A 57,493-nucleotide genomic window follows, 5' to 3' on the forward strand; every position below is an offset into this window, starting at 1 on the left:
GCCCGCTCCCAGATGACCCACCAGACATGGGAAATCGCGTTGCCCATGGCGCCATAAATGACGAAGAAAAGAACCGGTATCAGCAGGAATTTCCTGTTTCCGGCAAAGGCGCCGATAAACGCGAGGGCAAAGACGAAATAGGAAAACATGTTGATCCCGACAAACAGCATGGTGCTGTATGGGCTTGCGCCGTAGAGCGTGGGAAATTGCTGGTAGAAACCGGTCGAGAATTCCTCAAAGAAATGGACGAATTGCCAGGCAAAAACGCCGAAATAGATTGGGTAGAGCGTTCGCCCATCCGGGATCGGGCTCTGTTTCATGAATAGTATTGCAAAGACCGACCACGTGATGATGAGGCCGGGTACAAAGGTGGCGAGCAGCGGCCTGCCGCCGATCGCCACAAAGACAATGGCCATGACAATCGCGATCAGCGACCCGATGGCGAAATCCTTTTTTGCAAGTGTTTCAGACGTGCGCATCGTTATACTCCAAAAAAGTCAACAGATGTTGATATAATCTCCTGACGGTTGAAAAAGTCAACATGTGTTGGCATAATTGCAAAAAAAGGGAGAAGAACAGGTGAAGAAATCGGACAGGACGCGGGCGGCCATTCTGGCGGCTGCGCGGCTGGTTTTCGCTGAGAATGGCTATGAAGGCACAACGGTTCGCGCCGTTGCCGCGCAGGCGGACATCGATCCGGCGATGATCATTCGCTATTTCGGCAATAAGGAAAATCTCTTTGCCATGGCATCGACTGTTAACCTGTCTTTGCCGGATATCGGTACAGCGTCAGAGGCGGAGATAGCGGTTGTTCTGGTGGGGCGCTTTCTTCAGCTTTGGGAAGGCGAGGGGGCCGGGATGGGGCTGCCAATTCTGCTTCGTTCAGCCATGACTCATGCCGCCGCGCAGGCGAAGGTCCGCGATGTTTTCAAGACGCAGGTTGTGCGGATGTTTGAAACGCGGTTTCCAGCCGCACTGGCTGAAGAGCGGGCAGGCCTGGTCCTGTCGCAGCTCTTCGGCATGGCACTGTGCCGTTATGTTCTCGACATTCCACCGCTTAATACGATGACGGGCGAGAAGGTTATTGCCGCGATCGCACCTGTCATCGCCATACATCTTTCGCAGAAGTAGCAGGCTTTGGAAAGGGCGGGGAGCCGGTTACGGACATGCCGCGCCAAGGGTGGCGGCCGCGTTGCCGGAACACGCTGCTTCTGGGATCATGATGAAAATTCGGATGACTATCCGACGATCAGCTGCTGGCCTGTTCCCGCAGTGCTGTCGCCGCTAAACACCGCTTTGTCATCCTCCATCCACACCTTGCCTTCGGCAAAGCATTTGAGCACTGCCGGATAGAGCTGGTGCTCGACGGTGAGGATACGGGCGGCGAGCGTATCGGCGTCGTCGCCGGGGATGATCGGCACGGCGGCCTGGCCGATGACCGGGCCTTCATCCATGCCTTCGGTGACGAAATGCACGCTGCAGCCCGCAATCCGCATGCCGGAATCGATCGCACGCTGATGTGTGTGCAGGCCCGGGAAGAGCGGCAGCAGCGAGGGATGGATATTGATGATCCGTCCTTCATGGGCGCGGATGAAATCGCCGGACAGAATCCGCATGAAGCCGGCAAGGCAGATGATGTCTGGATTGAGTGCGGCAAGCGCCGTCAGCATGGCGGCTTCATGCGCTGCCTTGCTGTCAAACTGCTTGCGTGGGAAGACGAATGTCTCAAGGCCAAGCGCTGCAGCTTTCTGAAGGCCGCCCGCATCAGGCTTGTCGGCAATGACGGCGACGATTTCGGCCGGAAAATCCGGCGCCTGGCAGGCTTCGGCAAGCTTGACCATATTGGAGCCGCTTCCCGAGATGAAGACAACGACCCGTTTTTTCGACCCGCTCATAGATTGATCATGCCCTTGTAGACGGTCCCTGCCATATCGTCCGTGCGCGGCACGATCTGGCCAAGCCTGAAGGCGGTTTCACCGCTTCCGGCCAGAACCTCGAGCACAGAATCAAGCTTGTCTGCCGGGCAGACACCGATCATGCCGACGCCGCAGTTGAAGGTGCGCAGCATTTCCGCCGGTGCAACACCGCCGGTGCGCGCCAGCCACGAGAAGACGGCCGGAACCGGAATGGCCGCAAGGTCAATCTCGGCGGAAAGGTGGGCCGGCAGGACGCGCGGGATATTTTCCGGGAAACCGCCGCCGGTGATATGGGCAAGTGCCTTGATGCCGCCGGTCTGGCGGATGGCCGCCAGCAGCGGCTTCACATAGATCTTTGTCGGTTCCAGCAGCGCTTCACCAAAGGTCTTGCCCGGTGCAAAGGGGGCGGGCGCGAGCCAGCCGATATTGGCCAGTTCGGCAATGCGGCGCACCAGCGAGAAGCCGTTGGAATGGACCCCGGAAGAGGCAAGGCCAAAGATCACATCGCCGACGGCGAGGTCTTCTGACGGCAGCAGGGTACCGCGTTCGGCGGCGCCCACGGCAAAGCCGGCAAGGTCATAGTCGCCCTTGGAATACATGCCTGGCATTTCGGCCGTTTCACCACCAATGAGCGCGCAGCCGGCCTGACGGCAGCCCTCGGCAATGCCTTCGACAATGGCCGCGCCCTGATCGGGATCAAGAGCACCGGTGGCGAAATAATCGAGGAAGAACAGTGGTTCGGCACCCTGTACCACCAGATCGTTGACGCACATGGCGACGAGATCTATGCCGACGGTATCATGCTTGCCGGCTTCGATCGCGATCTTGAGCTTGGTGCCGACGCCGTCATTGGCGGCAACGAGAACCGGATCGGAAAAGCCGGCGGCCTTGAGGTCGAACAGGCCGCCGAAGCCGCCGATCTCACTGTCTGATCCGGGGCGGCGGGTCGATTTCACGGCTGGCTTGATCTTTTCGACCATCAGGCTTCCGGCATCGATATCGACACCGGCGTCGCGATAGGTCAGTCCGTTCTGTCTCGTCTCGGTCATGGGCGTATCCCTCATGAAAATATCAGAAGTGGGCATTGCATGGCGCGCAAGGTGTTGCAAGAGTGCGACCGCCTTCGCAGGGCGATATTGACAGTTTGAACGGCGCTTTTGCGGCCCCGGCAGCCAAAGTCGGCGGATTTTTCGCAAAATCGCTGCTCTATCGTCCCGGCAGCAGCGTCGTCTGAAGTTTCTGGTCCGGCCTTTTCAACGTTGTCAGCGTGAGGTGAAGCCCGTCTTCGGCAATCGTTTCAGCGCCGGCTGGTCGGGCCAGGCGGCGGGCAAAGGCTGATGCCCTTCTCCGTCAGTGCCCCGCTGAGGTGAAAAACGGCCAGCAGGATTGCTGTTGCCGTGTCTGCTTTTTCGACCACTATGCCTGCTCCGGATCTGCTGACATGCCGTCGTGATGGGAACGTGTTATCGCCGTCCCGTCTTTGTCAACAGCTGCGCTGCGAGGTCACCGATGCGCAGGGCCCTAGGCCGCAGGGCGATGCGCGGGTTTGTGCACACTGTCCACAGCCTCGCCTTTCTCTTACCTTATTCCTTTGCCCGGCGCTGATAAGGACTGTTGGAAGGTGGCGGGTTTGCCGGTATAAGCCAGAAAGGTTGATCGGGGAGTTATCCATGTCGGAACGCATGACAGGCGCAGGCCTGAAAAGACAGCTTTATTTCTGGCTGCTATTTGTCGTCGGTGTGGCAATTTTCCTGTTCGTGTTTCGCAGCATCTTGCTGCCTTTCGTTGCTGGCATGGCGCTGGCCTATTTCCTGGATCCGCTGGCCGACCGGCTGGAGCGGCTGGGACTTGGCAGGGCGACGGCAACCAGCCTGATCATGCTGCTGTTCATCGTGCTGTTCATCGCAGTCCTGCTGGTGGTCATTCCACTGCTTGTCAGCCAGGCGGCGGAGGTCGCACAGAAGCTGCCGCAATATCTCGCCCAGATCGAGCATTTCGTGCAGACATCGCGGCTTCACAACCTCGTTGACTGGGGCAACAGCCAGCTCTCGGAACTGAGCCAGAATATCGGCAAGGTGCTGTCGAGCGGCGTTTCCTTCGCGGGTACGCTTTTCGGCGGTATCTGGAGTTCGTCGATGGCGGTGATCAACGTGGTTTCCTTCGTCGTGCTGACGCCGGTTATCGCCTTTTACCTCTTGCTGGACTGGGACCGGATGATCGCCAAGCTCGACCGCTGGACCCCGCGCGCCTATGTCAAGGATGTTCGTTACCTGACAACCGAGATCAACAAGGTCATATCCGGCTTTGTCCGCGGGCAGGGTTCGCTCTGCATCATTCTCGGTGTCTATTATGCCGGAGCGCTGTCGCTTGCCGGGCTTAATTTCGGTGCTCTGATCGGTCTTTTCGCCGGCTTTGTCAGCTTCATTCCCTATCTCGGCTCGTCCTCGGGCTTTGTCCTGTCGATGGGGGTGGCGCTGGTGCAGTTCTGGCCGGATTATGGCCGGGTCGCCATCGTGCTCGGCATCTATCTGTTCGGCCAGTTTCTGGAAGGCAATGTCCTGCAGCCGAAGCTGGTCGGATCAAGCGTACGCCTGCATCCGGTCTGGCTGATGTTCGCTCTGTTCGCCTTTGGCGTCTTGTTTGGCTTTGTCGGACTTCTCGTTGCCGTTCCTGTTTCGGCGGCTGTCGGTGTTCTGGTGCGCTTTGCCATTGACCGTTATCTGGAAAGCGATCTTTACTGGGGCGATAACGAACAGAGATCTGCCGCGACGCAACTGGCCGATGGCCAGGAGGGAAAGGCAGAGGGCAAACCCTGAAATGGAAAAGCGCAGTCAGCAATTGCCGCTTGATCTTGGCGCGCACGAAATGTCGGGCCGCGATGATCTGCTGGTCTCGCCGTCGCTGGCACCGGCGGTTGAGATCATCGATCACTGGCCGGACTGGCCGGGACCGGTTGTCGTGCTTGTCGGCCCGCCGGGCTCCGGAAAGTCGCATATCGCGAATATCTGGCGTCTTTTGAGCGGGGCGACCGATGCCGGTGCTGCTGTTGTCTCCGGTCGGGTGCTGACCCCGGCAAAGGCCTTTCTGGTTGAGGATGCAGATCGGATCGGCATTGATGAAACAGCGCTTTTCCATCTCATCAACACGGTTCGCCAGCATCAGAGCCATCTGCTTTTGACGGCGCGCGGCATGCCGTCATCCTGGAAGGTGAAACTGCCGGATCTCCGCTCCCGTCTCGCCGGCGCCACGATCGTGGAGATCGGCGCGCCGGATGATGTGCTGCTGTGGCAGGTTGTCTTCAAGCTGTTTGCCGATCGCCAGATCGAGGTCGATGACCGGGTCGTTGCCTATATTATCGCCCGTATGGAGCGCTCGCTGGAGGCGGCGCGGCTGATCGTCGAGGCGATCGATCGCTATGCTCTGGCCAAGGGCAGACGGATCACGCGATCTCTGGTGGCGGAGGTGATGGAGACGCTTGCGCTTGATGGTGACCGCAGGCAGGGCTGAGCGCCGTGCCCGCCATCGGTGTTCAGGCGCTGCTTCTTACGCGGACATGGCGGTCTGTCATCGTTCCGTCGCCAAGTTCGGATAGTCGGTTGCAAAAGTTGAATATTTGGAGAGGTTGACTTTAGCTTATGGAAAACACGGCTTCGATGATGTCCGGCGATGGTTTCACAGCTGGTGGTGAGGATCTGCGCACAAGCCCGCAGCGCTTCGTCAATCGCGAATTTTCCTGGCTGCAGTTCAATCGCCGTGTGCTTGAGGAAACCCTCAATCCGGCCCATCCGCTTCTGGAGCGGGTGCGCTTCCTGTCCATCTCAGCCGCCAATCTCGATGAATTCTTCATGGTCCGTGTGGCGGGGCTGGAAGGCCAGGTGCGCCAGGGCGTGACGATGATTTCCGCCGATGGCAAGACGCCGGCCGAACAGCTTTCCGATATTCTGAGCGAGGTCGACAATCTGCAGATGGAGCAGCAGGCCGCCCTTGCTGTGCTGCAGCAATATCTGACCAATGAAGGCATCCAGATCGTCCGGCCCGGCGCGCTTTCCGAAGAGGACCGGATCTCGCTGACGAGCGAATTCGAACAGGGGATCTTTCCAGTTCTGACGCCCCTGTCGATCGATCCGGCGCATCCCTTTCCCTTTATTCCCAATCTCGGCTTTTCCATGGGCCTGCAACTGGTCAGCCGGGTTGGCCGCAATCCGATGAATGCGCTGTTGCGCATGCCGCCGGCACTGAACCGCTTCGTGCGCCTGCCGGATATTGATGGCGTCATCCGTTTCATCACCATGGAAGATCTGATCGGCATGTTCATTCACCGGCTCTATCCGGGCTATGAGGTGCAGGGCTATGGCACGTTCCGCATCATCCGCGACAGTGATATCGAAATCGAGGAAGAAGCCGAAGATCTGGTGCGCTATTTCGAGACGGCGCTGAAGCAGCGCCGTCGCGGCTCGGTGATCCGGGTCGAGACGGATTCGGAGATGCCGGCTTCGCTGCGCCGTTTCGTGGTGGAGGAACTTGGCGTCGGCGAAGACCGCGTTGCCGTTCTGCCCGGGCTTCTGGCGCTCAACACCTTGTCGGAAATCACCAAGGTTCCGCGGCTGGATCTTCTGTTCAAGCCGTTCAACCCGCGCTTTCCAGAGCGGGTGCGCGAGCATGTCGGCGACAGTTTCGCCGCCATCCGCGAGAAGGACTTTGTCGTCCATCACCCTTATGAATCCTTCGACGTCGTGGTGCAGTTCCTGATCCAGGCCGCGCGCGACCCGAATGTTCTGGCGATCAAGCAGACGCTTTACCGCACCTCCAATGACAGCCCGATCGTGCGTGCGCTGATCGACGCGGCAGAGGCCGGCAAATCGGTGACGGCGCTGGTGGAGCTGAAGGCGCGCTTCGATGAGGAGGCCAATATCCGCTGGGCGCGCGATCTGGAACGCGCCGGCGTGCAGGTGGTTTTTGGCTTCGTTGAACTGAAAACCCATGCCAAGCTGTCCATGGTGGTCCGGCGCGAAGACGGCAATCTGAGGACCTATTGCCATCTGGGCACCGGCAATTACCACCCGATCACGGCGAAGATCTATACGGACCTGTCCTATTTCACCTGCAATCCGAAGATTGCCCATGACGTCGCAGAAGTGTTCAACTTCATCACCGGCTATGGCGAGCTGGAAGAGAATATGAACCTCGCCGTCTCGCCCTATACGCTGCGCCCGCGCATCCTCCAGCATATCGAGGAGGAGATCGAGCATGTGAAGAACGGTCTGCCCGGCGCGATCTGGATGAAGATGAATTCGCTGGTTGATCCGAAGATTATCGATGCGCTTTATCGGGCCAGCGGCGAAGGCGTCGAGATCGACCTGGTGGTGCGCGGCATCTGCTGCCTCAGGCCGCAAGTTCCGGGGCTGTCGGAGAATATCCGGGTGAAATCGATTGTCGGCCGGTTCCTGGAGCACAGCCGTATCTACTGTTTCGGCAATGGTCACGGCCTGCCGTCAGAAAATGCGCGGGTCTATCTCGGCTCGGCAGATCTGATGCCGCGCAACCTTGACCGGCGTGTCGAAGTGATCGTCCCTTTGACAAATCCGACTGTGCATGAACAGGTGCTCTCGCAGATCATGCTGGGCAATGTGATTGACAACCAACAGAGCTACGAGATACTCCCGGATGGTACTTCCCGCCGGATCGAACCGCGTGAGGGCGAGGAGCCGTTCAACGCGCAGGAGTATTTCATGACCAATCCCAGCCTTTCTGGCCGTGGTGAGGCGCTGAAATCAAGTGCGCCAAAGCTGATCGCCGGACGTATGTCTGGCCCACAATAATAGCCGGGTCTCAATGGTGGAATCTGAAGCACAGGGACGGCTTGCGGGCATTTCCCCTGTCTCCGTGGTCGATATCGGATCAAACTCTGTTCGTATCGTCATTTATGAAGGACTGTCGCGTGCACCGACAATCCTGTTCAATGAAAAGGTGTTGTGCGGGCTGGGCCGCGGCATTGCCGTCACTGGCAAGATGGATGAGGACGGCGTGGAGCGGGCGCTCAAGGCGCTGAAACGCTTCGTCGCGCTTTCCCGTCAGGCCGGCGCCGTAAAGATGTATGTGCTGGCCACGGCTGCTGCCCGTGAGGCTTCGAACGGGCCCGGCTTCATCTCGGCTGCAGAAACGATCCTGGGCGAGGAAATTCGTGTCCTCACAGGCCGGGAGGAAGCACTTTATTCCGCCTATGGCATTATCTCCGGTTTTTTCGAGCCGGACGGGATTGCCGGCGATCTTGGCGGCGGCTCGCTGGAACTTATCGATATTTCCGGAAACGCATCGGGGCAGGGGATCACGCTGCCACTCGGCGGCATCAGGCTTTCGGAGCTTTCGGAAGGGTCGCTGGTCAAGGCGCGCGCTTTTGCGCGTAAACAGGTCAAGAAGGTCGAATTTCTGGAAACCGGCAAGGACCGCATCTTTTACGCCGTTGGCGGGACCTGGCGTAATATTGCCCGCCTGCATATGGAGATGACCGGTTATCCGCTGACCATGATGCAGGGCTACGAGCTGTCGACGGAAACGGTTCTCGCTTTTCTCGACCGGATTGGCGAAGACGAGGACCAGAAGGATCCGGCCTGGTCGGTGATCTCCAAGAACCGCCGTCAGCTGTTGCCCTTCGGCGCGATTGCCATGCGCGAAGTGCTGAATATCATGCAGCCGAAAAGCGTCTGTTTCTCCTCGCAGGGCGTGCGCGAGGGCTGGCTCTATTCGCTTCTGAATGTCGAGGAAAAGCGGCAGGACCCGCTGATCGTCGCGGCGCAGCAACTGGCGATCCTCAGGGCGCGTTCGCCGCGTCATGCCAGTGAAATTGCCGAATGGACTGGCCGCATGGTGCGCCGTTTCGGCATTGAGGAGACCACGGAGGAGACGCGTTACCGTGAGGCAGCCTGTCTGCTCGCCGATATCAGCTGGCGCGCGCATCCCGATTTTCGCGGATCTCAGTCGCTGAACGTGATCGCGCATTCATCGCTCGTCGGCATCACCCATCCCGGTCGCGTCTTCATCGCGCTGGCCAATTACTACCGCTTCGAAGGGTTGCGCGACGATCACATGACCGATGGTCTCGCTGCGATCACCACCCCGATCTTCCTGGAGCGGGCGAAGCTTCTGGGCGGGCTCCTGCGGGTCGCCTATCTCTTCTCGGCGTCCATGCCCGGTATCGTCGGCGATCTGGATTTCGTCCCGAGCCAGAATCCGGATCTCGATCTGGAGCTGGTCGTGCCGGAACGTTACGCCGATTTTATCGGTGAGCGTGTCGAGGGCCGGCTGCAGCAGCTGGCCAAGCTGACCAACAAGCGCCTGGCCTTTGCCAGCGCCTGAGGGTTGTTTTCGGACCTGAAGAGCGCCCGGGTGTCGCACCCGGGCTGAGCTTGCTGACAAAGTCTAAGCCCCTCTCTAACGTCATGCCTGTGCTTGTCACAGGCATCCAGCCGACGCGCGTCCGCGCGGCGAAAGACTCCGCTTATTCAAATCCTTAAGAGTATGGATCCCCGTGACAAGCACGGGGATGACGACGGAGGCAATGGCTATTCTACCCCAAACAGACAAGCTGAATGACTTTGTAAGCAGTCTGAAGCCCGGGTGTCGCATCCGGGCTCTTCGCGTTTCAGCGGCGCTTGTGCGGCCCGGTATCGGCATCGCCCATGGCGGACTGGATGAAGGCGATGGATGCGTGGAGCTTCTCGGTTTCCCAGGCATTCAGCGTGACGGGCAACTGTTTCAGAATGCCTTCACGCCCGATCATGCAGGGCATGCTCAACGCGACATCGCCATCATGGCCGTACTGGCCGGCAAGTGTTGTTGACGCCGGATAGATGCTGCGCTCATCCAGAAGCACGGCCCGCGCCATGGTGATCGCGGATTGTGCCACGCCCGCATTGGTCCAGCCCTTGCCGTTCAGGACGTCATAGGCGGCCGAGACGATTTTGGCCTTGACCACGTCTGGGTTGGAAATATCTGCATGCGGTTCGAGATAATCGTTCAGCCTGTCAAAGGGGATGCCGGCGACATTCACATGGCTCAGCACCGGGAAGGCCGTGCTGCCATGCTCGCCCATCATGAAACCGGTGACCGATTTCGGGTCGATCTGGTAGGTCTCGGCAATGAGTTTGCGCAGACGTGCCGAATCCAGCATTGTGCCGGTGCCGAAGACCCGGCCTTTCGGATAGCCGAATTCGTTCTCGGCGATATAGACCATGGTGTCGAGCGGGTTGGTGATCAGAATGACGATGGCATCGCGGGTATATTGGGTGATGCCGGTCATGACCTCGCGGATGACGGCGCAATTGGTTCTGGTCAGGGTGGAGCGGTCCGGTTCGCCCTTGGGATCGTTCGGATCCGGAAACACGCTCGGGCCCGCCGCAACGATGATCACGTCGGCGTCGGCGCATTGCTCATAGCCGCCGGATGTGACAGTGACATTGGTCATATAGGTCAGCGCGGTGGCCTGAGCCTGATCGAGCGCTTCGCCAAAGGCGACATCCTTCAAGATGTCGATCACGCCGATCTCGGCAAACAGACCAATTTTCATGGCATCGGCGAGGACATAGGAACCGACATGTCCAACACCGACGACGACGAGCTTGTTCTTGTGCATCATTTTCTCTTCATGTTCTTGTCTGGCGCAGCCCGGCGGCACACGCTCCACCGCGCGACGGGCTTACAGCCATTGCTGCCTTGAGGCAGGCTGATTGTTCTTCAGGAACTGACGGGTGGGCGAATGCCATCCGGGCCTGATGATCAGGTCGGGGAGACGCTAGCACGAAGCGTTCCTGACAACATTGATTTTCAGGAAGTTATCGGCGTCATTGCGCATTCACATCGGAGAATTGGCGTCGACGCCAACGGGCAATCTTGTCTGGATGCAATCCTTGCGCGATAATCGGTTACCGACGGACGGGGAGGCGCTGTTCATGTCTGACACGAATGCCAGAATCGAGGCCTTTTATGCAGAGCCCGGACACTGGATGCAGGAAGCTCTGGCGCTCCGCGCCATTCTGCGCGAAACGCCGCTGGCTGAAGATTTCAAGTGGTCCAAGCCCTGCTACACGCTGGAGGGGGCCAATATCGCCGCCGTCTGGCGCATGAAGGAGGCCTGCACCCTGTCCTTTTTCAATGGTGTTCTGCTCGATGATGAGGCCGGACTTCTGGTGGCCGCCGGTGAAAATTCGCGCTTCATGCGCATGATCCGCTTCGTCTCGGTCGGCGAAATCGAAAGGCGCAGGAATGTGCTGCTGGCCTATATCGCCGCGGCCATTGACAACGAGAAATCCGGACGAAAGGCGGATATCCCGAAAGCCGAAATCCATAGACCCGCGGAACTTCTGGCGGTACTGGCCAGCGATCCGGCGCTGGAACAGGCTTTCGAGGCGCTGACGCCGGGCCGGCAGCGCGGGTATTGCCTGCATTTTGCACAAGCCAAAAACGCCGCTACCCGGCTTTCGCGCATTGAGCGGAGCCGCTCCGCCATTCTGGCGGGCAAGGGGATGCATGACCGGTGATGGCCGCCGATGCGTAGATTCAATAAGATAGAGCACTGTGTGTCCAAAAGGACGCACGGTGCTTTAGGCTGCAGTTCGCGAAACCAGCTTTGCAAGCGTCTCGTAAAACAGGCCGTAGCCCCCCGTTCGCCAGCCGAGCGCATTGAGCCGGGTCGTTGTCATCAGGCTTACAGTGTCATGGGCGGCGCGTGCGGGCAGGGGATGCGGGCAGGCGGTGGCCGCCTTCAGCGGCGCCAGAATGGCATGGGTGTCGGTGACGATATCCGTGGCGTTGAAGGAGAGGCCTGAGACCTTGTGCTGCGGCGCGGACGCCAGAAGCAGGGCCGCCTTTGCCAGATCCTGGCCATGCACTTCGCTCGCGGCCCGTGAAGCGATCATTTCACCGGCAAGGTAACTGGCGAAGAGTCCGTCCCATTTGTTCGGGCTGAGCTGACCATAGACCCCGGTTGCCCGGAGGCTTGCGGTGACGAATTGTGGTGTTGCGAGAGCGGAAAGCGCCTGCTCTGCCTGATATTTGACCTGACCGTAAAGGCTGGTCGGCGCCGGAACGAGCATGTCATCAAGTTCTGTGCCGGGGGCAAAACCGTCATAGACGGCGCGGCTTGACAAAAACAGGCAGCGCTGAACACCCGCGGCGCGGGCAGCTTCGAACAGGGCGATGCTGCCATCGAGATTGGCGCGGATGAAACCCGCCGGGTCATCGCCTTCGCCGCCGCGATAACGGCCCGGCTGGTGCAGAAAGGCGGCATGAACGAAGATATCCACGCCATCGAAGAGGCCATCTGGATCGCGGTCGGGATCCAGAATGAGCGGGCGGTAGGCGAGCGGGGCTGCGAACATCTCCGGCGGCGGCGGCGTTCGGCCGGCCACGCTCACGCCGTGACCGCTGGCGCGAAAACCGTCCACCAGATAGCGGCCGACAAGGCCGGTGCCGCCGGAAATGAGAACATGCGTCATGGCGTTTCAGGGTTTTTGAGGCTGGCAATCTCCGGAATGTCCTCACCGTCGAAATAGGCCCACCACAGATCAATCAGCGGCTTGAGCTGTTCGGCACGGGGATGGTCGTCTTCCCAGGGCTTCTCATACTGATAATGCAGCACGCCGATTTCGTCCCAGCGCCACAGCGCCGGCAGGTTGAACCAGACATATTGCAGCATGTTCATGAACACAGGCAGGCCGTGCCAGTCGGGAAAGAATTCCTGCAGGAAGGTCTGATCGGTGCGCCGCCAGAAGGCATCCGGCGCATCAAGGACCTCCAGCATGAGGTTGAAGGTCTCAAGATCCGGCCGGGCGACGAAGACACCGGAATTCAGCCGGTGGAAATCGGCGACCGTTTCATAGACATTCGGTGCGGCCGAGAATTCCGGGTAGAAGAACAGCTTGTCGATATTCTTCAGCACCAGCGCATCGGCATCAATGAAGACGCAGGCGTGATATTCGGTGAGCTGCCAGAGCCGCAGCTTGCAGAAATTGTCGAGCGGCGTGTGGAAGTCCGGTTTGCGCCCCTTGGTGAAGGGGGCGTTGTCATGGACCTTCTTGCGCGCGTGGCGCTCGTTGAAACCATCGGAAAGCGGCAGGTGATCGACGGCGATCATCCGGCAACCGATGATTTCCAGCTGCTCCAGTGCCGCGTCCGGCGTGCCGCCGGTATAGAGCACCACGATATCAGCAGGCGTTCCCGAGAGCTGCAGCGAGCGGGCAAGCGCCAGTGCGCCCATGGCATAATCGCTGTTGGTGACCAGCGTGACATAGGCAAAGGCATATCCGGCATCCGCGCTGCGGCGGATGCCATTTTCACTATCGGCTTTGATCATGGTGTCAGGAAACGGATTTCAGCGACTTGCCTTCGGGATCGCGATTGATCGTCTTGGCAATGTCCTTGGTCCATGCCGAGACGGCCGGAACACGCTTGCGATCAACGCGGTAGGCGAATTTCTTGGCGATATCAACGATCTCACCCAGAAGCCCTTCCTTCAGTGTGATCGGGTTGAGGCCAAGGCCGATGAACTTGTCATTCTTGACGATCAGATCGTTTTCAGCCGCTTCCTTGCGCGGATTGGGCAGCCAGGCGATTTCGACACCGGTCATCTCCGAGATCATCTTGGCCAGATCGCGCACGCGGTGGGTTTCGGTCATCTGGTTGAAGATCTCGACGCGGGAATTGCGGGCCGGCGGGTTCTTGAGCGCCAGCTCGATGCAGCGGACCGAATCCTGAATATGGATGAAGGCGCGCGTCTGGCCGCCCACGCCATGCACTGTCAGCGGATAGCCGATCGCGGCCTGGATCAGGAAGCGGTTCAGAACCGTGCCATAATCGCCGTCATAGTCGAAGCGGTTGATCAGCTGCGGATGGCGCTTGGTCTGTTCCGTATGCGTGCCCCAGACGATGCCCTGATGCAGATCGGTGATCCGCATGCCATCATTCTTGGCGTAGAAGGCAAACAGCAGCTGATCGAGGCACTTGGTCATGTGGTAGATCGAGCCGGGATTGGAAGGGTAGAGGATTTCCTGGCCAACGGTGTCGCCGTTGACGGCCTCGAACTGCACCGGCAGATAACCCTCCGGGATCGCCGCACCGACGGTCGAATAGCCGTAGACGCCCATCGTGCCGAGATGGATGAGGTGGGCATCAAGCCCGATTTCGACCAGTGCATTGAGCAGATTGTGGGTGGCGTTGACGTTGTTGTTGACCGTGTAATTCTTGTGGCGGTCGGTCTTCATCGAATAGGGCGCGGCGCGCTGCTCGGCGAAATGAATGATCGCGTCGGGACGTTCGTCTGCAAGCCACTGCTTCAGGATCTCATAGTCTTCGGCAAGGTCGATCAGATGGAAGTGAATGCGCCGTCCGGTCTCGGCATGCCAGATGCGGGTGCGCTCCTGGATCGAATCCATCGGCGTCAGCGACTGCACGCCGAGCTCGGTATCGATCCAGCGCCGCGACAGATTGTCGATGATGTGGATTTCGTGGCCGGCATCCGACAGATGAAGCGATGTCGGCCAGCCGATGAAGCCGTCGCCGCCCATAACCGCAATTTTCATGGATTAACTCCCGTCCGATTCAAATACAGATGTGCCTAAGGTCTGCATTAGTATGACACGAATGCAATGATTTTGTTACGGGCTATCGCAAGAGGAGACAATGCGCGGCCTGTGCCGTGCGTCGCGAGGATGGTGCCTAAGGCGGATCCGTCAATGTCGGTTCCGTTGATGTCATCATCGTCGATAGGAACCCTAGACACCTTTGGCGCCGTCGAAAGAGGCACCTGCCTTGCCCGCATGGGACGCTGCCGCAGATTGCGTCGATGGGGGAGAGGTTTCGACATGGTCTGAAAGCCGGATGTGGTTCATTGCCTTGCAATTGCCTATGCTGTCTGGCATCGCCGGTTTCGAGCCGGCGGCGATGAAGACAGGATGAGAATGAGCATGACCGAAGACATCACAGATAATGAACTTTCCGCAGCGTTCGGCGGACGTCTCGAGAACGGACTTCATCGCCTCATGCAACGGGTTTACTATGAGGATACCGATTTTTCCGGTGTGGTTTACCACGCGCGTTACCTGCAATTTCTGGAGCGCGGACGGACGGAGTTTCTGCGTTGCCTCGGCGTTGGCCAGGCAAAGCTCAGGGAGATCGATGAAGAGGGGCTGGCCTTTGCCGTGCACCACATGGACATCACCTTCAAATGGCCCGCACGGATGGACGACATTCTCGAGATCCGCACGACCACAAGAAGGACCACTGGCGCGCGCATGGTGCTCGATCAGGAGATCCGGGCCAATGGTGTGACCCTCATTCTGGCGATCGTCACCGTTGTGGCTGTCAACGCGAAGGGCAGGGCGCGCCGGCTGCCGGATGACCTTGCCGCGACCATGGCGCGGGGTGCAGGCCTTGATTAAACATGAGTATTATGTGAAGGATTTTTTGCCTTGAGTCTCGGGCATGAAATGCCAGAATCACGGAATGCCGTGGACGGATTCACGTCGCGGCGGTGCAACAAAGTAATGATCCCTTAACCATAATGTAGTTTTATGGTGAATACGGGATTTGCCGGCCTTGTGCCTCCCTTTCACCACGATTCCGGTGAAAGAAGGTCTGAGAAACTGGGCAATCCGGTACATGCCGGGTTTCCGGCCCGGACTTGCAGGCGACCTTAAACTGTACCCACGCCCGGGTGAACGGGCTTCATATCAAGGACTTGGATTTAAATGGAACAGCTTGGGTTGGACGCGACGACGGCGAATATCGGCCTTTTGGCGCTCTTCTGGCAGGCGGGGCTGATCGTCAAGATCGTGATGCTGGGACTGATCGCAGCGTCGATCTGGACATGGGCGATCGTGATCGAGAAATTCATCGCCTATAACAAGGAAAAACGCGCCTATAACCAGTTTGAAGATGCATTCTGGTCAGGAAATTCGCTGGAAAAGCTCTACGGCAGCCTGGCCGAACGCAAGACCAGCGGCATGGCTGCTATCTTTGTTTCGGCCATGCGCGAATGGAAGAAATCCTTTGAGCGCGGCGCACGGGCGCCGGTCGGTCTTCAGATGCGTGTCGAAAAGGCGATGGACGTGTCCATTCAGCGCGAAAGCGAAACGCTTGAAGCGCGGCTTGGCTTTCTCGCCAGTGTCGGATCGGCGGCGCCATTCATCGGCCTGTTCGGCACGGTTGTCGGCATCATGACGTCGTTTCAGGCGATCGCCGGGTCGAAGTCGACCAATCTCGCCGTTGTCGCACCGGGTATCGCCGAGGCATTGCTGGCCACCGCGATCGGCCTTGTCGCCGCTATTCCGGCGGTCATTGCCTATAACAAATTCTCAAGTGATGCCGGCAAGCTGACGGCGCGGATGGAAGGTTTCGCTGATGAGTTTGCCGCGATCCTCTCCCGCCAGATCGACGAAAAGCTGCAGCCGCGCCAGGCCGCTGAGTGACGACCAAGCGATAGAAAGGCTTTAACTATGGCAATGTCCGTAGGAGCAGGTGGGGCAGGCGGCGGTCGCCGCGGCCGCCGTCGCGGTCGCAAGCGGCCGATGAGCGAGATCAATGTGACGCCGCTCGTCGACGTCATGCTCGTTTTGCTGATCATTTTCATGGTCGCTGCACCGATGATGACGGTCGGTGTGCCGATCGACCTGCCGGAAACCCAGGCTCAGGCGATGAATTCGGATACGCAGCCGATCACCGTATCGGTCAATTCCGATGGCAAGGTCTATCTTCAGGAAACCGAAATCCCGATTGATGAAGTGGTGGCCAAGCTCGAGGCCATCTCCAAGACGGGTTACAATGAGCGTATCTATGTGCGCGGCGACGCCAATGCCGATTATGGTACCGTCATGAAGGTGATGGCGCGGATCTCGGCTGCCGGTTTCAAGAATATCGGCCTCGTCACGCTGCAGGAAAAGGACAGCTGAGCGTCGCCATGAAGCGCAGTGTCGCCATTTCGTTTGTATTGCACTGTCTTGTGATCGGGATGGCCGTGCTCGCGCTCGGCTCTCCCGACGCATTCGAAGTGGCAGACGTCAATGCCCTGCCGGTGGAGCTTATCCCCGTTCAGGAGATTACCCAGATCCAGCAGGGTGACGACAAGGCTGATCTCGCCGATATTGCCGCACCCGTGCCGACCAAACGGCCGGATCCTGTCCAGGATGCGCAGAATGTCGGTGATAACACGGTCGATCTGAACACCCAGAAAAACGCCAAGGCCGCAACGCATGAACAGAAGGCTGCGGCGCCACCAAAGCCTTCCGAAGCACCGGCACCCGAGCCGCAGCCGACGCCTAAGCCTGAGCCTGAGCCCGCACCGGCGCCAGCCCCGACACCGGAGCCGGAACCTGCGCCAAAGCCCGAGCCAGCACCGGCGCCGAAGCCTGCCCCTGAACCTCAGCCCCAGCCCAAGCCGGAGCCGACGCCCCAGGCGGTCGAGACACCGGAACCGGCGCCCGCGCCAGCCGAGCAGACGCCAGACGATCTGGCCTTCCCGGATCAGGCGCCGCTGCCGCAGAAGCGGCCGGAGACAAAGGCTGCAGAGGCCAAGCCGAAGACCGAGCCGCCGAAAACCGAGCCCGTGAAAACCCCGGATCAGGCTGAAAAGCCAACACCGAAGCCGACGGAAAAGCCGAAGACCGACAAGACAGAAACGGCGACGGACAATACCGAGAATTTCGATGTCGATCAGATCGCGGCGCTGCTTAACCGTGATGCCGCCCAAGGCGGCGGCGCGAAGCGGTCCGAGACCCCGGCCGCGCTTGGCGGCCAGAAGACAACGACAGGGACTGAGCTGTCGCAGAGCGAACTCGACGCGCTGCGCGGCCAGATCCAGCGGAACTGGTCAATTCTCGCCGGTCTTGATGGCGCGGATGGCGTGCGGATTCGGATCCAGATGAGCCTGGACCAGAATGGCGCGATCATCGGCGAGCCGCAGGTCACTGCGACGGGCGGTTCGGATACCGCCCGGCAGATCCTTGCCAGCGGCGCCCGGCGCGCAGTGATGAAGGCTTCACCCTTCACCCAACTTCCGCCTGAAAAATATGAAGCTTGGAAAGAAGTCGTCGTCAATTTCGACCCAAGCCAGATGTTATGATTTTCACCGCCGGTGTCAGCGGGGGAGGGACCCGCTGCCCCTGAATGTGATCACCGGTCAAAAGCTGAAAGGCCCGTCCGATTATGCTAAAACGCTGCTTACTTCTCATCTCGCTTGCCTATGCCGGGCTGAGCATGATGTTTGTCGCACCCGCCAATGCTTTGGTTGAGATCGATATTTCTCAAGGCAATGTCGCACCGCTTCCGATCGCGATCACCGATTTTGCCTCCGATGACGGTATCGGCGCGCAGATCTCCGATGTGGTGAGCGCGGATCTGAAGCGGTCGGGACTCTTTGCCCCGGTCGACAAGGCTGCCTTTATTCAGAACATGACAGATCCCGATGAGACGCCCCGTTTCCAGGACTGGCAGCTGATCAATGCCTCGGCGCTCGTCGTCGGCAGGATTTCTAAGGAGCCGGATGGCCGGCTGCGCGCCGAGTTCCGCCTGTGGGATACCTATGCCGGTCAGCAGATCGTCGGCCAGCAGTTCTTCACCAAGCCCGACAACTGGCGCCGCGTGGCCCATATCATCGCGGACCAGATCTACAAGGCGCTGACCGGTGAAGACGGCTATTTCGACAGCCGCATCGTCTTCGTCTCCGAAAGCGGTCCGAAGAATGACCGCAAGCGTCAGCTGGCGATCATGGATCAGGACGGCGCCAATGTGGAGATGCTGACCAGCGGCGACTACATGGTCCTGACGCCGCGTTTCTCGCCGAACCGGCAGGAACTTACCTACATGTCCTATGAAAATGATCAGCCGCGTGTCTATCTTCTGCAGCTGGATTCGGGGCAGCGTGAGGTTGTCGGCAATTTTCCGGGCATGACCTTTGCACCGCGCTTCTCGCCGGATGGTCAGCGGATCATCATGAGCCTGCAGCAGGATGGCAATGCCAATATCTACACGATGGATCTCAGAACGCGGGCGACGACGCGGCTTACCAGCACGGCGGCCATCGATACATCGCCATCCTATGCGCCTGATGGTCAGCAGATCGTGTTTGAAAGCGACCGCGGCGGTCGTCAGCAGCTCTATGTCATGAATGCCGATGGCTCGAACCAGCACCGTATCTCTTTCGGTGACGGCTCCTATTCGACGCCGGTCTGGTCGCCGCGCGGTGATCTGATTGCCTTTACCAAGCAGTCGGGCAATACTTTCTCGATTGGTGTCATGAAGCCGGATGGCAGCGGCGAGCGCATCCTGACCTCGGGCTTCCACAATGAAGGCCCGACCTGGTCGCCGAATGGCCGCGTGCTGATGTTCTTCCGTCAGAATGCCGGCGAGGGTGGTCCGCATCTCTACACGATCGACCTCAGCGGCTATAATGAACAGGAAGTGCCGACCCCGCAATTCGCATCGGATCCAGCCTGGTCGCCGGTGCTGGACTGATGCAGGAAATGGCGCGTGCGGGCGGGTCTTTTCAAGGCCGTCGGCACGCCGCTGACGTTGATCTGGAGGCGGTTGCTACTTGAGAGATGCAAGGTGTTAACCATCTTTCTTGAGCAGGCGTTAACGCCAGAATGCGATAAAGGGAACGGAAAATTTACTGTCTTTCTTTCGCAGAAACGGACTATGCGTTAACCCCGGGCCATAGCGGTTCCGACAGGTTGACGCGGAATGAAACGGTTTTGGAAGGCATGCGGAACTTTGCCTTCTGTTACCGGAGATGGTGAAGATACGTTCCTGCCTTTCCGGCCGGTGGCGGTGTCGATCTGAATTTGGAACGAGGATCCTATTCGTTAAGGAGTGCGGCAATATGAGCCGAGCAATCATCGGGGCTTCCAGCCCGCATATGAAATTCTTCAAGCCGACGGTCATGGCTATCTGCGCTGTCGTCGCACTGGGTCTTGCCGGCTGCGCCTCCAAGGACCAGAACCTGCCGGGCAACGGCGCAAACGGTGCCTATGGTTCGGCTGCTGGCGCGGCGACGCCCGGTTCGTCGCAGGACTTCGATCTGAATGTCGGTGACACGATCTATTTCGAGACCGACTCGACCTCGATCACGCCCGTTGCCGCAGAAACGCTGAACAAGCAGGCCCAGTGGCTGCAGCGCTATTCGCAATACGGTATCCGTGTCGAAGGCCATGCCGACGAACGCGGCACGCGCGAATACAACCTTGCGCTCGGTGCGCGCCGTGCAACCGCGACCAAGAATTATCTGATTTCGCGCGGCATTCCTGCCAACCGCATCAGCACGATCTCCTACGGCAAGGAACGTCCGGTCGCCACTTGCGACAATATCAGCTGCTGGTCGCAGAACCGCCGTACCGTCACGGATCTTCTTGGCGGCAACTGATTGCTGTCTTGCTCAAAAAAAGCGCTGGCTGTCATGGCTGGCGCTTTTTTGCCATCTGGCGGGCCTAAAAAGCACGCAAAGGTTAAAAATAATTCGAATCGTTCCTATAAAGGCCAGAATGTCTTCCTAGCTATAGGCTAAGGATATTCGGAAATATGTTTTATTGATTGGGACGAAGGACGACATGAGAAAGACACTTCTCGGCCTGCTTGCCTGTTCGGTTCTGGCGATTTCGCAGCAACAGGTGATGGCGCAGGGCTTTTCACTGTTTCCGAACCGGCATGCAAGCGAAACGACCGCGACACAGCCGGTGACCAAGGTGCAGGCAACCGATCCGAGCATGCAGATCGACGAGTTGCAGCAGCAGGTGCGCGATCTCACCGGGCAGGTGGAAGATCTGAGTTACCAGATGCTGCAGATGGAAGAAAAGATCCGCAAGATGCAGGAGGATATCGAGTTCCGTCTGCAGGATCTCGAAAATGGCGGCGGTGGTTCGTCAGCGCCTGCAAGCAACAAGGCCGGTGCCGCCGAGCCTTCTACGCCGCCGAGCACGCAGAGTGCCGCGGCCACGCCTGAGCTCAATCTTCCCGATCCCGCCAAGGTTCCGGATGCAGCCAAGGTTCCGGATGCAGCCCAGGCGAAACTGCCAGCCGCTGCCGAAGGTGATTCCAGCGACGCGCAGTTCTACAAGGTCGCCTATGACCTGATCCTGTCGGGAGACTATCCCCAGGCTGAGCAGGCCTTTGGCGAGTTTGTGCTCAGCTACCCAAACAGTGCGCTTCTGCCCGATGCCAGCTTCTGGCTTGGAGAAGCGATGCTGGCGCAGCAGAAATATAATGATGCGGCCAAGACCTTCCTGAATGCCTACAAGGCCTATGGCTCCTCCGACAAGGCGCCGGAAATGCTGCTGAAGCTCGGTGAATCGCTTGCCGGCCTCGACAACAAGGAAACCGCCTGCGCCACCTTCAAGCAGGTTCCCTCCCGCTATCCCGATGCCGCGCCTGCCGTCCTGAGCAAGGCGTCTGCCGATATGAAAAAACTCGGCTGCTGATTGCCATGCATCCCTGTGAAGACATTGGCCCCTGCGATCCTGATGTCGCGGCCGATGCTTTTTTGGCGCGCATCATGCCCGCCGCCGGACTGCCGGTCACAACATTGCTCGTTGGCGTATCGGGCGGCAGTGATTCACTTGGCCTGCTGATGGCGCTGAGGGCGGCAAAGACGCGGCTGCGGCGGGATGATCTCCGGCTGGTGGCGGCAACGGTTGACCACCGGCTGCGTCCCGGCTCTGCCGATGAGGCCGGAAGAGTTGGCGCGATCTGCGCCAGCCTCGCGATCGATCATGAAACGCTTGTCTGGCATGATGCAGCTTCGGGGCCAGCTGTCTCGGAGCGCGCCCGCAATGCACGCTATCTGCTGCTGCAGGATCTCGCAGCGCGGATAGAGGCGCAGGCGATTGTCGTCGCCCACACATTCAATGATCAGGCTGAAACCGTTGCGATGCGCCTGAAGCGCGCGCCTGATGGCGAGGGGCTCGCCGGCATGGCGCCTGCCGTGCTGATCGGCGGGCGGCACTGGCTGCTGCGTCCCTTCCTGTCTGTTACGCGTCAATCCATTCGCGACGGGCTCACGGCGCAGGCGCAGGGTTGGATCGATGATCCGACCAACGAGGACCGTCACTATGAGCGCGTGCGCATGCGTCAGAGCCTGGATGATGATGCGCGCGAAGCGCTTGTCTCGCTGGGGCGAGAGCAGGCGGGCCTGCGGCAGGCGCTTGGCGAAAAGGCTGCGGTGCTGGCCGGAGAGGCGGTTACGGTCCATGGTCGAGGACTGGCTGAAATCGCGGTTCCTGTCCTTCGTGCGGCGGATGCGGATGTCGCCGGCCTGGTGGTGAGAAGTCTGGTGGCGGTCTGCGGCGGGCGCGTCTTTGCAGCGGGACGCGATGTCCGTGAGCGTCTCGTCGGTCTGGCCCTGTCTGCCGGTGACGGCCGGATGACGGCCGGGCGCTGTGTCATTGCAAAAAAAAGTGATCGCCTGTTCATCGTCCGGGAAACCCGTGACTTGCCCGTTCTGGACCTCGCACCCGGCGAAAGCGCATGCTGGGATGCACGGTTTGTCATCACGAATCACACAGCAGGGCCGGTCTGCGTCAGGCCTTGGGCTGAAAGCGATGCTCCGCAGGCGATGCCGGCCGTGCCGGCTTTCGTTGCGACGCTGCTTCAGCGGTCGCTGCCCGTCCTCAGCGCAGGCGATGGCGGGGGCGAAGCGCTGCAGGCCGGAAATATCCGGGTTGAGCCCTATCTTGCACCCTATGAAAATTTCCTGCCGCTCTTTGATCTTGCGCTCGCCAATGCTATCGCGGCGTTGTTTCGTCGCACGTCATTTGCGGGGGCCGCAATGGTCAAACATGCCGTGGAAATTGCCTCATGAAACAATGGTTGTCTTGGCAATAGCTGATGGCGACCCTATGTTAGGCCTAATTCTACGGCGGATCTGACGCCGAACCTATGATTTCGGGGATTTTGATGAACCCAAACTTACGTAACATCGCGCTCTGGGCGATTATCGCACTGCTGCTTATCGCGCTGTTCAGCATGTTTCAGTCGACGCCGTCACATAATGCGTCGAGCCAGGTCGCCTATTCCAAATTCGTCAGCGATGTCGATTCGGGCCAGGTTCACGATGTGACGATCACGGGCAACACGATCACGGGTACGTATTCGCAAAAGACGGGTCAGACCTTCCAGACCTATGCGCCGGTGATCGACGATACGCTTCTGAACAAGCTGGAAGCCAATAACGTCATCGTGGTGGCGCGTCCTGTCAGCGACGGATCGGGCGGGTTCCTGAGCTATGTCGGAACACTTCTGCCCATGCTGCTGATCCTCGGTGTCTGGCTTTTCTTCATGCGCCAGATGCAGGGCGGCTCGCGCGGGGCGATGGGCTTCGGCAAATCGAAGGCCAAGCTTCTGACCGAGGCACACGGCCGTGTCACCTTCGATGATGTTGCCGGTGTCGATGAGGCCAAGCAGGATCTTGAGGAAATCGTTGAATTCCTGCGCGATCCGCAGAAATTCCAGCGTCTGGGCGGTCGTATCCCGCGCGGCGTTCTGCTGGTTGGTCCGCCCGGTACGGGTAAGACGCTTCTGGCCCGTTCGGTGGCGGGTGAAGCCAATGTGCCCTTCTTCACCATTTCCGGTTCGGATTTTGTCGAAATGTTTGTCGGTGTCGGCGCATCGCGTGTGCGTGACATGTTCGAGCAGGCGAAGAAGAATGCGCCCTGCATCATTTTCATCGATGAAATCGATGCGGTTGGCCGTCATCGCGGCGCCGGTCTTGGCGGCGGCAATGACGAGCGCGAGCAGACGCTGAACCAGCTTCTGGTCGAGATGGACGGCTTCGAGGCCAATGAGGGCGTGATCCTGATTGCTGCGACCAACCGTCCCGACGTTCTCGATCCCGCGCTGCTGCGTCCGGGCCGTTTCGACCGTCAGGTTGTTGTGCCGAACCCGGATATTGTCGGCCGTGAGCGCATCCTCAAGGTTCATGCACGCAACGTGCCGCTGGCACCGAATGTCGATCTCAAGGTGCTGGCCCGCGGTACGCCCGGTTTTTCCGGCGCCGATCTGATGAACCTCGTCAATGAAGCAGCCCTGATGGCCGCCCGGCGCAACAAGCGTCTGGTGACGATGCAGGAATTCGAGGACGCCAAGGACAAGATCATGATGGGCGCAGAGCGCCGCTCCTCGGCGATGACCGAAGCGGAAAAGAAGCTCACCGCCTATCACGAAGCCGGCCACGCCATTGTGGCGATGAAGGTGCCGGTCGCCGATCCCGTCCACAAGGCGACGATCATTCCGCGCGGCCGTGCGCTCGGCATGGTGATGCAGCTGCCGGAAGGCGACCGCTACTCGATGAGCTTCAAGTGGATGGTCTCGCGCCTTGCCATCATGATGGGCGGCCGCGTTGCCGAGGAAATCACCTTCGGCAAGGAAAACATCACCTCCGGCGCGTCGTCAGATATCGAGCAGGCCACCAAGCTTGCCCGCGCCATGGTGACGCAGTGGGGCTTTTCCGATGAGCTCGGTCACGTCGCCTATGGCGAAAACCAGCAGGAACTGTTCCTCGGCCATTCCGTATCCCAGTCGAAGAATGTTTCGGAAGCCACGGCCCAGAAGATCGACAGCGAAGTGCGCCGTCTGATCGACACGGCCTATCGTGAGGCGACCGAGATTCTGAAGGACAATCACGAGGGTTTTGTCCAGCTGGCGGAAGGTCTGCTGGAATATGAGACGCTTTCCGGCGACGAGATCAAGGCACTGCTGCAGGGCCAGAAGCCGTCCCGTGATATGGGCGACGACACGCCGCCGTCGCGCGGTTCTGCCGTGCCGACCATGGGCGGTCAGAAGAAGGAAAACGACAAGCCGGCCGGTGATGGCGATGCTGACAGCAAGGGCGGTTTCGAGCCCCAGCCACACTGACACGCCTGCCTGTTTCGGCAAGATTTTGGAAAACGCCGGCCTTGCGCCGGCGTTTTTCTTCTGTCGGCTCAGGGTCCCGCTTCCGCCACAATCGGCAGGTCAAAGCACGATGGGCGAGGGCAGTCCTTGGGAGTGCCCATGGCGCGTCCGGATGGGAGCACGGGCGTTCATGGTAACGTGATGTTAGCGACGTTGACGTTAATTTAAGTGTCGCTGGGCGATAAATCTGTCAGAGAATGACGACTTGCGAGGTAAAGGCGCGTCGCGCCTCCTGCCAACATCACAGATATTGGATGGTGGAACCTTTGGTTCCCCGCAGTGAAACGGAACAACAATGGCACGCAAATATTTCGGAACGGACGGTATTCGCGGACAGTCCAACAGCTTCCCGATGACCCCTGACATTGCCATGCGGGTCGGGATTGCGGTCGGTACGGTTCTACGACGTGGCGATCACACCCATCGGGTTGTCATCGGCAAGGATACGCGCCTTTCGGGCTATATGCTGGAAAATGCCCTGGTGGCGGGCTTCACCGCAGCCGGGCTCAACGTCTATCTGCTTGGCCCGATCCCGACTCCGGCCGTTGCCATGCTGACGCGCTCCCTGCGCGCCGATGTCGGCGTGATGATTTCGGCATCGCATAATCCTTTTGCCGACAACGGCATCAAGCTCTTCGGCCCCGACGGCTACAAGATGTCGGATGAGCTGGAAGCGCGGATCGAAGCGCTGCTTGATCGCGATGATTTCTATCCGCAGCTGGCCAGCGCCAACAAGATCGGTCGTGCCCAGCGTGTTGACGGCGATATCTATCGCTACATCGAATTCGTCAAGCGCACGCTGCCGCGCGATGTGACGCTGCATGGTCTGCGCGTTGTCATCGACTGCGCCAATGGCGCCGCCTACAAGGCGGCGCCGACGGCACTGTGGGAACTGGGCGCCGATGTGGTGACCATCGGCACGGAGCCAAACGGCCTCAACATCAACAAGGAATGCGGTTCGACCTATCCCAAGACGCTGCAGCAGAAGGTGCATGAAGTGCGCGCCGATATCGGTATCGCGCTTGATGGTGACGCTGACCGGGTGATCATTGTCGACGAGAAGGGCAATATCATCGACGGCGACCAGCTGATGGCGGTGATTGCATCGATCTTCCACGAGGATGGCATGTTGCAGGGCGGCGGTGTGGTCGCGACTGTGATGTCCAATCTCGGTTTCGAGCGCTATCTGAAGAAGAAGAAGCTGGAGCTGGTGCGCACCAAGGTCGGTGACCGTTATGTGGTCGAGCATATGCGCAACCACGGCTACAATGTCGGAGGCGAACAGTCCGGCCATATCGTGCTGTCGGATTTCGGCACGACGGGTGATGGTCTCGTGGCTGCGCTGCAGATCCTTGCCGCCGTGAAGCGCTACGGCAAGCCGGTGAGCGAAGTGTGCAACCGCTTCGAGCCGGTGCCGCAGCTCCTGCGCAATGTCCGCATCAGCGCCGGCACCAACCCGCTCGCCGAGGCTCTGGTGCAGGAGGCGATCCGCGACGCCGAGGCCGAGCTTGGCGAAAAGGGCCGTGTGCTGATCCGTCCCTCGGGTACCGAGCCGCTGATCCGCGTGATGGCTGAAGGTGATGATCGCGGCCAGGTCGAGCGGATCGTATCCGGCCTGATCGATGTGATTGGCAGTGTCCGCGACGCCGCCTGATCCCGGCGGATCACAACGGATATTCTGGAAGGCGCGTCTGCGATCCGGACGCGCCTTTTTCCATGCGTTTCATTCAGCCACAATCGGCGGGCCGGTCTGTTCCACTGTCGTCCGGATCAGCTCGATGAATTTTGCGACATTGGGATCGGAGCGCCGCTCGGGCAGGACATAGATGCCCAGAAGCCATTGCGGCACCATTTCGCCTTCGAGCATGCGAACCTGGCCGAGCCCTTCAGCGATGAAAGCATCGGCCAGCAGAGCGCTGTGGATCAGAATCGTGTCGGTGTTGCGGATGATGTCCATGCAGGCACGCATGGAGTTCGAGGTGAATGACAGCCCCTCACGACTGGGTTGCGGTCCGCCGAAACTGGCATCGACCAGCAGCCGTTTCAATCGTGCCTCGGGCGGAAATGCCATGGCCGTTGGCCAGGAGAAGACTTCCGACATCCGTCTTGGCGCATCGAGCAGGGGGTGGCCGGGCCGGGTGAAATAGCCATCGCGGGCGTAACAGAGGGGGATGAAGTCAATGTCCACTTCGCGCGCCAGATTGGCGATCTGATGGCCGACAAAGAGCGAGATATCGCCGGCCCATAGCTGGTCCATGCAGCGCATGGCGTCGCCAATCGAAACGTTGATCGGCGCGTTGGGGTGCTGGCGGAAATGATCAAGCACGAAATCCTTCAGAAACAGCGTCCATGACGAATAGCCGGTGCCAATGGAAATGCCGTGATCGATCTCGGCCTGCTGGCGTTCGATGGTTTCCAGCGCATTGTCATAGAGGCGGCGCATCAAAGCAGCGTTCTTGTAAAGCGTCTCGCCGAAACGCGTCAGACGGACCCCGCGTGACGAGCGCTCGAACAGCTTGGCGCCAACCGTCTGCTCCAGCTTCTTCATGGCGTAGGTCAGTGCCGGTTGCGAGACCAGCAACCGTTCGGCTGCAGCAACAAATGACCCCATTTCCGTGACTGCCAGAAACTGCTCCAGTGCCTTGTCCATCCTGCGTCCTCCCGTGTCGGCGGGCGGGCCGACAACCGCCCAATGCTGATATTAATATAAATGTGGCTTATAGAAGTCGATATTTTTTGTATTTGTTTTCGAGTTTTTGTCTCGCTACGTTTTTTACATCAACCGGACCGCATTGTTTGGCAATGCCTTGCAGGGAGGTTTGCAGGTGAGCCCGGTTGTACTGCTGCGCTGGTGAGTGGCGTAGCTTTTGACTGACATTTTAAACGTTGAATTGCGAATGGGAGGAGAATCATGAGCAATTTCGTAATGAACAGGCGCCGCTTTCTCGGCGCCAGTGCAGGCCTTGCCGCCATGCCACTTTTTGCGCCGCGTCTGGGCTTTGCAGCTGATGCCGCCAATATCCGCATGGTGTGGTGGGGCTCGGAGGAACGGGCGCGACGCACCACGGAAGCGGTCAAGGCCTTCGAGGCCGCCAATGCGGGCATGAGTGTCGAAACCGAATCCATGGGCTGGGACGATTACTGGACCCGCCTTGCGACCCAGGTAGCCGGCGGCAATGCGCCCGATTTCATGCAGATGGATTATCGTTACGTCTCGGAATATGCCCGGCGCGGCGCAATCCTGCCGCTGGATGACTATCTCGGCTCGGTGCTGAAGATTGAGGATTTCGGCAAGGTCAATCTGGATTCCTGTTCCGTTGACGGCAAGCTTTACGGGGGCAATGTCGGCGTCAATTCCTTTGGCACCATTCTTGATCCGCAGCTGTGGCAGGATGCCGGTGTCGAGCCGCCGACCTATGGCACCAGCTGGGATGAATTTACCGAGAAGTGCAAGGCCTACAGTGCCGCGACCAAGGCCAAGGCCAAATATGCAACGGCTGACGCCAGCGGCAGTGAAAACCTGTTTGAGGGCTGGCTGCGCGAGAACGGCAAGGCGCTTTACACCGCCGATGGCGAAATCGGCTATGATGCTGACGATGCGGCGAAGTGGTTCACCTACTGGGCGGATATGCGCAAGGCCAAGGCCTGTGTTCCCGCCGATATTCAGGGGCTTTACAAGAATTCGATCGAAACATCGCCGCTGACGCTTGGCTATTCAGCCTCCGACTTTGCCTTCTCCAATCAGTTTGTCGGCTTCCAGAAGCTGAACCAGCCGACGCTCGAGATCACGGCGCAGCCGGTGACCCCGGATGGCAAGCCTGCGCATTATCTGAAACCGTCGCAGATGTTCTCGATCTACGCCAATTCCAAGGTCCCGGAACAGACGGCGATGCTGATCAATTTCCTGATTGCCGATCCGGCTGGCGCGCTGATCCTCGGTGTCGAGCGCGGCGTGCCGGCATCGCCTGCCATCCGTACGGCACTGTTGCCGACACTGGACGCGCCAAGCGCCAAGGCGGTTCAGTTCATCTCCGATCTCTCTCCCTATGTCGGTGATTTGCCGCCAGCTCCGCCCCAGGGTGCCGGTGAAATGAATGCGGTCATGATCCGCATCAGCCAGGAGGTCGCCTTCGAGGCGTCGTCGCCGGAAGATGCCGGCAAGGCGCTGGTCGCTGAAGCACAATCCGTGCTGAAGAGGGGGTGAGGCACATGGCGATCAGCGAGCAATCGCGCGCCACGGTCCTTGAGGGCGGGGGAAGTCCCCCCGCCCGTTCCATCGCAGGCGTCTTCAAAAAAAACGCATCGGGCTATTTTTTCCTGGCCCCCTGGCTGATCGGTTTTTTCTGTCTGACGATCGGACCGGCACTGGTGTCGCTCTATCTGTCCTTCACGGATTTCGATCTCTTGCAAAGCCCGCATTGGGTCGGCATGGCGAATTATGTCCGCATGGCCACCGCAGACCCGAAATTTACCGCGGCCATGCATGTCACCTTCATCTATGTCATTCTCTCGGTGCCGCTGAAGCTTGCTTTCGCGCTGGCGGTCGCCATGGCACTCAACCGCGGCCTGAAGGGGCTGACGGTCTATCGGGCAATCTTCTATCTGCCCTCGCTGCTCGGTGCCTCGGTCGCCATTGCCGTGCTGTGGCGGCAGCTCTTCGCCGCTGACGGCATGGTCAACAGCGTTCTGGCGATCTTCGGCATCGAGGGCCCCAGCTGGATCTCCAATCCGCATTATGCGCTCTACACACTGGTGATCCTGTCGGTGTGGCAGTTCGGCTCGCCGATGATCATCTTTCTTGCCGGACTGCGGCAGATCCCGACTGACATGTATGAAGCAGCAAGTCTCGATGGCGCATCGGCCTTCCGGCAGTTCTACCGCATTACCCTGCCGCTTCTGTCGCCGGTGGTGTTCTTCAACTTCGTCATCCAGACGATCGAGGCGTTCAAGGCGTTCACGCCAGCCTTCATCGTCTCCGGGGGAAGCGGCGGGCCGATCAATTCGACGCTTTTCTACACGCTTTATCTCTATCAGGAGGCTTTCGGCTATTTCCGCATGGGCTATGCCTCGGCGCTGGCCTGGGTGCTGGTGGTCATCATTGCGATCTTCACCGCCTTTTCCTTCCTGACGACAAAATACTGGGTGCACTACGATGAGTGATGAAGCCCGCATTCTTCCCGGTCAGCAAAGCGATCATCCCTATCTCCGCTCGGCACTTCTTCATGCCGTGCTGATGGCGGTGTCCTTCGTGATGCTCTATCCGATCCTGTGGATGCTCGCCGGGTCACTGAGGCCTGCCTCGGAACTGTTCGGTGGCAATACCTCGCTGATCCCCTCGCAGGTGACTGTCTCGGCCTATCCGGATGGCTGGTTCGGCCTGCAGGTGAGCTTCGGCCGGTTTTTCTTCAACTCGCTGTCGATTGCCACCCTTGCCACGCTTGGCAATGTGTTCGCGGCATCGCTGGCCGCCTTCGCCTTTGCCCGGCTCAACTTTTTCGGGCGCAGTTTCTGGTTCGCGCTGATGCTCGGCACGTTGATGCTGCCCTATCACGTGACGCTGATCCCGCAATATGTGCTGTTCTTGAACCTCGGCTGGGTGAATACCTGGCTGCCGCTGATCCTGCCGAAATATTTCGCGGTCGATGCCTTCTTCATCTTCCTGATGGTGCAGTTCTTCCGCGGTATTCCGAAGGAACTGGACGAGGCAGCACAGATGGATGGCTGTTCGCCCTGGCGGATCTACCGCAAGGTGATCCTGCCCTTGTCCATGCCGGTTCTGGCGACGGCGGCGATTTTCTCGTTCATCTGGACCTGGGAGGATTTCTTCGGTCCGTTGATCTACATCTCCGACATGAAGAAATACACCGTGCAGCTTGGCCTCAGATCCTTTGTGGATTCCAGCGGCACATCGAGCTGGAACGAGCTTTTCGCCATGTCGATCCTGTCCCTGATCCCGATCTTCCTGATCTTCCTGTTCTTCCAGCGGTTGCTGATCGAAGGCATCGCCACCACCGGAATGAAAAGATGAGGATCACGCGGTCATCGCCTGACCCTGATGGGCAGCAGCGATGCCGCGACGAGAAAGAGAGTAACTATGTCAACGAGCATTCAACTCAGCAAGGTGACGAAGCGGTTCGGGTCGCTTGATGTGATCCGCGGCATTGACCTTGAAATCCGTCCCGGTGAATTCACCGTTTTCGTCGGTCCCTCCGGCTGTGGAAAATCGACGCTTCTGCGGATGATCGCAGGCCTTGAGACCATTTCCGGCGGCGATCTTCTGATCGCCGGGACAAGGATGAATGATGTCATGGCCTCGAAGCGCGGCATTGCCATGGTATTCCAGTCCTATGCGCTCTATCCGCATATGACAGTCTACAAGAACCTCGCTTTCGGTCTGGAGACCGCTGGTCTCAAGCGGGACGAGATTGACCGCCGGGTCAAGGAAGCCGCCGAAACGCTTCGCATCAGCGAATATCTCTCCCGCCGGCCCAAGGCCCTGTCCGGCGGCCAGCGCCAGCGTGTGGCGATCGGACGGTCGATCGTGCGCGATCCGAATATCTTCCTGTTCGACGAGCCCTTGTCCAATCTCGATGCCGAGCTTCGGGTGCAGATGCGCGTCGAGATTGCCAAGCTGCATGAGCGGCTGGGCAACACCATGATTTACGTGACCCATGATCAGGTTGAGGCTATGACCATGGCGGACCGGATCGTGGTCTTGAAGAGCGGACAGGTGATGCAGGTCGGCACGCCGCTCGAGCTCTACAACACGCCGGCCAACCAGTTCGTTGCCGGCTTTATCGGATCGCCGAAGATGAACTTTCTTGAAGGCACGCTTGGCAGCGATGGCACGCTGACCGTTGCCGGAACAACGGTCAGGCTGAGCGGAGCTGCGGCCGGACTTTCGGCTGCCGGCGAGACGGTTACGTTCGGCATCCGGCCGGAACATATTGTTCTCGGCGAAAGTGCCGGTGAAACGCTCGGCGAGGCTCGGGTTGAGCTGGTCGAGCATCTTGGCGGCACGACGGCACTTCATGCAACGACGTCAACGGGTGAGAGCCTGACCGTTGTTGCACCCGGTCAGTCGAAGATCGCCCATGGCGATCTCATTCCCATCGGTTTCGATGCGGAAAACGGCCATGTCTTTTCGAAGGACGGGGCAGCGCTCCGTCATTGAAATGCAGTCAATTGCCCGGCCATGTGAGGCCGGGCCATCAAAAGGGCAAGACAATGAAATACGCAATCGTTGGTACGGGATCGCGGCACAAGATGTTTCGTGGCGCCGTTGCCGATACCTATGCTGACAAGAACGACCTTGTGGGCCTGTGCGACATCAACGAGAAGCGGCTGGCGCTCTCGGCTCTGGCCGTCGACAAGGGCGGAAACGGCATTGCGACCTACCGTGCCGAACAATTCGGCGAAATGATCGATGAGCAGAAGCCGAATACCGTCATCGTCACCGTGCCGGACTATCTCCATCACGATTATATCATCGATGCCATGCGGCGCGGTTGCGATGTGATGACCGAAAAACCGATGACCATCGATCTGTCCAAGCTGAAGGCCATTCTCGATGTGCAGAAGGAGACCGGCCGCAAGGTGACGGTCACCTTCAACTATCGCTACACGCCGGCCCGCACGCAGATCAAGGACATTTTGATGTCGGGCGCGATCGGTGATGTGACGGCGGTTTCCTTCCGCTGGTATCTCGACCGCGTTCACGGTGCCGACTATTTCCGCCGCTGGCATCGCTACAAGAACCAGTCCGGCGGTCTGCTGGTGCACAAGTCGACGCATCATTTCGATCTCGTCAACTGGTGGCTCGGTTCGTCGCCGACAAATGTCACCGCCCATGGCAGCCGTGCCTTTTATCAGCCGGAGATGGCCAAGCAGATGGGGCTCAGCGAACGTGGACCGCGCTGTTACGGCTGTCCCGTGGCGGAAAAATGCGATCTGAGGCTGGATCTGATGGCCGACGAGGCCCTGCGCGAGCTCTATCTGGACGCCGAGGATGAGGATGGCTATCTGCGTGATCGCTGCGTTTTCGACGAAGACATCACCATCGAGGACACGATGCAGGTTCACGCCACCTATGCCAATGGGGCGATGCTGAACTACACGCTTTGCGCCTACAGCCCCTGGGAAGGGCTTGAGGTGAAGTTCTACGGTACCAAGGGCGAGCTGTCGCATCGCCATGTCGAGGTGCATGGCGTTTTCGGCGGCGAACGGGCCAAGGCGGAAGGTTCGGAGGCTATGACCACGACACTTTATGTGGCCGGCAAGCCTGCGGAAGATCTTCCGGTGTGGGAAGGGGCAGGGGCCCATGGCGGCGCTGACCCGGTCATGCTTGGCTATCTGTTCGATCCGGACATGGGCCATGACCGCTATGGGCGCGGATCGACCCATATTGACGGCGCCTGGTCGATCCTGACCGGGATTGCCGCCAATGCCTCGATTGAACGCAATGAAACCGTTCACATTGACAGTTTCCTGTCCGAGCACGGTATCGTCCTGCCGAAGAAGGAATGGAAATTCGGCTGAATTGAAAAAGGCCGGCGGAGCGATCCGCCGACCCTTTGACTGCTGACAGAGTCATTCAGATTGCCTCATTGGGGTGAGATAGCTCTCCTCCGTCGTCATCCCCGTGCTCGTCACGGGGATCCAGGCTCTTTATGGCGTTGGATAAGAGAGACTTTCGCCGCGCGGACGCGCGTCGGCTGGATGCCTGTGACCAGCACAGGCATGACGCTAGAGAAGGGAACTCGGTTTGCCAACAAGCTGAGCCGGCGGAGCGATCCGCCGGCTTTTTCAGGAAAAGCCGTGGCCTGGTTTAGTTCAGGCAGTGGCGCAGCTGCAATTCGTAGGTGCGGGCCATTTTCTGAGCCCGGGCAGCGCCATTAAGGGCAACCGGACGGTTTTTGTAAACGCCGCGGGCATAGCCCGTCTGACCGCTGTGATAGGCGAGGTAGAGGTCGTAGGCGTCATTGAGCGGAATGCCGTTCCGGACATGGCTCTGATAGTGATACCAGGCAATGAATGCGATCGAATCGCCGAAATCCGTGCGGCTTGCACCGCGGTTTCCGGTCTGACGCTTGTAGTCATCCCAGGTGCCGTCAAGCGCCTGGGAAAAGCCGAGGGCGCTGGAGGGGCGGGAGCCCGGGAAAATGCCGAAATACCATTTGCGCGGCGGACGAGCATTGGAATCGTAAGACGATTCCACATAAACCGTCGCCATCAGAACCGAGACGGGCACGCCATACTGGTTGGATGCACGCTTGACGTCACGCGACCAGTTCTCGAAAATTCCGTTCTTTTGCGCCAAAACGGCGCAGCTGTTTTCGGTATTGCTGATCGTAGTCGAGCAGCTCGACAGAACAGCAAGGCTGAGCAGGGCAAAAATGGCCGACAGAACCGATCTCTTCATGCTTGCAGCTATTAGGTAACAGACCTTAAAAAAACGTTGGCAAACACGGTTAATGCCGCATCCGGCAATCCTGCACTTGATCTTCGTGCCCGCTCGTGCTGAAGCTTGCGCCGGGCATGCCTGCAGCGGAAAAAGTTTGGCTTTGACATAAGCCCCACCGCACTATAAGGGGACCGCCTGATAACTAGAGCTGTAAATTTCGGCTCGACGGCTTGAATGCCGGTCTTCATCCGGAGAATCACGAGGGTATTGACGTGGCCAAAGCGGAACTTGGAACCAAGAGAACCTGCCCCGATACGGGCAAGAAATTCTATGACCTGAACAAGGATCCGGTCGTGTCGCCCTATTCGGGCAATTCGTGGCCACGGTCCTTCTTTGACGATACGGCCATCAGCAAGGTCCTTGAGAAGGAAGAGGAAGAAAGCGACGTCCAGGAAGTCGACACCGAAAACGGTGATGTCGAACTGGTTTCGCTTGAGGCATCGGATGACGACAGCCCCTCTGACAACATGCCGGACATCGATGGCGAAGAAGATGATGATGTCGATCTCGGCGACGATGATGACGACACCTTCCTCGAAGAAGATGATGATGACGATGATGACGATGTTTCCGGCATTATCGGCGTTTCCGACGACGACGAGGAAAACTGATCGCGCATTGATGTGATCAGGTCTGGATCTTGTACAAACCCGCGCTTCGGCGCGGGTTTTTACGTTCGCGCCGTGTGGAGCCGGGCAGGCAGGGGGCCTTCCGCGCCAAGATTGATCCAGTCTCCGTCAAAACTGTCCTGAATGGCGCGTGCGATGCTGGTTTTGCCGGAACGTGTTGCGCCGTTCAGAATGATGATCCGTCCATTTCCGTGCGCGATCATCGGCCGTGAGCGGCGTTGGCGGCCGCGAGCAGGCCCGCCGATGGGCTGGTGAAGGCCTTCGGGCCGGTCGAGGCGCGTTCTGCCGCCTCTGCCATGGTGGCCTGGGCAAGGGCGATATGATCGGCGCTCTGTGAATAGGCCCGGTCAATGGCTGCGGCGATGTCGTTGTAATAGCCATCCAGATCGCCAGCCTTGCGCCTGGCCCAGGCACCCTCAACCAGCTGGATTGCGAAATTGCCGCCAGATGGTTCTGCGATGCGGGCAAAGAGGGCGCGTGTCGGCTCCATCGTGGTCGGCGCGGCGCAGAGCACGACAAGCCTGCCGCCGGCGCCAAGGGCCTCAACGGCCAGTGCCTCATCGACACGCAGGACGGGGCTTGCGGCTTCTGTCACTGCCTCGCTTGCCGGGCCGAGCGTCGAGCAGGTCAGCAAGACGGCATCGGCGCTGCGCGACAGCGCTTCGAGCGCACGGGCCGCCTCGTCCCGGATCGCAGCCGTCAGCGCGCCCTGTTCTTCGGCGCGCGCCAGAAGATCGGCACGCAGCGTGTGGCTCAGTGTCAGGCCATCGATGGCGCGCGCCGCCGCGTCAAAAACGGCGATATTGCTTTCAACGGTGTGGAGGCAGGCGACATGCATTTCATTCTCCGCTCGAATCGTGGGTGACAGGGTGAGGGTAGCGCAGTGCGATGACGGTTTCACGGGCCCGTTTCAGTGATGGCGCTGCGGACAGGGCAAACTTTCTCACACTGCAAAAGCCCTTGTTTCGGGCGATTTTTCACCGCCGATGAAATTTTTGCGACGCAAGTCATTTTTGGGGCTTGCATCCGTCAGGAAAGCAAAGTAACAAGCCGCCATCCGACGCGAACAGGCGCCGGGCGGGTCGAAAAAGAACCAGCTTTCGATCTGTTTCGTGGGGCTATAGCTCAGCTGGGAGAGCGCCTGCATGGCATGCAGGAGGTCAGCGGTTCGATCCCGCTTAGCTCCACCAAATCTTCCCCTTGTTTGTAAATTGCAGCATAGTTTGAACACCTTGGACAGGCTTTGACCGTTTAGGTCACATGGCTTCGTCTTCGCTATCGGGTCAAATGCTGCGAACGCCTTCAAGAATGAGCAAGCAGCCGCCGAAGATGACAACGCCATCGAGAATGTAGACATGCGTGGAGTGTGAAAGCTTCCGGGTGAAACGCTTCGCCAGGAAAGGGCCGGGAAGCGCGGATACACCTATGAGAGCCGCCATGATCCATGAGGAATACGGCAAAGCGCCCGCTGTCTGAAAAACAAGAACCTTGGAAAGCCCCAGAACAAGGGATATCCCGGCATCGGTGGCAACCACCGCAGGGCCATTCAGGCCAGCCGCCAGCAGAATGGTGAGCAGGACTATTCCCGCACCGGATGTTCCGCCCGTCAGCAGACCATAACCAATTGCTGCGGTGGTCAATCCTTTTCGGCTTAGGTTGCCGTGAAGCCGCATCAGATAGCGACGAAGGGGAACCAGGAGGATCAGCACTGAGCCGATGAGAATTGAAACGCCCGCTCCGGAAAGCCGTGTATAACCGAACGCGCCCAGCGCACAGGTCGGTAATGAGACTGACGAAATCAAAATCAGCCTGGAACGATCAAGTTCGGAGAAAAAGGCGACAACCCGGCTTCCGTTCGTCAGGAGTGCCGAGAGGCTAATGATCGGCACAACATATTGAGGGCCAACAATGGGGAGCAGAACTGGCGGCAACAATAATCCGGTGCCATAGCCGGTGACGCCTCCTATGAATGCCGCAGCGAAGGCTACCGCAGCCACAAGCGCATAAAGCCAGATGGTTGTATCCGCAGAAATTGTGTCCATGAGCGAATTATCGCCAATTTCAAATTTCTGCTAGCGGTAAAATTCAGAAGACGGGCCCACGGCCGCTCAGTTCGCGATCCCTGAAAAAACGACCGCCCCCTTCCGGCCCTTTTTCTGCCGGTCCCACGGTGCCTTCGCAAATCGAAGTCTTTCGAGCACGCGCGGCGGAAACCTCTTGCGGCGAAGCTCTGATGCTATCTGGCTGAATTGATCAGACCGCTGCATGTCGCGATGTACGAACGATGTGGTGCGTGACGCGCTCCCGGCGGGCAGATCGCCTGGCCGGAGCATCGAGCCGGGATTTGTTCGTCACATGAATGCCTTCTTGACGCTGGCGCCCGGTTGGTTGCGTTTCACACTGCAAAAGCCGTCAGAGGGGCCGTCAAGGGCCGGAACGCCCCGCTCAGGCGGGACGCTTCGGTTTCCGGCTCTTGTGCTTCGGCGCCTTGCCGCGATCGGCTGAGGGGGCCTGATGCTTGCGGGACGGTTTGCCGTCCTGCTTGAATTTCGGTTTCGCCTGTCTCGGCTTTTCGCGCATCTCACCGGCCGGCGTGATGCGGATGCCTTTCTCGACGCTGCCGGGCTTCCTGAGCTGTGCCGCATAATCGGCGGCCTTGTCGGCGGCGATTTCGAAACGGGTTTCGGTGTCATCGATCCTGATCGCGCCGACATCGCGTCTGGTCACGCCACCGGCGTTGCAGATCATCGGCAGCAGGAATTTCGGATCGGCGCGCTGCTTGCGCCCGAGCGAGATGGTGAACCATACGCCGTCCTGCATGTCCGTGCTGCGCGGTTCGCGAACCGGGGCATGTTTGTCCGCGGCCCGGCGGACGCGGCCCGAGGCCTTGTCCTCGAGCATTTCGGCGGGAAGCGGCGAGAGTTCCTCGGGAACGGGATGGGCGGCGAGCTGCTGGCGAAGGAACGCCGCTGTAATGCGCTCAGGCCCCGCCTGGGCCAGCAATTCGGCCACGAACGCAGCCTCCGCTCCTTCGGGCTCTGCGGCAGAGGCGGCGGCATCGATGATCCGCCGGCGGTTGCGCGCTTCGATATCGGCAATGCCAGGCGCTGCACGGACGGTCGCTGTAAGCTTCGCCAAGGCAAGCACGCGCCGGGCAGCACCGCGCCGGTTTTCCGGAACGATGAGCACGCAGACGCCCTTGCGACCGGCGCGGCCGGTCCGGCCGGAGCGATGCAGCAGGGTTTCCGGATTGCTCGGCACATCGGCGTGGATCACGAGGTCGAGGTTGGGAAGGTCGATGCCGCGCGCGGCGACATCGGTCGCCACGCAGACATGCGAGCGTCCGTCGCGCATGGATTGCAGCGCATTCGACCGCTCCGATTGCGCCATTTCCCCCGAAAGCGAGACCACCGCGAAGCCACGATTTGCCAGCCGCGCCGTGAGATGGCGAACCGCCTCACGCGTGTGGCAGAACACCAGGGCGCCGGCGCTGTCGGTGTCGAGCAGCGTGTTGATGATGGCGTGTTCGCGCTCGTCGCGCCGCACCAGCATCAGCTGATAGTCGATGTCGGCATGCTGTTCGCTGGAGCCGGTCGTCTCGATGCGCACCGCATTTGTCTGAACGGTTCTGGCCAGCTCGGCGATGCCGCGGCGAACAGTCGCCGAAAACAGCAATGTACGGCGCTCCTCAGGTGCAGCGCCGAGAATGAACTCCAGATCATCGCGAAAACCGAGATCCAGCATCTCGTCGGCTTCGTCGAGCACCACGGCGCGAATGGCGCTGAGGTCCAGCGCGCCGCGCGTGATGTGGTCGCGCAGGCGGCCGGGTGTGCCGACGACGATATGGGCGCCGCGGTCGAGTGCACGGCGTTCGTTGCGCATGTCCATGCCGCCAACGCAGGTCGCGATCCTGACGTCAGCCGCCGCATAGAGCCAATCGAGTTCCCGCTGAACCTGAACGGCGAGTTCGCGCGTTGGCGCGATGACCAGGCCGAGCGGTGCGGCCGCCGCCGCAAAACCTTCGCCATCCCCAAGCAGCGTCGGTGCGATGGCGATGCCGAAGGCGACCGTCTTTCCCGAGCCCGTCTGCGCCGAGACCAGGAGATCGGCGTCACCGTGATCTTCATTGGTCATCGCCAGCTGAACCGGCGTCAGCGCGGTGTAGCCTTTCGCAGCGAGTGCCTGGGCAAGGGCCGGATGGATGCCGGCGATCGGGGATTTGTCGTTGGAAACGGTATTCGGCGTCATGGTCACCACCTTTGCTGGTTGCCGAATATCATCATGTGTGCGCTCTGGATAGCGATAGTTTGCCGCCATCCGCGCCTGTCGCAACACCGGGCTGAAGGCGACATCCAGCGAAATCGACCGGAGGGCGGAGCCGAGAGGATGTTGACTGATTATCGGTCAGATCCGCAGAGCGGGCGTAGGTTACGTGGCGTGCGAAGGTCAACTGAGGGCGGGGAGCGGACGTTTGTTGCGGGGCGGGTGAATGGCTGCTTGCCCACAAAAGTCAGGACAAAATGCCAATTTTCTTCAACCACGTCATCACCAAATCTGGCCATTGTCCGATAGGAAGGTCCGGCTTTCTAAGTGCAAACGCATGGCCGCCTTTGCTAAAGATATGCATCTCGGTAGGCACGCCTGCCTTCTCGAGCCGATCCGCATAGACCAGACTATTGCAGACGTTGTCTGTGTCGTCGTCGCGCGCATGAACAAGGAAGGTTGGCGGTGCCTCCCTTGTAACTTTAAAATTGGTCACTCGCGGTTGTCCGGAGTCAAAGCACATATGCCCAGGAAAAGCCGCGACAGCAAAGTCCGGCCGGCTGCTCAACTTGTCAGCTTCATCAACGAGCGCATAATTGGGTTTGAGAATGTTACTTGTCTCGGCCACCAGAAAACCGCCAGAGGAAAACCCGATCACGCCAATCTTGTGCGGATCTATCTTTAGTGATTGCGCATTTGCTCTCACGAGCCGGACAGTACGTTGAGCATCCTGAAGCGCCCGGCGAATCTTTGGCGTAATCCGGCACTTGCATTCCTTGTTCCAATAGTCGTCGCTTCCTGGCACGCGATATTTGAGAAGGATGCACGTTATGCCGTTGGAGGTTATCCAATCACAGATTTCCGTGCCTTCCAGGTCCATCGCCAGAACCCGGAATCCTCCGCCTGGAAACACGATAATCGCAACGCCCTTGTTCTCGCCTTTGGGAGAATAGACCGTAATTGTCGGATCGGTGACATTGAGAATGGTCTGCGTTCCGGGTTTCAAGCTTTCCGGCGGAAGCGAAATGCCTTCCATATCCGGCGCACCATGCGGCCAGATTGGAATTTGTTGGGCATCGCCTTGGGGCTGCCAGACCTCACTGTCTTTCGCCTCGGTTTGCCCGCTCACGGCAATCGCACCGATCAGACATAAAATTAAAAAGAAAAGTATCCGCGCCACTTTTTCAAAGTTTCTCATCCGCCATCGGTCCATCCCATTCCTTTCATAGAAGCTGACAATGCTTGAATTTAGAACAGTTTGTCCAAAGCGGATATTCCGCCTGTTGGAGGTGAATGGCAACTCCGGGCCGAAAGCGACTAAGCTCCTCTCAAATCCGAACGTCCGCTTCGCTGATTGGCGAGACCAAAGCCGCCAGTCTCCTCCCGACCCCGGTTCTGCCGGTCCGCGCGCGCGTTCCCGCCGAAAGGTTTGTTTGTGCCCGGGGGAATTGTCCCCCGGTTTCGGTTTCACGCCGTCATTCCGGCCCGAGGCGGGGGCGTCAGGCCATTGTCATCGTTGCTGCTTGCGGTTTCAGGCAGATAGCGGCCTGCGGGTGATGAAGCGGGTTTCGAGATAGGCTTCAACCGCTTCCGAGCCGCCTTCCGTGCCATAACCTGAATCGCGGATGCCGCCGAAGGGAACTTCGGGCAGTGAAAGCCCCAGGTGATTGATCGAGACCATGCCGCTGTCGACTTCATTGCCGATCCGGGCGGCGGTGCGGTCCGAAGCGGTGAAGGCATAGGCCGAAAGGCCGAAGGGCAGGCGGTTGGCCTCGGCAATCGCCTCGTCAAGATGATTGAAGCGATTGATGACGGCGACTGGCCCGAAGGGTTCCTCATTCATGATCCGTGCCGAAAGCGGCACATCGCTCAAGACGGTCGGGGCGAAGAAATAGCCGCGATTGCCGAGTCTCGCTCCGCCGGTCCGCAGCGTGCCGCCGGCGGCCACCGCATCATCAATCAGCGCCTCAAGGGCAGGGATGCGCCGCGGATTGGCGAGCGGGCCCATCACCGTTTCGGGGTCTAGCCCGTTTCCAACCTTCACCTCGGCCGCCGCCTTTGCGAAGGCTTCGATGAAGCGGTCGGCAACCGGTTGCTCGATCAGAAAACGCGTCGGTGAGACACAGACCTGTCCGGCATTGCGAAACTTGTATGTCGCCATTGTCGCGACGACCGCGTCAACATCGACATCGCCTGTGACGATGACGGGGGCGTGGCCACCGAGTTCCATCGTCACCCGCTTCATATGCTGACCGGCAAGCCCCGCCAGCATCTTGCCCACCGGCGTCGATCCGGTGAAGGAGATCTTGCGGATGACGGGATGGGCGATGAGATATTCCGAAATCTCGGACGGAATGCCATAGACCAGGTTGACGACGCCATCCGGCAGGCCGGCATCGGCAAAGCAGCGGATCAGTGCGGCCGGCGCGGCGGGGGTCTCCTCCGGCGCCTTGACGATGATGGAGCAGCCGGTGGCAACAGCGGCCGACAGCTTGCGCACGACCTGGTTGATCGGGAAATTCCACGGGGTGAAGGCGGCAACCGGGCCGACCGGCACCTTGACCGTCATTTGCAGCACATCGGGATGGCGCGCCGGAATGATCTGCCCATAGGTGCGGCGGGCTTCCTCGGCAAACCAGTCGATGACGTCGGCACCAGCCCGGATTTCCGCCTTTGACTGCGACAGCGGCTTTCCCTGTTCGCGGGTCATCCAGACGGCAATGTCGTCGCAGCGTTCCCGCAGCAGATCGGCGGCACGGCGCATGATCCGGCCGCGCTCGAAAGCAGACGTTGCCCGCCAGACCGAAAAGCCCTGATCAGCGGCGGCAAGCGCGTCGTCAAGATCCTGTTTTTCTGCCCAGGCGACCGTGCCGATGACGTCTTCCGTGGCAGGGTCGAGAACCGCGATGGTCTTGCCCGAACGGGCGGGCCGCCACTGGCCATTGATGAACAATTCAACGTCCGGATAGTCTTTCATGCTGTTACCTTTATTTCAGAAGCCGAAAGAATGCGGCTTGCGCCTGTTCTTTGCCTTTATCAACTTTTTTTCACAAGGAATTCAGAGCAGGAACGCCGGAGGCACATGTTTGAAGGGAATGGCGTGCAGATCGCTCGGCGCCGGGCCGGGCGATTCAATGTCAATGAGCGCGCCGCACAGCGGCTCGAAAGAGGCGCGGAAATGGTTCTTTGCCTTGACCAGCAAAAGGTCGGTCTCATCGAGATCGATGCCATGCAGCCGGCACCAGCCCGGATCGTTGACGCTCTGGCAGGTCTCGGCAATGATGATGCGAAGATTGTCGCGCCGGATGACGGCGGTGCGGCCGATGGAAACGGCAAGGCCATTCTCCATCGGTCCCTCATTGCGAAACCGGCCATCCGTCAGCCGCTCTATGGTGCCGTCAAAGCAAACCGGCGCACCATATTCGGGCATGATGCGCCCGCCGAGCTGTGCCTCGATCGGCGCGCCTTCCCCCAGCGCAAACGCCCGCTCCACAAGCGCCGGATCAAAGAAGAACGAAAAGACGGTGCGCCGGGTCGAGCCGCTGTCCAGGAAGGCCCGTAGAAGCCCTGTCGTATCGCCGATGCCGCCGGAAAGCGGGTTGTCCGCCGTGTCGATGACGGCGATCGGCCCCTTTCTCCCCGATGCCAGCAGCGCTTCTGCCCTTTCGAGCCCGGCAGGGGCGGGCGTCACCTTGGCTCGGAAGGCATCGCGACGCGCCATCATCGCATCATGCATCTGCCTCAGCGATGCTGAAACATCCGTTCCAGCCTCTGCCGTAATGGTGGCAAGGCCGCTTGAATAGGGGCTGTCGGCATAGGTGAATGAGGCAAAGTAGGTCGCGTCATCGATGGCGGGATCAGCCGTCAGCCCCTCGGCAAAGGTGACGAGCTCGCGCATCGGCCCGCTGGCGGTGCGCATCATGTGGCTCAGCGGCAGCATCGGCACGGGCAGCATGTTGAGACGGTAGGCGCGGCCGTTCCGCAATGTTTGCATGAGCATCGACAAAGCCCGCTCGCCGGTCTCGAACATGTCGACATGCGGATAGGAATGGTAGCCGGACAGGATCTGCACCAGTCCGGCAATGTCCGGGTTCAGGCAGGCATGCATGTCGCAGGTGATCGCGATCGGCACATCGGGACCGACAGCGGCACGGATGCGTCGAAGCAGGTCGGTATCGGGTGAGATCGACCGTTCGGACAGGGTCGCCCCGTGCAGGGAAACATAGACGCCATCGTAAGCTTCTGATCCGAGACCGTCGATGATCAGGTCATGGATGGACTGCATGTCCTCCTCGACGGCAAGGCCACCGGGGGGTGCTGCGGTGCAGAGCGAGAAGTGAACGTCAATATCGCCCTCACGCTCCATCATCGCCACGACGGCGCCGATCTCGGTCGCCGTGCCGCGATAGAAGTCGGCCGCCGAGGGTCCGATCTGCCATTCACGCTGCTGAAAATCGGCAAGCCGCGTCGGCACAGGCGTGAAACTGTGGGCCTCGTGCCAAAGCCGGGCCACCGCGATCCGCAGATGTTTTTCCATAGACTGTCCAGTTCCCTTTCGTCGGCGCCGCGCGATCAAACCCGGCCGGAAAGATGGCCTGAAACATGACCTCAGCGAGCGCGCTCCGTGAATAATCCATTTGTTTCATATTTTGCTATTGCGATCCATATAGATTTTGATACTAATCAATGAAATAAATGTTTCAAGCAAAAACGCGACCGGGGAACATGGAAGATTTTGACTTTATCGTCATCGGTGCAGGCAGCGCCGGATGCGTCATGGCCGAGAGGCTGAGCCAGAGTGGCCGGTATAAGGTCCTGCTGCTGGAGGCAGGCGGCGGCGCGCGCCGGATGAAGGTCGCCGTCCCGGTCGGCTATCTCTATACGCTCGGAGATCCGGACTATGACTGGTGCTACCGAACCGAGCCGGAAGCGGGGCTTGGCGGGCGCAGTCTTGATTATCCGCGCGGCCGGATCCTTGGCGGCTCATCGGCGATCAACGGCATGATCTATATCCGAGGCCAGGCCGAAGATTATGACGGCTGGCTTCGGTCCGGCTGCACGGGCTGGGGGTGGGACGATGTCCTTCCCTTCTTCCGCGCGATCGAAGACCACCATGCAGGCGAGACCCCGTACCACGGCACAGGCGGGGGATTACGGATCGAGCCCTCACGGGTCCGCTGGCCCGTTCTTGAAGCCTATATGCGCGCCGCGATGGAACTCGGCCTTCCCTTCCGTCCGGATTTCAACTGCGGTGACAATGAAGGGGCGGGTTTCTTCGAGGTGACGCAAAGACGCGGCATACGCTGCTCTGCTGAGAGCGCCTTTCTCCGGCCGGCCCGCCACCGCGCCAGCCTTTGCGTGCGCACGGGCGTCGAGGTTGACCGGCTGATGCTTGGCGAAGGCCGCGTCACGGGATGCATCTATCGCCATGCCGGCAACATCGTCACGGTGCGGGCGCGCGGCGAGGTCATTCTCTGCGCCGGTGCGATCGGCACGCCGATGATCCTCGAGCGCTCCGGCATCGGTGAGGCGAACCGTCTGAAGGCGCGTGGGGTGATGCCTGTTCTCGACAGCCCGGAAGTTGGCGAGAACCTGCAGGATCACCTGCAGATGCGTGTTTCCTTCCGGCTGAGGAATATCGGCTCGCTCAACGAGCGCGCGGCCTCGCTGTTCGGAAAGGCGGCCATGGCGGCAGAGTATGCGCTCAACCGCTCCGGGCCAATCTCCATGACCCCGAGCCAGGTGGGCATCTTCGCCCGGTCAGCGTCCGACGTGGCACGGCCCGATCTGCAGTTCCACGTTCAGCCGATTTCGATGAGCGACGGTCACGGCACGATGGATCGTTTTCCCGCCCTGTCCGCTTCTGTCTGCAATCTGCGGCCGCAGGCGCGCGGCAGCGTCCATCTGAAGGCGGATGGTGGCGTTCCGGAAATCCGTCCCAACTATCTTTCGTGCGAGGCGGACCTTTCCGTGGCCACGCGCGGCATCAGGCTCGCGCGCACCATCGCCGCCCAGCCGGCATTTTCCCGCTATGTCGAATGTGAGACGCTTCCCGGCGCCGGGATCCGCGACGAGGCTGGCCTTCGCGATGCCGGAGCGCGCATGGCAACCACCATTTTCCACCCGGTCGGCACCTGCCGGATGGGAGGGGACGACGCCAGCGTTGTCGATCCGCGACTGCGCATGCGCGGCATTGGCGGCTTACGGATCGCCGACGCCTCGATCATGCCGCAGATCGTTTCGGGCAACACCAATGCGGCGGCGATCATGATCGGTGCCAAGGGCGCAAGCCTGGTGCTCGAAGATGCGGCCTGACCCCTTTTTGCGGCCAGCCGCACGCACTGCCTTCATTTCAGGACCCATATTGAATTTGAAAGACCATCCATGAGCCAGCTGATGCACCGCGATTTGCGGCACACCCCAAAAACTGCGGCAAAAGCCGAAGGGGCCTATATATACGACACCGCCGGCAAGGCCTATCTCGATGCCTGCGGCGGCGCGGCAGTGTCCTGCCTTGGCCATGGGCATCCGCGCATTCGCGAGGCCATCATCCGTCAGCTCGATACGATCGCCTATGCCCATACAAGCTTCTTCACCTCGGAGCCTGCCGAAAGGCTTGCGACCAGACTGGTGGAGGATGCACCGGCCGGTATCACCCATGCAATGATCCTGAACGGGGGCTCCGAAGCCGTCGAGGCTGCGCTGAAAATGGCGCGTCAATATCATGTAGAACGCGGCGAGCCACAGCGGCGTCATGTCATCGCACGGCGGCAGAGCTATCATGGCAACACGCTCGCAGCGCTGGCGACCGGCGGCAATGAGGGACGGCGCAAGGCGTTTCAGCCGCTTCTGATCGAGACCCACCATATCGGCCCCTGTTTTGCCTATCACTATATGCTGCCAGGCGAGAGCGAGGCGGATTATGCCGCAAGGGCCGCGGGCGAACTGGAGGAAAAGATCCTTGCGCTCGGCGCCGGCTCGGTGATCGCTTTCGTTGCCGAAACCGTTGTCGGCGCGACGGCAGGCGCGGTGCCGCCGGTCGGCGACTACTTCAAGCGCATCCGTGCCATCTGCGACCGCTATGGGGTTCTGCTGATCCTGGATGAGGTCATGTGCGGAATGGGGCGGACAGGAACGCTCCATGCCTGCGAGCAGGAAGGGATCGTTCCGGATCTGCAGATTGTCGCCAAGGGGCTCGGCGCTGGCTATCAGCCGGTGAGCGCCGTGCTGGTGTCGGGGCCGGTCTACGAAGCCTTTTCCCTCGGTTCAGGCGCTTTCGCCCATGGCCACACCTATATGGGACATCCCGTGGCCGCCGCAGCAGCACTCGCCGTACAGGAGGTGATTGCCGAAGAGCGGCTGCTCGACAGCGTGAAGAACCGGGGCGCCTATCTGATGCAGGCCCTGAAAGCCCGCTTCGGCAACGCGCCGCATGTCGGCGATATACGCGGCCGGGGGCTCTTCATCGGTCTCGAGCTGGTCAGCGACCGCGCCAGCCGCGCCCCCTTCGATCCGAACCTCAGGCTCCACGCCCGCGTCAAGACGGCAGCACTCGACAACGGCCTGATGATCTACCCGTCGGGCGGCACGATCGACGGCCAGCGCGGCGATCACATCCTTCTCGCTCCTCCATTCATCCTCACGGAAGAACAGGCCGATGAAATTGTCCAGCGTCTCGAAGATACGCTCGACGCCGTCATCAAAGCTCTTTGAACCATAACAACAGAGGGAATACGAACATGCTCAATCTCCGCAGACGCAGCCTGCTTGCCATGATGGCAGGCCTGGCAACCGCAACATTCGGCGCTTTCGGCGACAGCGCACTGGCGGCCGAAGAAAAGACCCTGACGGCCGTGATGAGCGGCAATCTGAAAGCGCTCGATCCGTCGGTTTCCACCGCCCAGATCACCCGCACCCATGGTTTCATGGTCTATGACACGCTGCTCGGCATGGATGCCCAGTATCAGCCGCAGCCGCAGATGGCGGACTACACGGTATCCGATGACAAGCTGACCTATACATTCACGCTGCGTGATGGCCTGAAATGGCATGACGGCAGCGATGTCACCGCGGAAGATTGCATTGCCTCTCTGAACCGCTGGGCAAGCTATGATGCCGGTGGTGCAAGGCTGTTCAAGCAGGTTGCCTCCCTCGCGGCAACGTCTGACAAGACCTTCGAAATCAGGCTGAGCGCACCCTTCGGCCAGATCCTTGCGCTTCTGGCCAAGCCATCGCCGATCCCGCCCTTCATGATGCCGAAACGCCTTGCCGAAACGCCGAAGGGCCAGCAGCTGCCGGAGCAGATCGGCTCCGGTCCGTTCAAGTTCGTGGCTGACGAATTCCGCCCGGGCGACAAGGTGGTCTATGTCAAGAACACCGATTACGTGCCGCGTCCGGAACCATCAAGCTGGACCGCCGGCGGCAAGGTCGTCAATGTCGACAAGGTCATCTGGCAATCCATGCCTGACATGCAGACAACGCTGAACGCGCTGCAGAACGGTGACGTCGACTTTGTCGAACAGGTTCCGCTCGATCTGCTTCCGGTGATTGAGGCCATGCCGGACGTCGATACCGGCATGGTGCGGCCCTTGGGCATGCAGGTCGTGGCGCGCATGAACCATACGCTCGCCCCGTTCGACAATGTCGATGTCCGTCGCGCGGCGATGCTGGTGCTCAATCAGGAAGAACTGATGCAGGCGGCGATCGGAGACCCGCAATATTATCATCTCTGCGCCTCGATCTACGGTTGCTCGACGCCGCTGGCATCTGACGCCGGTGCCGAATGGCTTTATGGTGACGGTCGCAAGGAAAAGGCAAAGGAGCTCCTGGCCAAGTCCGGCTATGACGGCACGCCGGTGATCATGCTGCAGCAGACGGAGCTTGACGCATTCAAGCCGCAGCCGCTGCTGGCCGCTCAGCGCATGCGCGAGATCGGCTTCAATGTCGAAGTTCAGTCGATGGACTGGCAGACCCATCTGCAGCGCCAGTACAGCCGTGCACCCGTGGCCGATGGCGGCTGGAACATGCTGTTCTCCGCATGGGGCATCACCGGGATATGGGATCCGCTGGCCTCGACCGTGATTGATGCGAGCGGCTCCAGCCAGGCCTGGTCCGGCTGGCCGAAGGATGATGAGCTCGAGCAGATGCGCACTGAATTCTCGGTGGAAACCGATCCGGTGAAGCAGAAGGAAATCGCCGAGAAAATTCAGGCGCGCGTTCTCGATCAGGTGAACTATGTTCCGCTCGGCGAATACGACATCATCGCCGCCTGGAACGATCGCGTCGAGGACATTCCTCAGGGGCCGCTGACGCTGTTCTGGCAGGTCGAACTGGCCAAGTGATGATGACGGCGCCCGGGACGGCTGTGCCGCTGCCGGGCGCCATCTTTTCCGCCATGGCGGCATGGAGAAATGTGAGAACATGTTGAGATTTTTGGTGACGCGGCTGCTTGCGGCGATCCCGGTGGTCCTGATCATCATGGTGATTGCCTTTGGTCTGCTGCATCTGACGCCCGGTGATCCGGCACGCGTCATTCTCGGGGAGAATGCGACGGAGGAAAGCCTTCAGTCCGTGCGTGAAGCGCTCGGCCTGAACGCGCCGCTGGTGGTCCAGTTCTGGCGCTGGGTGGTGAATGTCCTGCATGGGGATTTCGGCACGTCGATGATTTCGCAGGTGCCGGTCGGCACGCTGATCGCCCAGCGCATCGGTCCGACAGTCTGTCTCGCGCTCTACTCCATCGTCATCACCATCATCGTCGCCATTCCGCTCGGTGTTCTCGCCGCCTGGCAGCGCGGTGCTGTCATAGACCGTGCCATTCTGACGCTTTCGGTGCTTGGCTTTTCCGTACCGGTTTTCGTTCTCGGCTATGTGCTGATTGGCGCCTTTGCGATCGACGTCAAATGGTTTGCCGCCCAGGGCTACAAGAGCCCTGCCGACGGTATTGGCCCATTCCTCAGCCACATGACCCTGCCGGCCGTGACCCTGGCGTCGACCTATATCGCCCTGATTGCACGCATGACACGCGCCTCGATGGTCGAGGTTCTCGATGAGGATTTCATCCGCACGGCCAGGGCAAAGGGCCTTGGCGAGCCACGGGTGCTGTTCCGCCATGCATTGCGCAATGCCGCGGTGCCGATCATCACCGTCGTCGGTTCCGGCTTTGCCATGATGATCTCGGGCGTCGTCATCACCGAGAGCGTTTTCAACATCCCCGGCATCGGCCGTCTGGTCGTGGAATCGGTGCTGTCGCGCGATTACAGCATGATCCAGGCACTGATCCTCCTGACCGGCGTCCTTTACGTCGTGGTCAACCTGCTGATCGACCTTGCCTATGCCATCACCGATCCGAGGATCCGCTACCAATGAGCAGCCCAGCCCTCTCGCCGGCCTACCGGCACAGCATTCTGACGCGCATCTTCGGCACCAGCCGGCCGCACATCATCACGCTTGCGGCCATCATCATGCTGGCGCTGATCGTTCTGGCGGCGATTTTTGCACCGCTCCTGTCGGCTCATGATCCTGTTCTCATGGTGCCATCGGAACGGCTGAAACCGCCGTCAGCCGATCATCTTCTGGGAACTGACGCCATGGGAAGGGATCTCTGGGCGCGCATTCTGTTCGGTGGCCGCGTCTCGCTGATCGTCGGGGCAGGCGCCACGCTGGGTGCCGTCGTGATCGGCCTGCCGCTCGGTCTGCTGTCCGGCTATTTCCGCAGGCTCGATCCGGTCATCATGCGCATCATGGACGGGCTCATGGCCATTCCGGGCATTCTGCTGGCCGTGGCGCTGATTGCCATCATCCGTCCCTCGCTGACGACCGTGATCATCGCCATCCTGATCCCGGAAATCCCGTCGGTGGTCCGTCTTGCCCGTGCAAGAGTGCTCACCGCCCGCGAGGAGCCTTATGTCGAGGCCGCCCGGCTTCTGGGCACGCGCGGCCCGACCATGCTGGTCCGCCATCTGCTGCCGAATACGGTCGCTCCGATCGTCGTACAGTCGGCCTATATCTTCGCTGCGGCGATCCTGACGGAAGCGGCTCTTTCCTTCCTCGGTGTCGGGATCAGCGCGGAAACACCGTCCTGGGGCAATATCATGGCCGACGGGCGGCTCTATTTTTCGATCAAACCCTCGTTGATCTTCTGGCCGGCCCTGGCGCTGACGCTGACAATCCTGTCGATCAATATCATCGGTGACGCGCTGCGTGATGCGCTTGACCCCAAGACAAGCAAGCGGAAAGGCTAAGCCGTGAACCCCGAAACGACATCACTGCTGCAGATCCGCGACCTGCATCTGGCCACCACCGGCCTGATGCCGAAACAGCTGCTCAACGGCATCAGCCTCGACATCAATCCGGGGGAGACACTGTGTCTCGTCGGTGAGAGCGGATCAGGAAAATCGCTCACCTCGCTTTCGATCATGGGACTGCTGCCGCAGCGCGAACTGGCGGTGACCAGCGGTACGATCAGCCTTGACGGAGAAAACCTGCTCAACGCCTCGGCCAAACGTCTGCGCCAGCTGCGCGCCACGCGGATGGCGATGATCTTCCAGGAGCCGATGACCGCGCTCAACCCGGTGATGACCGTTGGCGAACAACTCGATGAGGTTCTTGCCATTCACACCAGCCTCGGCCGCTCGGAACGGCGCAGGCGGGTGATTGCTGCGCTCGACGATGTCCATTTGCCGGATCCCGAGAGGCTGGCGCAGCGCTTTCCCCACCAGCTTTCCGGCGGCCAGCGCCAACGCATCATGATCGCCATGGCGCTGGCCCTCGAGCCGAAACTGCTGATCGCCGACGAACCCACGACGGCGCTCGATGTGACCACCCAGGCCCAGATCCTCAAATTGATCAAGGAATTGCAGGAAAGGCATGGCACGGCCGTGCTGTTCATCACCCATGACATGGGCGTGGTGGCCGATATTGCTGATCGCGTTCTCGTCATGCGCAAGGGGTCACCCGTTGAGGAGGGCGCGGCGCGGATGGTGATCTCAGAGCCGAAGGAAACCTACACGCGTGAGCTCCTTGCCGCTATTCCGACGCTCAGGCCGCGACCGGCGACGACCAGCCATAAGACGGTTCCGGCCCTGTCTGTCGCGCGGCTCTGCAAAACCTTCAGCAGTGGCCGCCACACCGTCAACGCACTGAAAGATGTCAGCATCACGCTTCATGCCGGGCGCACGCTCGGAATCGTCGGCGAGAGCGGTTCCGGGAAGTCGACGCTTGCGCGCTGCATCATGGGGCTGGAGGAGGCGACTTCGGGAACAATCCGTATCGACGGAGCGGATATGAGCACCGCCAATGCCGAAACCCGCCGGCTTCAGGCCGCACGGCTGCAGATGGTGTTTCAGGATCCGAACCGTTCGCTCAATCCACGCCGCACTGTCATGCAGAGCGTGACCGAGGGCGCGATCAACTTCGGTACAAGCCGAAGTGCTGCGATGGAAAAGGCGGGACGGCTGATCGAAATGGTCGGCCTGCCGGCCGCCTCGCTCGAGCGTTACCCGCATCAGTTCTCGGGCGGACAGCGTCAGCGCATCGCACTTGCCCGCGCGCTGATGATGGATCCGGAAGTGATCGTTGCCGATGAGGCCGTCTCCGCGCTTGACGTTTCTGTTCAGGCCCAGGTGCTGGATCTGCTCGAATCGCTGCAACAGCGCTTCGGCCTGGCGATCCTGTTCATCACCCATGATCTGCGGGTTGCGGCCCGGCTCTGCGACGACATTGTCGTGATGCAGCGCGGCGTCGCCGTCGAGGCCGGGCCGGCGGAAAGCGTGCTGGTCCAGCCGCAAAGTGACTATACCCGCAGCCTGCTGGACGCCGTGCCAGGCAAAACGCTGGACCAGGTGACAAGCTTCTGGGCCAACGTCATCCGGCAGGAGCAGACGGCAGAGGTGACCCCGGTCCCGTGACAAGGACCCGGCGACTGGTCTTTCGCGCTGCGATCAGCTAGCCTGCTCAACACGATAGCTATATGTCAGGACCCAATGGGTAATAATCCGCTTCACGAAGATATCATCGCCCGTTTTCCGGACATGCCGCCTCAATTGCAGGCCGCTGCCCGTTTTGTGCTCGACAATCCACGTGATGTGGCTCTGCTGTCGATGCGCGATCAGGCAAGGCTTGCAGGCATTGCGCCGGCAACCATGACCCGGCTGGCAAAGTTCCTCGGCATGTCGGGCTATGATGAATTGCGAGCGCTGTTCCACGATGCGATCCGTGCTGAAGACAATTCCTTTGCCGAAAGAGCCCGCCAGCAAATCCAGAATCAGGCGCTTGAGGGCGATGTGGCTCTTGCTTCGCGCATGTTCGCCAAGCTGGCGGATCAGATCGAGGGTCTGTCCCGGCTGGAGGTGCTGCAATCCGTCGCCCAGGCTGCCGATATGCTGGCGGGCGCGCGACGGATTTACGGCCTTGGGCGCCGCTCCTGCCATCCGGTGCTGTGGCAATTCAACTATATGATCTCGCTGCTCGGCGAGCGGGCCATCCTGCTTGACGCACCGGGCGGAACCGGAACCGACGGGCTTGCCCATGCCCAGCCGGGCGATGTGCTCTTTGTCATGACGATCAACCCCTATGCCCGCGAAACGCTGGAGATCTGCGAATATGCCCATGCGCGCGGACTGAAGATCGTTGCGATCACCGACAGCGAGGTCGCCCCGGTACGCGAGATCGTCGACGTTGCCATCATCGTTCCGACCGACAGCCTGACCTTCTTCCATGTCGTGACACCCGGTTTTGCGCTGGCGGAGGTTCTGGCAAGCATGCTTGCCGGGCGGGCCGAGATGAATGCACCGGAAGTGCTGGGAGAGACGGATACGCATCTTCGCCGGCTCGACACCTATGTTGCCCCTTCGCGGCGGCGGCGCGATTAGGCCTCCGGGACGCGCATGACCGGCAAGGCGACGGAATTTCCCTATTCGGATGGTCATTCCAGCGCGCATCATATGAGTCCTAATCATTGTCTCTTGGTATCAGCCAGGCGCCCCAGAACAGACTGGCGAAGAAGCGCAGCGGCGTGCCGAAGCCTGTTTCATTCAGAAGTGCGGCAAGCGCTTCTTCCGAGCGGGGCGGTTCTGCGCCCTGAAGGATGCGGGCCAGCTTTTCCTCAATCTCTGCGTCGGCCGTGCCATGCAGGCGCCATAGATTGGCCCATGCCGCCATGAGCTCGGGCTGCGAGGCGTAGGGCCGGACATTGCCTGCCAGAACAAGGGGTGCTTGCGGTTTCAGCCGGGCAGCGATGTCGCTCAATATCGCCCGTTTTGCCGCGTCGCCCGGCAGATGATGGATAACGCCGATCATGATCGCGGCATCGAAGGGCGGCGATTGCTGCAGGTCAGAAACCAACCCCTCGACGAAGGTGACCCGCTCGCTCAGATTCGCGCCGGCAATCTGCGCCTTTGCCAGTTCGAGCATGGCAGGAGCAGGATCAACCGCGACAAAGGACCAATGAGGCTCGAGGGTCGCGGCCGTGATGATCTCGCCGGCCGTGCCACCTGCGCCAGCCACCAGCAGGCGTGCCGCCCGTCCCGCGCCGAGTGCGGCTGAGAGCATGCAGGCCGACAGGGCATGGCAGGCGTCATAACCCGCAAGGGCTATCCGGCTCTGGCGGGCATATTCCCCGGCGCGATCGGCATCGAACTTGGCAGCGGATGTCTGGTTCATGAATGTCTCCTTCCTGGTCTCATCGGCTCTGGAACAGCGTTCTTCCTGAGGGTAGAGTATTTCGAGGCAGGATTTTGCGGGAATACATGATCGAACGTCCAGAACAGCGGGAAAGATATGATCGGCTGTCGGCCTTCCTGAAGGCCTTCGCGCTGAGTGCCGCCTATCTTGAGGAAGCGGAAGCGGCCAATCTGCTGATCCTGGATGGCGAAGGGCAGGGGCATCCGACCAAACTAGTCTATCGGACCCGGCTGTCTGCAGCCTTGCCGCCGGATGGCGCGCTTCTTGCCGCCGCACGGGTGGAATTTGGTGGCAGCGTCAACCCGCTGATCGGCGCTTTGCCGGATCAGCTGTGCTTTTCGCTTGCCGAGGCGCCTCAGCTTTACGGCTTGTCGGAACTGATTGTGGCCGAGGCTGATACGGCCCGCTGCGGCGGCGGCACGATCAAGGCACGCCTGTGCGAGGTCGTTGTCGTTCTCGCAATAAGACGCGCGATCGCAATGGGTACCGTCAATGCCGGTTTGCTTTCAGGGCTTGCCCATCCTGAGCTCCACAAAAGCCTCGTTGCAATCCATGACGAACCGGCGCGGAGCTGGACGGTGCCGGAACTGGCCCGCATCGCCGGAATGTCGCGCGGCGCCTTTACATCGCATTTCAGCCGGGTTGTCGGTGAAACGCCAGCGGCCTATCTGAATGGCTGGCGCCTGTCGCTGGGGCGCGCGGAATTGCTGGCGGGCCGAAGCGTCAAAACCGTCGCGGCCCATGTCGGCTTTGGCAGTGCGGAAGCTTTCTCTCGCGCCTTTGCCCGCAAATTCGGCTATTCGCCGCGTCAGGCCGGAACCATTGAAGGGCGCTCGATCGATCGAAGTGCACGATAGCCAGATCGATGCGGATGAGCCATTTCAGACAGTATCTCGGTATCAGCGGAAGAGGATGGTCTTGATGGCGACGCCATTCTGCCAGCGTGCAATTGCGTTGCGGATCTTTTGGGATCTGCGCCTCAGCTTCCGCATCAGAAAATTGCCTTCATAGCGGGCCTTGCCGCCCGTCACCGAGCCGCGTTCATCGACCGACTGGGTGATTTCGGATGCGATCTCGATGCGCCGCGGGTCATCGGCAGGCAGGTAGAAATCCTGGATGCAGATCGCCGGATCGAGTTGGTAAATCTTTAGCTTCGAGAAGATGGCGGAGCCGGGATAGAACATGAATTCATCAACCGGCTGACGCAGCTTGTCGCTGGCTGCCGAGAGCGTTTCCATGCCCTTCTTTGTAACGATGTAGCCGGCGGTTCCCCAATGAAAGTCATGAAGCCGTCTCAGACCACGGGTTCGGGTGATCTTTTTCTGCTTGCGGTCAACGGTGGTTTTCCAGCGGGTGGTTTCGATCTTCACCAGGTCTGCATCCTGTGGAATCCAGCTGTCGGCGCTTTCAAGCAGGGGGCCCGCGTCGTCACTCAGATGAATGTCGTCTTCAAAGATGCAGATCCAGGGCAGGTTGCGGGCCAATCCTTCGCGCCACAGCCGGAGATGGCTGAGATAGCAGGCGATCTCACCGGAATGGAGCGCCCGCCCGCGTGTCTTCAGTGAATCGGTTATCGCGGCGGTTTCCTCGGGATCGAGTGTTCTCGCATCCACGGCGGCAAATCGTTCGAAGGCGAGGGACCGATCCGACAATAGTTGCTGCATGCGCTGCATGCGGTCTTGGCTACGGTCCAGATTGATCACGAAAATCGGCATGCTCAGTGCGGCTCTCCAGCGTTTCTCGACTACCCGATATAAGGTGAATGTGCCGGAATTGGTATTGCAAAATGTCGGTCTCTGCCTTTGTTTCCTGTCGTCTTTCCGCCTGTTCGCGGTGTTGATCCTGCTTGCTGCTCTCGGTGCTGACGCGTCGCCGGGACCTCCCTCCTGCAGCGACGTGCATCGCCGATGAGGTTTTGCTGTGTGATTGCCTGCGCTTCAGCTGAAACAGCGCAATCCCTTTGGTCACGAAACACATTCTGCGCCGCAATCAGAAGCCCGTATAATGTCTTGATATTGCTCTTTAGGCTGTTGTATTTATTGTGTATTATCTGATAAATAGGCGCTTCTCAGGGGTATGTGGCCCTTGACCGGCCGATCACCCGTGCCGGGAAACGCCGTGTAATCCGGAGCGTTTTCCGCCAATGTCCGGTGGCTGGGAATAAAGAATTATCGGCGCGGATGGGGCGTGAATGGAACAACGGTTTACGATCATGGTTTGCACGCGGCGCCGCCAGACGCAGCTTCAGGCCTGTCTTCGATCGCTTCTGCCGCAGCTGCAAGGCCCGGGCCACGCCGTGGTTGTGGTCGAGAACGACAGTGCGGAACATAGCCGTGGGGTTGTGGAGGAGCTGGAGAAGAGCTGGCCCGACGTGTCCTTCGTCTACGCGCTCGAGACGGAAATCGGTCTGACATCCGCCCGCAACCGGGTATTGTCCATTGCGCTGGAACAGGCGCCGGAATGGCTGGCTTTCATCGATGATGACGAGACAGCGCGGCCGGACTGGCTTGAGGCCATGTTGCGCGGCATCGGGACCTTCGGCGCCGATGTTCTGACCGGGCCGGTTCATTACGTCTTGCCGGACGATCTGCCGCTCTTTTATCAGCCGCCGAAGCTTGCGCGTCACGCCTATGGCGATGTGATGGACAGTGCGGCGACCAACAACGCGGTGATGCGCAAAGCCTTTTTCCTCGAAGAGGGGCGGGATTTGCGCTTCGATCCGCAATACCGGTTCCTCGGTGGCGAGGATACCGAGTTTTTCCGCCGTGTCACATCGGCGGGAGGGCGGATCGTCTGGCTCGATGACGCCGTTGTCGAAGAGATTGTCGAGCCGTCCCGTGTCGGCCTTGCCTATAACCTAACGTCCTGGCAGCGCGTGACATCGGCCGAAATGATCGATTTCATCCGCAAGCATGGCCGGCTAAAGGCCGCGAGCCGATTTCTGCCGCGCGCGCTCGAACGCGGTGTTTCGGCGCTTGTCATGTTGATCCTCGGTGCGGTGACGATGCTGTTTTCACGCCGGAAAGGCGTTCAGACGATTTTGCGCGGACTCAAAAAGGCCATGGCCGTTTTCGGCTGGGGGCGTGGCTTTTTCGGCCTGTTGCCGCAGCCCTATCGCCAAAAGACAGTGCAGCATCCATCGCGGTAATGCGATTGGCCGGCAGGTGAGGTGTCAGGGACGCAGCGTCGGCGGAAGATGCAGCGTCAGCCTGGCCACTTTGGCGCCGCGCTCGAAGCTGATCTCAGCGCCGAAACTGCGGGCCCGTTTTGTCATGTTGCTGAGGCCATAGCCGCCTGAAGGCGGCACGGCGCGGCGGATGTCGTTTTCAACGACAATAATGGCTGCTCCCTTGTCATCGGCTTGAGCCCGGATTGTGATGCGGGTTGCCGGTCCGTGCTTGACCGCATTGGTCACGGCTTCCTGGAGGATGCGCAGAATCGCAAGCGCACTGGAGGGGGTGATCCCGGTCACCGGCGGCATGGCTTCGGTCGACCAGTCCAGCTGGACACCGATCCTTCGCAATTGCGGCCCGCAGCGTTCCTGAAAGCTTGCAAGTGCGACGCGCAGATCATCATCGCCGAGATCGAGGGACTGAACGACCAGTCGCAGATCATCC

Annotated in this window: 49 protein-coding genes, 1 tRNA gene and 1 pseudogene (2 of these 51 cut by a window edge); 32 read left to right on the forward strand and 19 right to left on the reverse strand. The window is 60.0% G+C overall.

Annotated elements, in window-relative coordinates; all coding sequences use genetic code 11:
• Positions 1-479 carry the 5' portion of a hypothetical protein gene (locus HCK86_RS16155; protein ID WP_176085509.1) on the reverse strand. Its footprint begins 151 nt before the window's first position, so only the first 479 of its 630 coding nucleotides appear in the window; the start codon lies at positions 477-479; its stop codon lies off the left edge, out of view.
• A 100-nt stretch (positions 480-579) separates the two neighbouring features.
• Between HCK86_RS16155 and HCK86_RS16160 the strand changes: the two genes are divergently transcribed.
• The gene (locus HCK86_RS16160; protein WP_176085510.1) at positions 580-1,131 is read left to right on the forward strand and encodes a TetR family transcriptional regulator; all 552 of its coding nucleotides are present in this window, start codon (positions 580-582) and stop codon (positions 1,129-1,131) included.
• Between the two features lie 107 nt (positions 1,132-1,238).
• Here the strand turns inward: HCK86_RS16160 and purN are convergent, their stop codons facing one another.
• The gene (gene purN, locus HCK86_RS16165) at positions 1,239-1,895 is read right to left on the reverse strand and encodes a phosphoribosylglycinamide formyltransferase (RefSeq protein WP_176085511.1); all 657 of its coding nucleotides are present in this window, start codon (positions 1,893-1,895) and stop codon (positions 1,239-1,241) included.
• A complete protein-coding gene (gene purM, locus HCK86_RS16170) occupies positions 1,892-2,965 on the reverse strand; it encodes a phosphoribosylformylglycinamidine cyclo-ligase (RefSeq protein ID WP_176085512.1) in 1,074 nt (357 codons plus the stop codon). The genes purN and purM overlap by 4 nt, the downstream gene beginning before the upstream one ends.
• Before the next feature lie 621 nt (positions 2,966-3,586).
• Between purM and HCK86_RS16175 the strand changes: the two genes are divergently transcribed.
• The 4 genes from HCK86_RS16175 to HCK86_RS16190 all read left to right on the forward strand — a co-directional run bounded on the left by HCK86_RS16175 (position 3,587) and on the right by HCK86_RS16190 (position 9,269).
• Entirely contained in the window at positions 3,587-4,732 is a 1,146-nt protein-coding gene (locus HCK86_RS16175) for an AI-2E family transporter (protein WP_176085513.1), read from the forward strand.
• Between the two features lies 1 nt (position 4,733).
• A complete protein-coding gene (hdaA, locus tag HCK86_RS16180; protein ID WP_176085514.1) occupies positions 4,734-5,423 on the forward strand; it encodes a DnaA regulatory inactivator HdaA in 690 nt (229 codons plus the stop codon).
• 128 nt (positions 5,424-5,551) lie between these two features.
• Positions 5,552-7,735, forward strand: coding sequence for an RNA degradosome polyphosphate kinase (locus HCK86_RS16185; RefSeq protein WP_176085515.1), 2,184 nt, complete (start codon positions 5,552-5,554; stop codon positions 7,733-7,735).
• A gap of 13 nt (positions 7,736-7,748) precedes the next feature.
• A complete protein-coding gene (locus tag HCK86_RS16190) occupies positions 7,749-9,269 on the forward strand; it encodes a Ppx/GppA phosphatase family protein (protein ID WP_176085516.1) in 1,521 nt (506 codons plus the stop codon).
• A 286-nt stretch (positions 9,270-9,555) separates the two neighbouring features.
• Here HCK86_RS16190 and HCK86_RS16195 read toward each other — a convergent pair whose 3' ends face one another.
• A complete protein-coding gene (locus HCK86_RS16195) occupies positions 9,556-10,548 on the reverse strand; it encodes a hypothetical protein (protein WP_210259932.1) in 993 nt (330 codons plus the stop codon).
• A 313-nt stretch (positions 10,549-10,861) separates the two neighbouring features.
• On the opposite strand from HCK86_RS16195, the gene HCK86_RS16200 reads away from it, so the two are divergent.
• Positions 10,862-11,449: a YdeI/OmpD-associated family protein gene (locus tag HCK86_RS16200; RefSeq protein ID WP_176085517.1), complete on the forward strand. Its 588-nt coding sequence runs from the start codon at positions 10,862-10,864 to the stop codon at positions 11,447-11,449.
• 63 nt (positions 11,450-11,512) lie between these two features.
• Here the strand turns inward: HCK86_RS16200 and HCK86_RS16205 are convergent, their stop codons facing one another.
• Genes HCK86_RS16205 through HCK86_RS16215 form a run of 3 tightly spaced genes read right to left on the reverse strand, consistent with a single transcriptional unit; the run spans position 11,513 to position 14,488 of the window.
• Complete coding sequence (locus tag HCK86_RS16205) at positions 11,513-12,406, reverse strand: NAD(P)-dependent oxidoreductase (RefSeq protein WP_176085518.1); 894 nt, start codon at positions 12,404-12,406, stop codon at positions 11,513-11,515.
• Positions 12,403-13,263 (reverse strand): glycosyltransferase, encoded by an 861-nt coding sequence (locus tag HCK86_RS16210; protein ID WP_176085519.1) that lies wholly within the window; start codon positions 13,261-13,263, stop codon positions 12,403-12,405. The genes HCK86_RS16205 and HCK86_RS16210 overlap by 4 nt, the downstream gene beginning before the upstream one ends.
• A 4-nt stretch (positions 13,264-13,267) precedes the next feature.
• Positions 13,268-14,488: an NAD-dependent epimerase/dehydratase family protein gene (locus HCK86_RS16215; RefSeq protein WP_176085520.1), complete on the reverse strand. Its 1,221-nt coding sequence runs from the start codon at positions 14,486-14,488 to the stop codon at positions 13,268-13,270.
• A 459-nt stretch (positions 14,489-14,947) separates the two neighbouring features.
• On the opposite strand from HCK86_RS16215, the gene ybgC reads away from it, so the two are divergent.
• The 10 genes from ybgC to glmM all read left to right on the forward strand — a co-directional run bounded on the left by ybgC (position 14,948) and on the right by glmM (position 26,496).
• Complete coding sequence (gene ybgC / locus HCK86_RS16220; protein ID WP_246739642.1) at positions 14,948-15,346, forward strand: tol-pal system-associated acyl-CoA thioesterase; 399 nt, start codon at positions 14,948-14,950, stop codon at positions 15,344-15,346.
• Between the two features lie 309 nt (positions 15,347-15,655).
• On the forward strand, positions 15,656-16,375 hold the full coding sequence (gene tolQ, locus HCK86_RS16225) for a protein TolQ (RefSeq protein WP_176085522.1): 720 nt from the start codon (positions 15,656-15,658) through the stop codon (positions 16,373-16,375).
• Between the two features lie 27 nt (positions 16,376-16,402).
• On the forward strand, positions 16,403-16,855 hold the full coding sequence (gene tolR, locus HCK86_RS16230; protein ID WP_176085523.1) for a protein TolR: 453 nt from the start codon (positions 16,403-16,405) through the stop codon (positions 16,853-16,855).
• A gap of 8 nt (positions 16,856-16,863) precedes the next feature.
• A complete protein-coding gene (locus HCK86_RS16235) occupies positions 16,864-18,024 on the forward strand; it encodes a hypothetical protein (RefSeq protein ID WP_176085524.1) in 1,161 nt (386 codons plus the stop codon).
• 83 nt (positions 18,025-18,107) lie between these two features.
• Positions 18,108-19,415: a Tol-Pal system beta propeller repeat protein TolB gene (tolB, locus tag HCK86_RS16240; RefSeq protein WP_176085525.1), complete on the forward strand. Its 1,308-nt coding sequence runs from the start codon at positions 18,108-18,110 to the stop codon at positions 19,413-19,415.
• 367 nt (positions 19,416-19,782) lie between these two features.
• A complete protein-coding gene (gene pal / locus HCK86_RS16245; protein WP_176085526.1) occupies positions 19,783-20,322 on the forward strand; it encodes a peptidoglycan-associated lipoprotein Pal in 540 nt (179 codons plus the stop codon).
• A gap of 184 nt (positions 20,323-20,506) precedes the next feature.
• Entirely contained in the window at positions 20,507-21,373 is an 867-nt protein-coding gene (gene ybgF / locus HCK86_RS16250; RefSeq protein WP_176085527.1) for a tol-pal system protein YbgF, read from the forward strand.
• A 74-nt stretch (positions 21,374-21,447) separates the two neighbouring features.
• A complete protein-coding gene (gene tilS / locus HCK86_RS16255) occupies positions 21,448-22,752 on the forward strand; it encodes a tRNA lysidine(34) synthetase TilS (protein WP_176085528.1) in 1,305 nt (434 codons plus the stop codon).
• 95 nt (positions 22,753-22,847) lie between these two features.
• Positions 22,848-24,803 (forward strand): ATP-dependent zinc metalloprotease FtsH, encoded by a 1,956-nt coding sequence (gene ftsH / locus HCK86_RS16260; RefSeq protein ID WP_176085529.1) that lies wholly within the window; start codon positions 22,848-22,850, stop codon positions 24,801-24,803.
• Positions 24,804-25,137: 334 nt separating this feature from the next.
• On the forward strand, positions 25,138-26,496 hold the full coding sequence (gene glmM / locus HCK86_RS16265; protein ID WP_176085530.1) for a phosphoglucosamine mutase: 1,359 nt from the start codon (positions 25,138-25,140) through the stop codon (positions 26,494-26,496).
• Between the two features lie 69 nt (positions 26,497-26,565).
• Here the strand turns inward: glmM and HCK86_RS16270 are convergent, their stop codons facing one another.
• On the reverse strand, positions 26,566-27,492 hold the full coding sequence (locus HCK86_RS16270; RefSeq protein ID WP_176085531.1) for a LysR family transcriptional regulator: 927 nt from the start codon (positions 27,490-27,492) through the stop codon (positions 26,566-26,568).
• A gap of 261 nt (positions 27,493-27,753) precedes the next feature.
• Between HCK86_RS16270 and HCK86_RS16275 the strand changes: the two genes are divergently transcribed.
• The 5 genes from HCK86_RS16275 (at position 27,754) to HCK86_RS16295 (ending at position 33,380) form a co-directional block, all read left to right on the forward strand.
• Entirely contained in the window at positions 27,754-29,046 is a 1,293-nt protein-coding gene (locus HCK86_RS16275) for an ABC transporter substrate-binding protein (protein WP_176085532.1), read from the forward strand.
• Positions 29,047-29,051: 5 nt separating this feature from the next.
• Entirely contained in the window at positions 29,052-30,002 is a 951-nt protein-coding gene (locus HCK86_RS16280; protein ID WP_176085533.1) for a sugar ABC transporter permease, read from the forward strand.
• On the forward strand, positions 29,995-30,870 hold the full coding sequence (locus tag HCK86_RS16285; protein ID WP_176085534.1) for a carbohydrate ABC transporter permease: 876 nt from the start codon (positions 29,995-29,997) through the stop codon (positions 30,868-30,870). Before HCK86_RS16280 ends, HCK86_RS16285 begins: the two co-directional genes overlap by 8 nt.
• Positions 30,871-30,936: 66 nt before the next feature.
• Complete coding sequence (locus HCK86_RS16290) at positions 30,937-32,016, forward strand: ABC transporter ATP-binding protein (RefSeq protein WP_176085535.1); 1,080 nt, start codon at positions 30,937-30,939, stop codon at positions 32,014-32,016.
• 53 nt (positions 32,017-32,069) lie between these two features.
• The gene (locus HCK86_RS16295; RefSeq protein ID WP_176085536.1) at positions 32,070-33,380 is read left to right on the forward strand and encodes a Gfo/Idh/MocA family oxidoreductase; all 1,311 of its coding nucleotides are present in this window, start codon (positions 32,070-32,072) and stop codon (positions 33,378-33,380) included.
• A 289-nt stretch (positions 33,381-33,669) separates the two neighbouring features.
• Here the strand turns inward: HCK86_RS16295 and HCK86_RS16300 are convergent, their stop codons facing one another.
• Positions 33,670-34,263 carry a transglycosylase SLT domain-containing protein gene (locus HCK86_RS16300; RefSeq protein ID WP_176085537.1) on the reverse strand — a complete coding sequence of 198 codons (594 nt, stop codon included), beginning with the start codon at positions 34,261-34,263 and terminating at the stop codon, positions 33,670-33,672.
• A 254-nt stretch (positions 34,264-34,517) separates the two neighbouring features.
• Here HCK86_RS16300 and HCK86_RS16305 point away from each other — a divergent pair, with 254 nt between their 5' ends.
• Positions 34,518-34,916, forward strand: coding sequence for a TIGR02300 family protein (locus HCK86_RS16305; RefSeq protein WP_176085538.1), 399 nt, complete (start codon positions 34,518-34,520; stop codon positions 34,914-34,916).
• Positions 34,917-35,011: 95 nt separating this feature from the next.
• Here the strand turns inward: HCK86_RS16305 and HCK86_RS16310 are convergent.
• Both HCK86_RS16310 and HCK86_RS16315 read right to left on the reverse strand, forming a co-directional pair.
• Positions 35,012-35,137, reverse strand: a pseudogene (locus HCK86_RS16310) (chloramphenicol phosphotransferase); the annotation flags it as partial.
• The gene (locus tag HCK86_RS16315; RefSeq protein WP_176085540.1) at positions 35,134-35,772 is read right to left on the reverse strand and encodes an aspartate/glutamate racemase family protein; all 639 of its coding nucleotides are present in this window, start codon (positions 35,770-35,772) and stop codon (positions 35,134-35,136) included. The pseudogene HCK86_RS16310 and the gene HCK86_RS16315, both read right to left, overlap by 4 nt.
• 276 nt (positions 35,773-36,048) lie before the next feature.
• On the opposite strand from HCK86_RS16315, the gene HCK86_RS16320 reads away from it, so the two are divergent.
• Positions 36,049-36,124, forward strand: a tRNA-Ala gene (locus HCK86_RS16320).
• 93 nt (positions 36,125-36,217) lie between these two features.
• Here the strand turns inward: HCK86_RS16320 and HCK86_RS16325 are convergent.
• The 5 genes from HCK86_RS16325 to HCK86_RS16345 all read right to left on the reverse strand — a co-directional run bounded on the left by HCK86_RS16325 (position 36,218) and on the right by HCK86_RS16345 (position 43,734).
• The gene (locus tag HCK86_RS16325; protein ID WP_176085541.1) at positions 36,218-36,976 is read right to left on the reverse strand and encodes a sulfite exporter TauE/SafE family protein; all 759 of its coding nucleotides are present in this window, start codon (positions 36,974-36,976) and stop codon (positions 36,218-36,220) included.
• A gap of 403 nt (positions 36,977-37,379) precedes the next feature.
• Positions 37,380-39,182, reverse strand: coding sequence for a DEAD/DEAH box helicase (locus tag HCK86_RS16330; protein ID WP_176085542.1), 1,803 nt, complete (start codon positions 39,180-39,182; stop codon positions 37,380-37,382).
• 262 nt (positions 39,183-39,444) lie between these two features.
• A complete protein-coding gene (locus HCK86_RS16335) occupies positions 39,445-40,395 on the reverse strand; it encodes an alpha/beta hydrolase (protein ID WP_210259934.1) in 951 nt (316 codons plus the stop codon).
• A 333-nt stretch (positions 40,396-40,728) separates the two neighbouring features.
• Complete coding sequence (locus tag HCK86_RS16340; protein ID WP_176085543.1) at positions 40,729-42,174, reverse strand: NAD-dependent succinate-semialdehyde dehydrogenase; 1,446 nt, start codon at positions 42,172-42,174, stop codon at positions 40,729-40,731.
• Positions 42,175-42,255: 81 nt separating this feature from the next.
• The gene (locus tag HCK86_RS16345; protein ID WP_176085544.1) at positions 42,256-43,734 is read right to left on the reverse strand and encodes a M81 family metallopeptidase; all 1,479 of its coding nucleotides are present in this window, start codon (positions 43,732-43,734) and stop codon (positions 42,256-42,258) included.
• A gap of 188 nt (positions 43,735-43,922) precedes the next feature.
• Between HCK86_RS16345 and HCK86_RS16350 the strand changes: the two genes are divergently transcribed.
• From HCK86_RS16350 to HCK86_RS16380, 7 genes are all read left to right on the forward strand, one after another.
• Positions 43,923-45,512 carry a GMC family oxidoreductase N-terminal domain-containing protein gene (locus HCK86_RS16350; RefSeq protein WP_176085545.1) on the forward strand — a complete coding sequence of 530 codons (1,590 nt, stop codon included), beginning with the start codon at positions 43,923-43,925 and terminating at the stop codon, positions 45,510-45,512.
• Between the two features lie 69 nt (positions 45,513-45,581).
• Positions 45,582-46,910: an aspartate aminotransferase family protein gene (locus HCK86_RS16355; protein ID WP_176085546.1), complete on the forward strand. Its 1,329-nt coding sequence runs from the start codon at positions 45,582-45,584 to the stop codon at positions 46,908-46,910.
• 26 nt (positions 46,911-46,936) lie between these two features.
• Positions 46,937-48,538, forward strand: a complete 1,602-nt coding sequence (locus tag HCK86_RS16360) for an ABC transporter substrate-binding protein (RefSeq protein WP_176085547.1) — start codon at positions 46,937-46,939, stop codon at positions 48,536-48,538.
• A 79-nt stretch (positions 48,539-48,617) separates the two neighbouring features.
• A complete protein-coding gene (locus tag HCK86_RS16365) occupies positions 48,618-49,562 on the forward strand; it encodes an ABC transporter permease (RefSeq protein WP_176085548.1) in 945 nt (314 codons plus the stop codon).
• Positions 49,559-50,437 carry an ABC transporter permease gene (locus HCK86_RS16370; RefSeq protein ID WP_176085549.1) on the forward strand — a complete coding sequence of 293 codons (879 nt, stop codon included), beginning with the start codon at positions 49,559-49,561 and terminating at the stop codon, positions 50,435-50,437. Before HCK86_RS16365 ends, HCK86_RS16370 begins: the two co-directional genes overlap by 4 nt.
• A gap of 66 nt (positions 50,438-50,503) precedes the next feature.
• Positions 50,504-52,102, forward strand: coding sequence for an ABC transporter ATP-binding protein (locus tag HCK86_RS16375; RefSeq protein ID WP_176085575.1), 1,599 nt, complete (start codon positions 50,504-50,506; stop codon positions 52,100-52,102).
• Positions 52,103-52,177: 75 nt separating this feature from the next.
• Entirely contained in the window at positions 52,178-53,065 is an 888-nt protein-coding gene (locus HCK86_RS16380) for a MurR/RpiR family transcriptional regulator (RefSeq protein WP_176085550.1), read from the forward strand.
• Between the two features lie 79 nt (positions 53,066-53,144).
• Here the strand turns inward: HCK86_RS16380 and HCK86_RS16385 are convergent, their stop codons facing one another.
• Positions 53,145-53,855, reverse strand: a complete 711-nt coding sequence (locus HCK86_RS16385) for a class I SAM-dependent methyltransferase (protein WP_176085551.1) — start codon at positions 53,853-53,855, stop codon at positions 53,145-53,147.
• An 86-nt stretch (positions 53,856-53,941) separates the two neighbouring features.
• Here HCK86_RS16385 and HCK86_RS16390 point away from each other — a divergent pair, with 86 nt between their 5' ends.
• Positions 53,942-54,733, forward strand: coding sequence for an AraC family transcriptional regulator (locus tag HCK86_RS16390; protein WP_176085552.1), 792 nt, complete (start codon positions 53,942-53,944; stop codon positions 54,731-54,733).
• Positions 54,734-54,775: 42 nt separating this feature from the next.
• On the opposite strand, the gene HCK86_RS16395 is transcribed toward HCK86_RS16390, so the two are convergent.
• Complete coding sequence (locus HCK86_RS16395) at positions 54,776-55,591, reverse strand: glycosyltransferase family 25 protein (RefSeq protein WP_176085553.1); 816 nt, start codon at positions 55,589-55,591, stop codon at positions 54,776-54,778.
• A gap of 476 nt (positions 55,592-56,067) precedes the next feature.
• Between HCK86_RS16395 and HCK86_RS16400 the strand changes: the two genes are divergently transcribed.
• Positions 56,068-57,024, forward strand: coding sequence for a glycosyltransferase family 2 protein (locus HCK86_RS16400; protein WP_176085554.1), 957 nt, complete (start codon positions 56,068-56,070; stop codon positions 57,022-57,024).
• Positions 57,025-57,048: 24 nt separating this feature from the next.
• Here HCK86_RS16400 and HCK86_RS16405 read toward each other — a convergent pair whose 3' ends face one another.
• Positions 57,049-57,493: the end of an ATP-binding protein gene (locus HCK86_RS16405; protein WP_176085555.1), read on the reverse strand. The gene runs 1,421 nt beyond the window's last position; 445 of the gene's 1,866 nt are visible here — the last part of the coding sequence; the start codon falls outside the window, past its right edge; its stop codon occupies positions 57,049-57,051.

It is taken from the genome of Martelella sp. HB161492 (assembly GCF_013184775.1).
In the GTDB taxonomy this organism is placed as follows: Bacteria; Pseudomonadota; Alphaproteobacteria; order Rhizobiales; family Rhizobiaceae; genus Martelella.

Coding starts and splice junctions, on each gene's coding strand:
- HCK86_RS16280 (WP_176085533.1), top strand. CDS start 29,052: ATGGCGATCAGCGAGCAATCGCGCGCCACGGTCCTTGAGGGCGGGGGA.
- purN (WP_176085511.1), bottom strand. CDS start 1,895: ATGAGCGGGTCGAAAAAACGGGTCGTTGTCTTCATCTCGGGAAGCGGC.
- HCK86_RS16235 (WP_176085524.1), top strand. CDS start 16,864: ATGAAGCGCAGTGTCGCCATTTCGTTTGTATTGCACTGTCTTGTGATC.
- HCK86_RS16185 (WP_176085515.1), top strand. CDS start 5,552: ATGGAAAACACGGCTTCGATGATGTCCGGCGATGGTTTCACAGCTGGT.
- HCK86_RS16315 (WP_176085540.1), bottom strand. CDS start 35,772: ATGCATGTCGCCTGCCTCCACACCGTTGAAAGCAATATCGCCGTTTTT.
- ybgC (WP_246739642.1), top strand. CDS start 14,948: ATGCAACGGGTTTACTATGAGGATACCGATTTTTCCGGTGTGGTTTAC.
- HCK86_RS16175 (WP_176085513.1), top strand. CDS start 3,587: ATGTCGGAACGCATGACAGGCGCAGGCCTGAAAAGACAGCTTTATTTC.
- HCK86_RS16375 (WP_176085575.1), top strand. CDS start 50,504: ATGCCGAAACAGCTGCTCAACGGCATCAGCCTCGACATCAATCCGGGG.
- HCK86_RS16325 (WP_176085541.1), bottom strand. CDS start 36,976: ATGGACACAATTTCTGCGGATACAACCATCTGGCTTTATGCGCTTGTG.
- HCK86_RS16340 (WP_176085543.1), bottom strand. CDS start 42,174: ATGAAAGACTATCCGGACGTTGAATTGTTCATCAATGGCCAGTGGCGG.
- HCK86_RS16295 (WP_176085536.1), top strand. CDS start 32,070: ATGAAATACGCAATCGTTGGTACGGGATCGCGGCACAAGATGTTTCGT.
- HCK86_RS16270 (WP_176085531.1), bottom strand. CDS start 27,492: ATGGACAAGGCACTGGAGCAGTTTCTGGCAGTCACGGAAATGGGGTCA.
- HCK86_RS16190 (WP_176085516.1), top strand. CDS start 7,749: ATGGTGGAATCTGAAGCACAGGGACGGCTTGCGGGCATTTCCCCTGTC.
- HCK86_RS16335 (WP_210259934.1), bottom strand. CDS start 40,395: ATGAGAAACTTTGAAAAAGTGGCGCGGATACTTTTCTTTTTAATTTTA.
- HCK86_RS16215 (WP_176085520.1), bottom strand. CDS start 14,488: ATGAAAATTGCGGTTATGGGCGGCGACGGCTTCATCGGCTGGCCGACA.
- ftsH (WP_176085529.1), top strand. CDS start 22,848: ATGAACCCAAACTTACGTAACATCGCGCTCTGGGCGATTATCGCACTG.
- glmM (WP_176085530.1), top strand. CDS start 25,138: ATGGCACGCAAATATTTCGGAACGGACGGTATTCGCGGACAGTCCAAC.
- HCK86_RS16205 (WP_176085518.1), bottom strand. CDS start 12,406: ATGACGCATGTTCTCATTTCCGGCGGCACCGGCCTTGTCGGCCGCTAT.
- tilS (WP_176085528.1), top strand. CDS start 21,448: ATGCCCGCCGCCGGACTGCCGGTCACAACATTGCTCGTTGGCGTATCG.
- HCK86_RS16195 (WP_210259932.1), bottom strand. CDS start 10,548: ATGATGCACAAGAACAAGCTCGTCGTCGTCGGTGTTGGACATGTCGGT.
- HCK86_RS16355 (WP_176085546.1), top strand. CDS start 45,582: ATGAGCCAGCTGATGCACCGCGATTTGCGGCACACCCCAAAAACTGCG.
- HCK86_RS16385 (WP_176085551.1), bottom strand. CDS start 53,855: ATGAACCAGACATCCGCTGCCAAGTTCGATGCCGATCGCGCCGGGGAA.
- tolR (WP_176085523.1), top strand. CDS start 16,403: ATGGCAATGTCCGTAGGAGCAGGTGGGGCAGGCGGCGGTCGCCGCGGC.
- HCK86_RS16370 (WP_176085549.1), top strand. CDS start 49,559: ATGAGCAGCCCAGCCCTCTCGCCGGCCTACCGGCACAGCATTCTGACG.
- HCK86_RS16275 (WP_176085532.1), top strand. CDS start 27,754: ATGAGCAATTTCGTAATGAACAGGCGCCGCTTTCTCGGCGCCAGTGCA.
- hdaA (WP_176085514.1), top strand. CDS start 4,734: ATGGAAAAGCGCAGTCAGCAATTGCCGCTTGATCTTGGCGCGCACGAA.
- tolQ (WP_176085522.1), top strand. CDS start 15,656: ATGGAACAGCTTGGGTTGGACGCGACGACGGCGAATATCGGCCTTTTG.
- HCK86_RS16365 (WP_176085548.1), top strand. CDS start 48,618: ATGTTGAGATTTTTGGTGACGCGGCTGCTTGCGGCGATCCCGGTGGTC.
- HCK86_RS16345 (WP_176085544.1), bottom strand. CDS start 43,734: ATGGAAAAACATCTGCGGATCGCGGTGGCCCGGCTTTGGCACGAGGCC.
- HCK86_RS16285 (WP_176085534.1), top strand. CDS start 29,995: ATGAGTGATGAAGCCCGCATTCTTCCCGGTCAGCAAAGCGATCATCCC.
- HCK86_RS16300 (WP_176085537.1), bottom strand. CDS start 34,263: ATGAAGAGATCGGTTCTGTCGGCCATTTTTGCCCTGCTCAGCCTTGCT.
- tolB (WP_176085525.1), top strand. CDS start 18,108: ATGCTAAAACGCTGCTTACTTCTCATCTCGCTTGCCTATGCCGGGCTG.
- HCK86_RS16400 (WP_176085554.1), top strand. CDS start 56,068: ATGGAACAACGGTTTACGATCATGGTTTGCACGCGGCGCCGCCAGACG.
- HCK86_RS16380 (WP_176085550.1), top strand. CDS start 52,178: ATGGGTAATAATCCGCTTCACGAAGATATCATCGCCCGTTTTCCGGAC.
- purM (WP_176085512.1), bottom strand. CDS start 2,965: ATGACCGAGACGAGACAGAACGGACTGACCTATCGCGACGCCGGTGTC.
- pal (WP_176085526.1), top strand. CDS start 19,783: ATGAGCCGAGCAATCATCGGGGCTTCCAGCCCGCATATGAAATTCTTC.
- HCK86_RS16390 (WP_176085552.1), top strand. CDS start 53,942: ATGATCGAACGTCCAGAACAGCGGGAAAGATATGATCGGCTGTCGGCC.
- HCK86_RS16210 (WP_176085519.1), bottom strand. CDS start 13,263: ATGATCAAAGCCGATAGTGAAAATGGCATCCGCCGCAGCGCGGATGCC.
- HCK86_RS16290 (WP_176085535.1), top strand. CDS start 30,937: ATGTCAACGAGCATTCAACTCAGCAAGGTGACGAAGCGGTTCGGGTCG.
- HCK86_RS16395 (WP_176085553.1), bottom strand. CDS start 55,591: ATGCCGATTTTCGTGATCAATCTGGACCGTAGCCAAGACCGCATGCAG.
- HCK86_RS16200 (WP_176085517.1), top strand. CDS start 10,862: ATGTCTGACACGAATGCCAGAATCGAGGCCTTTTATGCAGAGCCCGGA.
- HCK86_RS16330 (WP_176085542.1), bottom strand. CDS start 39,182: ATGACGCCGAATACCGTTTCCAACGACAAATCCCCGATCGCCGGCATC.
- HCK86_RS16360 (WP_176085547.1), top strand. CDS start 46,937: ATGCTCAATCTCCGCAGACGCAGCCTGCTTGCCATGATGGCAGGCCTG.
- HCK86_RS16350 (WP_176085545.1), top strand. CDS start 43,923: ATGGAAGATTTTGACTTTATCGTCATCGGTGCAGGCAGCGCCGGATGC.
- ybgF (WP_176085527.1), top strand. CDS start 20,507: ATGAGAAAGACACTTCTCGGCCTGCTTGCCTGTTCGGTTCTGGCGATT.